Origin of the sequence: Amycolatopsis panacis, from assembly GCF_003600245.1 — a bacterium.
GTDB lineage: Bacteria > Actinomycetota > Actinomycetes > Mycobacteriales > Pseudonocardiaceae > Amycolatopsis > Amycolatopsis sulphurea.
Genome location: NZ_QZFV01000065.1, coordinates 227,834 through 281,414 on the forward strand (window position 1 = coordinate 227,834; position 53,581 = coordinate 281,414).

47 protein-coding genes (1 of these 47 only partly in view) are annotated in these 53,581 nt (G+C 70.8%); 29 read left to right on the forward strand and 18 right to left on the reverse strand.

Features of this window, described 5'->3' with window-relative positions; all coding sequences use genetic code 11:
* Positions 1 to 826, reverse strand: the 5' portion of a protein-coding gene (locus tag D5S19_RS08025; protein WP_120022671.1) for a DUF349 domain-containing protein. 488 nt of this gene lie to the left of the window's left edge; the window shows 826 of its 1,314 coding nt (coding positions 1-826); its start codon is at positions 824 to 826; its stop codon lies off the left edge, out of view.
* 216 nt (positions 827 to 1,042) lie between these two features.
* Here D5S19_RS08025 and miaA point away from each other — a divergent pair, with 216 nt between their 5' ends.
* Positions 1,043 to 1,963 carry a tRNA (adenosine(37)-N6)-dimethylallyltransferase MiaA gene (miaA, locus tag D5S19_RS08030; protein WP_120022735.1) on the forward strand — a complete coding sequence of 307 codons (921 nt, stop codon included), beginning with the start codon at positions 1,043 to 1,045 and terminating at the stop codon, positions 1,961 to 1,963.
* A gap of 9 nt (positions 1,964 to 1,972) precedes the next feature.
* Positions 1,973 to 2,812 (forward strand): diaminopimelate epimerase, encoded by an 840-nt coding sequence (dapF, locus tag D5S19_RS08035; RefSeq protein ID WP_120022672.1) that lies wholly within the window; start codon positions 1,973 to 1,975, stop codon positions 2,810 to 2,812.
* A 48-nt stretch (positions 2,813 to 2,860) separates the two neighbouring features.
* On the opposite strand, the gene valS is transcribed toward dapF, so the two are convergent.
* Positions 2,861 to 5,377 carry a valine--tRNA ligase gene (gene valS, locus D5S19_RS08040; RefSeq protein WP_120022673.1) on the reverse strand — a complete coding sequence of 839 codons (2,517 nt, stop codon included), beginning with the start codon at positions 5,375 to 5,377 and terminating at the stop codon, positions 2,861 to 2,863.
* Between the two features lie 9 nt (positions 5,378 to 5,386).
* Positions 5,387 to 6,652, reverse strand: coding sequence for an MFS transporter (locus D5S19_RS08045; RefSeq protein WP_199730392.1), 1,266 nt, complete (start codon positions 6,650 to 6,652; stop codon positions 5,387 to 5,389).
* A 62-nt stretch (positions 6,653 to 6,714) separates the two neighbouring features.
* Between D5S19_RS08045 and D5S19_RS08050 the strand changes: the two genes are divergently transcribed.
* From D5S19_RS08050 to D5S19_RS08060, 3 genes are all read left to right on the forward strand, one after another.
* Positions 6,715 to 7,224: an ArsR/SmtB family transcription factor gene (locus D5S19_RS08050; RefSeq protein WP_120022675.1), complete on the forward strand. Its 510-nt coding sequence runs from the start codon at positions 6,715 to 6,717 to the stop codon at positions 7,222 to 7,224.
* Between the two features lie 43 nt (positions 7,225 to 7,267).
* Complete coding sequence (hflX, locus tag D5S19_RS08055; protein WP_120022676.1) at positions 7,268 to 8,716, forward strand: GTPase HflX; 1,449 nt, start codon at positions 7,268 to 7,270, stop codon at positions 8,714 to 8,716.
* Between the two features lie 68 nt (positions 8,717 to 8,784).
* Positions 8,785 to 9,792: an esterase-like activity of phytase family protein gene (locus tag D5S19_RS08060; protein WP_120022736.1), complete on the forward strand. Its 1,008-nt coding sequence runs from the start codon at positions 8,785 to 8,787 to the stop codon at positions 9,790 to 9,792.
* A gap of 760 nt (positions 9,793 to 10,552) precedes the next feature.
* Here D5S19_RS08060 and lexA read toward each other — a convergent pair.
* Entirely contained in the window at positions 10,553 to 11,212 is a 660-nt protein-coding gene (lexA, locus tag D5S19_RS08070; protein ID WP_120022737.1) for a transcriptional repressor LexA, read from the reverse strand.
* An 896-nt stretch (positions 11,213 to 12,108) separates the two neighbouring features.
* On the opposite strand from lexA, the gene D5S19_RS32920 reads away from it, so the two are divergent.
* The 3 genes from D5S19_RS32920 (at position 12,109) to D5S19_RS08085 (ending at position 17,152) form a co-directional block, all read left to right on the forward strand.
* Positions 12,109 to 12,477 carry a LysM peptidoglycan-binding domain-containing protein gene (locus D5S19_RS32920; protein ID WP_233573768.1) on the forward strand — a complete coding sequence of 123 codons (369 nt, stop codon included), beginning with the start codon at positions 12,109 to 12,111 and terminating at the stop codon, positions 12,475 to 12,477.
* Positions 12,478 to 13,824: 1,347 nt separating this feature from the next.
* Positions 13,825 to 14,316: a transcriptional regulator NrdR gene (gene nrdR, locus D5S19_RS08080; RefSeq protein ID WP_098510449.1), complete on the forward strand. Its 492-nt coding sequence runs from the start codon at positions 13,825 to 13,827 to the stop codon at positions 14,314 to 14,316.
* Between the two features lie 31 nt (positions 14,317 to 14,347).
* Positions 14,348 to 17,152: a vitamin B12-dependent ribonucleotide reductase gene (locus D5S19_RS08085; RefSeq protein ID WP_120022678.1), complete on the forward strand. Its 2,805-nt coding sequence runs from the start codon at positions 14,348 to 14,350 to the stop codon at positions 17,150 to 17,152.
* Here D5S19_RS08085 and D5S19_RS08090 read toward each other — a convergent pair.
* Positions 17,110 to 17,466: a hypothetical protein gene (locus tag D5S19_RS08090; protein ID WP_120022679.1), complete on the reverse strand. Its 357-nt coding sequence runs from the start codon at positions 17,464 to 17,466 to the stop codon at positions 17,110 to 17,112. The genes D5S19_RS08085 and D5S19_RS08090 overlap by 43 nt on opposite strands.
* Before the next feature lie 72 nt (positions 17,467 to 17,538).
* Here D5S19_RS08090 and D5S19_RS08095 point away from each other — a divergent pair, with 72 nt between their 5' ends.
* Positions 17,539 to 17,754, forward strand: a complete 216-nt coding sequence (locus D5S19_RS08095; RefSeq protein ID WP_120022680.1) for a hypothetical protein — start codon at positions 17,539 to 17,541, stop codon at positions 17,752 to 17,754.
* On the opposite strand, the gene D5S19_RS08100 is transcribed toward D5S19_RS08095, so the two are convergent.
* Entirely contained in the window at positions 17,751 to 19,766 is a 2,016-nt protein-coding gene (locus D5S19_RS08100) for a prolyl oligopeptidase family serine peptidase (protein ID WP_120022681.1), read from the reverse strand. The two genes, D5S19_RS08095 and D5S19_RS08100, sit on opposite strands and share 4 nt — an antisense overlap.
* Before the next feature lie 109 nt (positions 19,767 to 19,875).
* Between D5S19_RS08100 and D5S19_RS08105 the strand changes: the two genes are divergently transcribed.
* From D5S19_RS08105 to D5S19_RS08120, 4 genes are all read left to right on the forward strand, one after another.
* Positions 19,876 to 20,745, forward strand: a complete 870-nt coding sequence (locus tag D5S19_RS08105) for a neutral zinc metallopeptidase (RefSeq protein WP_120022682.1) — start codon at positions 19,876 to 19,878, stop codon at positions 20,743 to 20,745.
* 93 nt (positions 20,746 to 20,838) lie between these two features.
* Positions 20,839 to 21,285, forward strand: coding sequence for a hypothetical protein (locus D5S19_RS08110; protein WP_120022683.1), 447 nt, complete (start codon positions 20,839 to 20,841; stop codon positions 21,283 to 21,285).
* A 123-nt stretch (positions 21,286 to 21,408) separates the two neighbouring features.
* A complete protein-coding gene (locus D5S19_RS08115; RefSeq protein ID WP_120022684.1) occupies positions 21,409 to 21,840 on the forward strand; it encodes a CBS domain-containing protein in 432 nt (143 codons plus the stop codon).
* A 197-nt stretch (positions 21,841 to 22,037) separates the two neighbouring features.
* Complete coding sequence (locus tag D5S19_RS08120) at positions 22,038 to 23,825, forward strand: Xaa-Pro dipeptidyl-peptidase (RefSeq protein ID WP_120022685.1); 1,788 nt, start codon at positions 22,038 to 22,040, stop codon at positions 23,823 to 23,825.
* On the opposite strand, the gene D5S19_RS08125 is transcribed toward D5S19_RS08120, so the two are convergent.
* Both D5S19_RS08125 and D5S19_RS08130 read right to left on the reverse strand, forming a co-directional pair.
* Positions 23,822 to 24,463, reverse strand: a complete 642-nt coding sequence (locus D5S19_RS08125; RefSeq protein ID WP_120022686.1) for a response regulator — start codon at positions 24,461 to 24,463, stop codon at positions 23,822 to 23,824. The two genes, D5S19_RS08120 and D5S19_RS08125, sit on opposite strands and share 4 nt — an antisense overlap.
* Positions 24,460 to 25,572, reverse strand: coding sequence for a sensor histidine kinase (locus D5S19_RS08130; RefSeq protein ID WP_120022687.1), 1,113 nt, complete (start codon positions 25,570 to 25,572; stop codon positions 24,460 to 24,462). The genes D5S19_RS08125 and D5S19_RS08130 overlap by 4 nt, the downstream gene beginning before the upstream one ends.
* Before the next feature lie 771 nt (positions 25,573 to 26,343).
* Between D5S19_RS08130 and D5S19_RS08135 the strand changes: the two genes are divergently transcribed.
* Positions 26,344 to 27,429, forward strand: coding sequence for a DUF4192 domain-containing protein (locus D5S19_RS08135; protein ID WP_120022738.1), 1,086 nt, complete (start codon positions 26,344 to 26,346; stop codon positions 27,427 to 27,429).
* 20 nt (positions 27,430 to 27,449) lie between these two features.
* Here D5S19_RS08135 and galE read toward each other — a convergent pair whose 3' ends face one another.
* From galE to D5S19_RS08150, 3 genes are all read right to left on the reverse strand, one after another.
* Positions 27,450 to 28,433, reverse strand: a complete 984-nt coding sequence (galE, locus tag D5S19_RS08140) for a UDP-glucose 4-epimerase GalE (protein ID WP_120022688.1) — start codon at positions 28,431 to 28,433, stop codon at positions 27,450 to 27,452.
* 150 nt (positions 28,434 to 28,583) lie between these two features.
* Positions 28,584 to 29,768: a galactokinase gene (gene galK, locus D5S19_RS08145; protein ID WP_120022689.1), complete on the reverse strand. Its 1,185-nt coding sequence runs from the start codon at positions 29,766 to 29,768 to the stop codon at positions 28,584 to 28,586.
* Positions 29,765 to 30,460, reverse strand: a complete 696-nt coding sequence (locus tag D5S19_RS08150) for a metal-dependent transcriptional regulator (protein WP_120022690.1) — start codon at positions 30,458 to 30,460, stop codon at positions 29,765 to 29,767. Before D5S19_RS08150 ends, galK begins: the two co-directional genes overlap by 4 nt.
* A gap of 138 nt (positions 30,461 to 30,598) precedes the next feature.
* Here D5S19_RS08150 and D5S19_RS08155 point away from each other — a divergent pair, with 138 nt between their 5' ends.
* The 3 genes from D5S19_RS08155 to D5S19_RS08165 all read left to right on the forward strand — a co-directional run bounded on the left by D5S19_RS08155 (position 30,599) and on the right by D5S19_RS08165 (position 36,033).
* A complete protein-coding gene (locus D5S19_RS08155; protein WP_120022691.1) occupies positions 30,599 to 31,438 on the forward strand; it encodes a sulfurtransferase in 840 nt (279 codons plus the stop codon).
* Positions 31,439 to 31,813: 375 nt separating this feature from the next.
* Positions 31,814 to 32,977 carry an acetoin utilization protein AcuC gene (locus D5S19_RS08160; RefSeq protein ID WP_120022692.1) on the forward strand — a complete coding sequence of 388 codons (1,164 nt, stop codon included), beginning with the start codon at positions 31,814 to 31,816 and terminating at the stop codon, positions 32,975 to 32,977.
* A 2-nt stretch (positions 32,978 to 32,979) separates the two neighbouring features.
* Positions 32,980 to 36,033 carry a bifunctional acetate--CoA ligase family protein/GNAT family N-acetyltransferase gene (locus D5S19_RS08165; RefSeq protein ID WP_233573769.1) on the forward strand — a complete coding sequence of 1,018 codons (3,054 nt, stop codon included), beginning with the start codon at positions 32,980 to 32,982 and terminating at the stop codon, positions 36,031 to 36,033.
* A 305-nt stretch (positions 36,034 to 36,338) separates the two neighbouring features.
* Here the strand turns inward: D5S19_RS08165 and D5S19_RS08170 are convergent, their stop codons facing one another.
* The gene (locus D5S19_RS08170; protein ID WP_120022693.1) at positions 36,339 to 36,818 is read right to left on the reverse strand and encodes a hypothetical protein; all 480 of its coding nucleotides are present in this window, start codon (positions 36,816 to 36,818) and stop codon (positions 36,339 to 36,341) included.
* Positions 36,819 to 36,877: 59 nt separating this feature from the next.
* Here D5S19_RS08170 and D5S19_RS08175 point away from each other — a divergent pair, with 59 nt between their 5' ends.
* The 3 genes from D5S19_RS08175 to D5S19_RS08185 all read left to right on the forward strand — a co-directional run bounded on the left by D5S19_RS08175 (position 36,878) and on the right by D5S19_RS08185 (position 39,761).
* Positions 36,878 to 38,122 (forward strand): aminotransferase class I/II-fold pyridoxal phosphate-dependent enzyme, encoded by a 1,245-nt coding sequence (locus D5S19_RS08175; protein ID WP_120022694.1) that lies wholly within the window; start codon positions 36,878 to 36,880, stop codon positions 38,120 to 38,122.
* 67 nt (positions 38,123 to 38,189) lie between these two features.
* Positions 38,190 to 39,296, forward strand: coding sequence for an FAD-dependent oxidoreductase (locus tag D5S19_RS08180; RefSeq protein ID WP_120022695.1), 1,107 nt, complete (start codon positions 38,190 to 38,192; stop codon positions 39,294 to 39,296).
* Between the two features lie 30 nt (positions 39,297 to 39,326).
* Positions 39,327 to 39,761, forward strand: coding sequence for a YbjQ family protein (locus D5S19_RS08185; protein WP_120022696.1), 435 nt, complete (start codon positions 39,327 to 39,329; stop codon positions 39,759 to 39,761).
* Between the two features lie 54 nt (positions 39,762 to 39,815).
* Here D5S19_RS08185 and D5S19_RS08190 read toward each other — a convergent pair whose 3' ends face one another.
* Positions 39,816 to 41,612: an AMP-dependent synthetase/ligase gene (locus D5S19_RS08190; RefSeq protein ID WP_120022697.1), complete on the reverse strand. Its 1,797-nt coding sequence runs from the start codon at positions 41,610 to 41,612 to the stop codon at positions 39,816 to 39,818.
* Positions 41,613 to 41,723: 111 nt separating this feature from the next.
* Here D5S19_RS08190 and D5S19_RS08195 point away from each other — a divergent pair, with 111 nt between their 5' ends.
* From D5S19_RS08195 to D5S19_RS08225, 7 genes are all read left to right on the forward strand, one after another.
* Positions 41,724 to 42,152 (forward strand): polyketide cyclase / dehydrase and lipid transport, encoded by a 429-nt coding sequence (locus D5S19_RS08195; RefSeq protein ID WP_120022698.1) that lies wholly within the window; start codon positions 41,724 to 41,726, stop codon positions 42,150 to 42,152.
* A gap of 9 nt (positions 42,153 to 42,161) precedes the next feature.
* Positions 42,162 to 42,956 carry a metallophosphoesterase family protein gene (locus D5S19_RS08200; RefSeq protein ID WP_120022699.1) on the forward strand — a complete coding sequence of 265 codons (795 nt, stop codon included), beginning with the start codon at positions 42,162 to 42,164 and terminating at the stop codon, positions 42,954 to 42,956.
* 27 nt (positions 42,957 to 42,983) lie between these two features.
* The gene (locus D5S19_RS08205) at positions 42,984 to 43,421 is read left to right on the forward strand and encodes an SRPBCC family protein (RefSeq protein ID WP_120022700.1); all 438 of its coding nucleotides are present in this window, start codon (positions 42,984 to 42,986) and stop codon (positions 43,419 to 43,421) included.
* Positions 43,422 to 44,585 carry an ArsA family ATPase gene (locus tag D5S19_RS08210; protein WP_120022701.1) on the forward strand — a complete coding sequence of 388 codons (1,164 nt, stop codon included), beginning with the start codon at positions 43,422 to 43,424 and terminating at the stop codon, positions 44,583 to 44,585. It abuts the gene before it with no gap.
* 59 nt (positions 44,586 to 44,644) lie between these two features.
* Entirely contained in the window at positions 44,645 to 45,034 is a 390-nt protein-coding gene (locus tag D5S19_RS08215) for a hypothetical protein (RefSeq protein WP_120022740.1), read from the forward strand.
* Complete coding sequence (locus D5S19_RS08220) at positions 45,035 to 46,003, forward strand: ROK family protein (RefSeq protein WP_120022702.1); 969 nt, start codon at positions 45,035 to 45,037, stop codon at positions 46,001 to 46,003. It begins immediately after the preceding gene.
* 95 nt (positions 46,004 to 46,098) lie between these two features.
* A complete protein-coding gene (locus D5S19_RS08225) occupies positions 46,099 to 46,965 on the forward strand; it encodes an NUDIX domain-containing protein (protein WP_120022741.1) in 867 nt (288 codons plus the stop codon).
* 173 nt (positions 46,966 to 47,138) lie between these two features.
* Here D5S19_RS08225 and D5S19_RS08230 read toward each other — a convergent pair whose 3' ends face one another.
* The 3 genes from D5S19_RS08230 to D5S19_RS08240 are packed head-to-tail and all read right to left on the reverse strand — an operon-like array spanning position 47,139 to position 49,538.
* Positions 47,139 to 48,278, reverse strand: coding sequence for a glutamate--cysteine ligase (locus D5S19_RS08230; protein WP_120022703.1), 1,140 nt, complete (start codon positions 48,276 to 48,278; stop codon positions 47,139 to 47,141).
* A 10-nt stretch (positions 48,279 to 48,288) separates the two neighbouring features.
* A complete protein-coding gene (locus D5S19_RS08235; RefSeq protein ID WP_120022704.1) occupies positions 48,289 to 48,777 on the reverse strand; it encodes a hypothetical protein in 489 nt (162 codons plus the stop codon).
* Positions 48,774 to 49,538, reverse strand: a complete 765-nt coding sequence (locus D5S19_RS08240; RefSeq protein WP_120022705.1) for an alpha/beta hydrolase — start codon at positions 49,536 to 49,538, stop codon at positions 48,774 to 48,776. Before D5S19_RS08240 ends, D5S19_RS08235 begins: the two co-directional genes overlap by 4 nt.
* A gap of 216 nt (positions 49,539 to 49,754) precedes the next feature.
* On the opposite strand from D5S19_RS08240, the gene D5S19_RS08245 reads away from it, so the two are divergent.
* Positions 49,755 to 50,516 (forward strand): lysophospholipid acyltransferase family protein, encoded by a 762-nt coding sequence (locus D5S19_RS08245; RefSeq protein WP_120022706.1) that lies wholly within the window; start codon positions 49,755 to 49,757, stop codon positions 50,514 to 50,516.
* Between the two features lie 43 nt (positions 50,517 to 50,559).
* Positions 50,560 to 51,048, forward strand: a complete 489-nt coding sequence (locus D5S19_RS08250) for a polyadenylate-specific 3'-exoribonuclease AS (protein ID WP_120022707.1) — start codon at positions 50,560 to 50,562, stop codon at positions 51,046 to 51,048.
* A gap of 12 nt (positions 51,049 to 51,060) precedes the next feature.
* On the opposite strand, the gene D5S19_RS08255 is transcribed toward D5S19_RS08250, so the two are convergent.
* A complete protein-coding gene (locus D5S19_RS08255; RefSeq protein ID WP_120022708.1) occupies positions 51,061 to 52,317 on the reverse strand; it encodes a GDSL-type esterase/lipase family protein in 1,257 nt (418 codons plus the stop codon).
* 121 nt (positions 52,318 to 52,438) lie between these two features.
* Positions 52,439 to 53,020, reverse strand: coding sequence for a hypothetical protein (locus D5S19_RS08260; RefSeq protein ID WP_120022709.1), 582 nt, complete (start codon positions 53,018 to 53,020; stop codon positions 52,439 to 52,441).
* Positions 53,021 to 53,581 lie beyond the last annotated feature (561 nt).

Genomic DNA, 53,581 nt, shown 5'->3' on the forward strand with positions numbered 1-53,581 from the left:
TGTCCTTCGGAGCCCGGCCGGCGGCCTTCCACTCGGCCATCAGGTCCTTGTACCGGCCCGCGGTGGCGCCCCAATCGTCCGAATCGGACAGCGCCTCGGCCTCGGCGATCAGCTCTTCCTTGCGATGCTTCGCGCTCGCCCGCTGCTTGTCCAGCTCGGCGAAGTGCGAGCCACGGCGCCGGTTGAACGACTCGCGCGCCTTCGAGAACCGCTTCCACAGCTCGTCGTCGGTCTTGCGGTCGACGCCCTTGACCGTCTTCCACTCGTCCAGGATCGAGCGCAGCCGGTCGCCCGCGACCTTCCACTGCGTGGAGTCGGCGGCGATCTTCTCCGCCTCGTCGGCCAGCGCCTGCTTGCGGGCGATGGCCGCGGTCCGCGCCTGCTCGCGCTCCTGCTTGACGGCGGCCAGCGCCTTCTCCGCGGCCCCGATCACGTACTCGATCCGCGCGGCCAGCGCGGTGAGGTCGCCGACCACGGCGGCCTCACCCAGCCCGTCCCGGATCTGGGTCGCGCTGGTCAGCGCGTGCTTCGGGTCGCCGGCCCCGGAGTTCAGCCGGGTTTCGAGCAGCTCCACCTCGGTCCGCACGTCGTCGAAGCGGCGCGCGTAGTGCAGCAGCCCTTCCTCGGGCGTACCGGCCTGCCAGACCCCGACGGTCCGCTCGCCTTCGGCGGTGAAGACGTAGACGGTGCCCTCCTCGTCGACCCGTCCCCAGGTGGCCGGGGTGGGTTCGGCGGGCGGCACGGACGGTGCGGCATGGCCGGCGCTGTGCGCGTGCGGCACCGGGTGTGGCGCCGGGGTGCCGGGGGACGTGTTCTCCTGGGCCATCGCAGGCTCCTTATCGCCTGTACGCCCGCGGCTGCGGGCGCCCCGCCGCGGGAGCGGGGCCGGGTTGCGCTTCTCGTGCCGGGGCAAGGTGCCCCAGCGGCATTCAAGCAGCTCAGCGCCCGCCGTGGTACTGGTGAGCTGCCCGAAGGCGTTGATCCTACTTCTCCGTGGCGCTCCGTGCCCGTGCCCGGACCCGCCCGGGTACCCTTCGCCACCGTGATCAGCCTCGCCCAACCGCCCGTCCCGGTGGCCGTCGTCGGCCCCACCGCCACCGGGAAGACGGCGCTGGCCGTCCGGCTGGCGCGGGCGCTCGACGGCGAAGTGGTGAACGCGGACGCGCTGCAGCTCTACCGCGGGATGGACATCGGCACGGCCAAGGCGACCCTGGAGGAACGCCAGGGGGTGCCGCACCACCTGCTCGACGTCCTCGACGTGACCGAGACCGCGTCGGTCGCCGCCTACCAGCGCGACGCCCGGGCCACGATCGAGCGGATCCGTGCCCGGGGCCGGGTACCGGTGCTGACCGGCGGCTCCGGCCTGTACGTCCAAGCGGTGCTCGACGACCTGCGTTTCCCCGGCACTGATCCGGCGATCCGCGCCCGGCTCGACGCCGAGGCGGCCGACCTCGGCACCGCCGCGTTGCATGCGCGGCTGGCGGAGCGGGACCCGGCGGCCGCGGCCGCGATCCTGCCCACGAACACCCGCCGCGTCGTGCGGGCGCTGGAGGTCATCGAGCTGACCGGCGAGCCGTTCTCGGCGAACCTGCCGAAGCCGGGACCGGCCCGGTACGGCACCGTGCTGATCGGCGTGGATCGCGAACCCGCCGCCCTCGACGAAAGAGTCGACCTGCGGGTCGAGCGGATGTTCGAGGCCGGTCTCGTCGCCGAGGTGCGCGAGCTGGCCGGCCGTGGACTGCGCGAGGGCAAGACCGCTTCGCGGGCGCTCGGGTACCAGCAGGTGCTCGCGGAGCTCGACGGTGCGGAGGACTTCGCGGCGGCCGCGGCGGCGACTGCGCAGGCCACCCGCCGGTTCGTGCGCAGGCAGCGTTCGTGGTTCCGCCGGGACAAGCGGATCCACTGGTTCGACGGTGGCGAAGCAGACCTGGCCGCGCGGGTTCTCGCCGCGCTGGCCCAGTAAACTGGTCCGATGGGCGGTATCGAGTTCCTGAAGGGCCACGGCACGCAGAACGACTTCGTGCTGCTGCCCGACCCTTCCGCGCGGCTGGACCTGACTCCGGAGCGGGTCGCCGCGCTGTGCGACCGCCGGCGCGGCCTCGGCGCGGACGGCGTGCTGCGCGTGGTGCGGGCGAGCGCGCTCGGCCTGGAGTCGGCGGGCGAATGGTTCATGGACTACCGCAACGCGGACGGTTCGATCGCGGAGATGTGCGGCAACGGGGTGCGGGTCTTCGCCCGCCACCTGGTCGACGCCGGCCTCGCGGAGCAGGGCGAGTTCACCGTGGGCTCCCGCGCGGGCGACCGGCCGGTCGTGGTGCACCCGGACCGTTCCGTCACCGTCCACATGGGACCGGCCACGATCACCGGCACCTCGGTCACGATGGTCGCCGGGCGGCCGTTCTCCGGGGTGGCCGTCGATGTCGGGAACCCGCACCTGGTCACCGCGCTGGACGACGACGTGGCCGGGCTCGACCTGCGTGAGCAGCCCGAGTACGACCACGACGTGTTCCCGTCCGGGGTGAACCTGGAGTTCGTCAACGTGCTCGGCGAGGGCGCGTTGCGGATGCGCGTGCACGAACGCGGCGTGGGGGAGACCCGCGCCTGCGGCACCGGCACGGTGGCCGCCGTCGCCGCCACCCTGCACCTGGCCGGCACCGACGCCGGGGAGGCCAGCGTGGACCTCCCCGGCGGCCGGGTGCTGGTCACCGTGGAGCGCGGCGGGGCCACGCTCACCGGCCCGGCGGAGATCGTCGCGCGCGGCGAACTGGACGAGGCCTGGTGGGCCGCCGCGGGCGCTCCCGGCGGTCTGTGAAGGGACCCTTCACGGACGCTGAGGCTGTGAAGGGTCCCTTCACAGCCTTCATGGCGCGCCGCTGAGCGTCACTTCCACGGAAAGGTCGCCTTCGCGGGTGGCCACGGACGTGACCACTCCGGCAATCCGGACGTCGTCGGCCACTTCGGCGAAGCCGGTGAGCGAGCCGGCCGGAGCGGTCACCACGAGTTCGTCCACCGGGGAGCGCATCGACACTTTCGCGTCGGTCTTCGCCCGGCGCACGGCGCCGATGACCGAGCCGGCCAGCGGCAGCAGCGCGGGATCACCGTCGCCGCCGGGAGCGGTCGGCCAGGGCGCGCGGTGCACGGAACCCTCTTGCCACCACGACCACACTTCCTCGGTTGCGAACGGCAGTACTGGCGCGAGCATCCGCACCAGCGCCGAGAGCGCCGTGGTCAGCGCAGCCCGGGCTGATTCGGCCGCCGCCTCCCCGCGGTCGCCGTACGCGCGGCCTTTCACCAGCTCGACGTAGTCGTCACAAAAGGTCCAGAAGAACGTCTCGGTCACCTGCAGCGCACGGGCCTGGTCGAGCGCCTCGAACGCCGCGGTCGCCTCGGTGATCACTCTGCCCAGCACGGCGAGCACCGATCGGTCCAGTGCCCCGGCGGCCACAGCGCCCGCGGCAGGCAGCCCGAGCCCGAGCACAAACCGGCTGACGTTCAACAACTTCATCGCGAGCCGCCGGCCGACCTTCATCTGTCCCTCGTCGACCGCCGTGTCCACGCCGGGGCGGGCGCTCGCCGCCCAGTACCGCACCGCGTCGGACCCGTGCCGGTCGAGCAGATCGGCCGGGGTCACCACATTGCCTGCCGATTTCGACATCTTCTTCCGGTCCGGATCGAGCACCCAGCCGGAGATCACCGCGTCCCGCCACGGCAGGACGCGCTCTTCCAGTTCCGCGCGCACGGCCGTGGAGAACAGCCAGGTCCGGATGATCTCGTGCGCCTGCGGCCGCAGCGAGTACGGGAAGACCTGGCGGAACAGCCCGTCGTCCAGGCTCCAGCGGCCGGCGATCTGCGGGGTCAGCGACGAGGTGGCCCAGGTGTCCATCACGTCCGGCTCGGCGGTGAACCCGCCGGGCACGTCGCGCTGCGCCTCGGTGTACCCGGGTGGCGCTTCGGTGCTCGGGTCCACCGGCAGGCTCGCGTCGTCCGGGGTGAGCACGGCGTCGTGGCCGGGCTCACCGTGCTCGTCGAGCGGATACCAGACCGGGATCGGCACCCCGAAGAACCGCTGACGGCTGATCAGCCAGTCGCTCGTGAGCCCCTCCACCCAGCTGCGGTACCGGACCTGCATGTGCGGCGGCACCCAGTTCAGCTCCTCGCCACGGCCGAGCAGCTTCGTGCGCAGGGCCTCGTCGCGTCCGCCGTTGCGCAGGTACCACTGCCGGCTGGTGACGATTTCGAGCGGCTTGTCGCCCTTCTCGTAGAACTTCACCGGATGCGTGATCGGCCGTGGTTCCCCACGCAGCGCACCGGTCTCCCGCAACCTGTCCACCAGGATCTTCCGTCCAGTGTGGACAGTCTTGCCGGCCAGCGGCGCGTACGCCTCGGCGGACACCCCATGCGGCGCTTCGGGCCGGAATCGCCCGTCCCGCCCGAGGACCGGCCGGGTGTCCAGCTGCAGCGCACGCCACCATGTCACGTCGGTGGTGTCGCCGAAGGTGCACACCATCGCGATGCCGGTGCCTTTCTCCGGATCGGCCAGGTGATGCGCGTGTACGGGCACTTCGGCGCCGAACAACGGGGTGCGCACGGTCTGCCCGACGAGACGGCGATACCGCTCGTCGTCCGGGTGCGCCACGAGGGCGACGCAGGCGGGGAGCAACTCGGGACGGGTCGTGGAGATCAGCACCTCCGCGCCGCCGGCGGTGGTGAACGCCAGATCGTGATACGCCCCAGGACGTTCGCGATCTTCGAGTTCGGCTTGCGCGACCGCGGTGCGGAAGGTGACGTCCCACAGCGTCGGCGCTTCGGACTGGTAGGCCTCGCCACGGGCGAGGTTGCGCAGGAACGCGCGTTGCGAGATCTGCGTGGTCGACGGGTCGATGGTCCGGTAGGCCAGCGTCCAGTCCACCGACAGCCCGATCCGGCGCCAGACCTCCTCGAAGACCTTCTCGTCCTTTTCGGACAGTTCGCGGCACAGCTCCACGAAGTTCCGCCGGGACACCGGAACCACGGCCTTGCCCGGCTTCTCCGGCGGGGTGAACGACGGGTCGTAGGGCAGAGCCGGTTCGCAACGCACGCCGAAATGGTTCTGCACCCGGCGTTCGGTGGGCAGGCCGTTGTCGTCCCAGCCGACCGGATAGAACACCGAACGCCCGCGCATCCGCTGGTAGCGGGCGAGAACGTCGGTGTGCGTGTAGGAGAAGACATGCCCGATGTGCAGCGACCCGCTCGCGGTCAGCGGCGGGGTGTCGATCGAGTAGACCTCGCTCTGCGCGTCGCCGAAGCGGTAGACGCCGTCGTGCTCCCATACCGGTACCCACTTGGCTTCGAGTCCGTCGACACCGACCTTGCGCGGGACCTCGGGAGTGGCGTTCATGAACCGACCTTAGGCGGTCGGTAAAGCGGTTTCCGGCGCTTCCTTTCCGGCGACGGGAAGGTCCCGCATGCGCCGCAACGGCGAGCAGACCACCCAGAGCGCACCGGCCATCTGCCCGGCCATCGCCACCCACAGCGCGCCGGTCAGGCCGAGCCCTTCACCGAGGGCGCCGCCCAGCAGACCACCCAGCGGCATCGCGCCCCACACCACGAACCGGACGCTCGCGTTCATCCGGCCGAGCAGCCGGTCCGGGGTGATCGCCTGGCGGTAGGAAACCTGCGCGATGTTGTAGAGGATCACCCCGAACCCGGTGAGGGCCAGCCCGAAACCGGCGAGCACCAGTCCCCACCCCCGTCCGGCCAGTGGTACCAGCAGGCCGCCCGGCCAGGTCAGCAGCGGGAGCAGCCAGATCGACCGGGCCTGCCCGAACCATCGCACGATCGGCCCGGCGCACAGCGCGGCGCCGATCCCGCCGACGCCGGCCACCGCCAGCAGCATCCCGACCTCGGCCGGGGAAAGCCCGGCCGTACGGGTCAGGAACAGCACTTCCACCGCCTGGGCGGCCGCGCTGAACATGTTCGCGGTCGCGGTGCACGCGACGATCGCGCGCAGCGGACGGTCGGCCACGACGAACCGCAGCCCTTCCAGCATCTGCGGCACCAGCCGTTCGTGCCCGGTCCGCGGGGGCCGCTGTTCCGCCGTACGGATCCGCCACAGGCACAACGCGGAGACGAGATAACCGGCCCCGGTCAGCACGACCGTGCTTGCTGCGCCGAGGAACTGGACGAGCACCCCGGCCACGCTCGGCCCGGCGATCTGCGCGCAGGACTGCACGCCCTGCAGCTTCGCGTTGCCCTCCAAGAGCCGTTCGCGGCCCACGAGCGCGGGGAGGTAGGCCTGGTAGGAGACGTCGAAAAAGACCGTGGCGAAACTCGTGAGCAGCACGATCACCAGCACCTGCGCCATGGTCAGCACCCCGGCCCACCACGCGATCGGGATGCTGAGCAGCAGGCCTGCGCGCACCAGGTCGGCGGCCAGCATCAGCGACCGCTTGCGCAGCCGGTCCACCCACACCCCGGCGGGCAGGCCGATGAGCAGGAACCCCAGCGTCTCGGCCGTGGTCAGCAGGCCCATCTCGAACGGCGTGGCGGCGAGTGTCACCGCGGCCAGCAGCGGGATCGCCGTCATGCCGACGAAGGTGCCGAGCTGGCTCGCCGAGTCGCCGGCGAACAGCTGCCGGAAGCCGGGGTGGCGCAGCAGCGAGTCACGTCTCACCTGAACGAGTGTCATCGAGTGATTGGAAAGTGTCAATCACTCGGGCGAACTAGGCTGCGGGCGTGGTGCGGAAACAACGACCTTCCACCGAAGCCGAGGCGGCCGCGCTCGCCTCCGGAATACGCCTGCGCATCATCCGGTTGACGTCCTTCGAGGCGATGACCAACCAGGAGCTGGCACAGCGGCTCGGCCGCGATCCGGCGACCACGCTGCACCATGTGCGGCGGCTGGTGGACACAGGTTTCCTGGTGCCGCTCCCGCCGCGGCGCGGCACGCGCGGGGCGAAGGAGATCCCGTACCGCTCGACCGGCCTCTCCTGGCACCTGTCGAACCATTCGGCTGCCGCCGCGGCCGCCGTCGGCGAGGCAATGCTGGAGGCCTTCCTGGCCGAGCTGGCCGAGGCCGAACCGGCCGAGGTCGACGCGAGCAGGCTGGTGCTGCAGCTCGCGCCGGCCGAGGTCACGGAGTTCACCCGGCGGATCACGGAGCTGCTCGACGAGTTCCGGTCCCTGCCGCCGGATCCGGCCGCCGCCCGCACCGCCGTGTACCTCTCGATCTATCCCAGCCGGTAATCCGCTCGGCTCCCGCGCCGAATCGTGGGAGCATGGAGGCACGATGACAGAACTCACCCACAACGATCCGAACGAAACCGACTTCACCGGCAACGATCCCTCCGTCGGCGAGATGGAGCTCGAAGACCGCGCTTCCCTGCGCCGGATCGCGGGCCTGTCCACCGAACTCGAAGACGTCACCGAGGTCGAGTACCGGCAGCTGAGGCTGGAGCGCGTCGTGCTCGTCGGGGTGTGGACCGAGGGCACCGCGGCGCAGTCCGAGGCCTCGCTGGCCGAGCTGGCCAGGCTGGCCGAGACGGCCGGTTCCGAGGTGCTCGAAGGGCTCGTCCAGCGGCGCACCAAGCCGGACCCGGCGACCTACATCGGCTCCGGCAAGGTGCGGGAGCTGCGCGAGGTGGTGGTGGCCACCGGCGCCGACACGGTGGTCTGCGACGGGGAGCTCTCACCCGGCCAGCTGCGTCAGCTGGAGGACAAGGTCAAGGTCAAGGTGATCGACCGGACCGCGCTGATCCTGGACATCTTCGCCCAGCACGCTCGTTCCCGGGAGGGCAAGGCCCAGGTCGAGCTGGCCCAGCTGCAGTATCTGGTCCCGCGGCTGCGGGGCTGGGGTTCGGCGCTGTCCAGGCAGGCCGGTGGCCGCGCCGGCGGCGCGAACGGCGGCGTGGGCCTGCGCGGTCCCGGTGAGACGAAGCTGGAGACCGACCGGCGGCGGATCGGCAAGCGCGTGGCCAAGCTGCGCCGCGAGATCGCCGCGATGGACACCATCCGCGAGACCAAGCGCGGCCGCCGGCTGGCCAACGAGGTGCCGAGCGTGGCCATCGTCGGCTACACCAACGCCGGCAAGTCGAGCCTGCTCAACGCGTTGACCGGGGCCGGGGTGCTGGTGGAGGACGCGCTGTTCGCCACCCTCGACCCGACCACCCGGCGTTCGCGCACGGCGGACGGGCGCGCGTTCACCCTCACCGACACCGTCGGGTTCGTGCGGCACCTGCCGCATCAGCTGGTGGACGCGTTCCGGTCCACGCTGGAGGAGGCTGCCGACGCCGACCTCCTGCTGCACGTGGTCGACGGCGCCGATCCGGTGCCGGAGGACCAGGTCAACGCGGTGCGCGAGGTGCTCGGCGAGATCACCCGCAGCCGTAAGGAACCGCTGCCGCCGGAGCTGCTGGTGATCAACAAGGCGGACTCCGCGGACGAGGTCACCCTGGCCCGGCTGCGGCACGCGCTGCCCGGCTCGGTGCAGGTCTCCGCCCGCACCGGTGCCGGGATGACCGAGCTGGCCGAGGTACTCGCGGAGCGGTTGCCCCGGCCGGACCGGCAGGTGGACGTGCTGGTGCCCTACGCGCGCGGCGAGCTCGTCGCCCGTGCGCACGCGGAAGGTGAGGTGCTGGAGGAGGAGCACGTCGCCGACGGCACGCGGCTGCTGGTGCGGGTCCGCCCGGATCTGGCCGCGGCTCTGCGTCAGTTCGAGACCAACTCCTCGGCGCTCTGAACGTCTTCCGTAGTGCGCGGGCATCTCGGCCCGCGCACTACGGAGGTGACTGGGTGCGCGTGCTGCCGATGGTGCTCGCCTTGCTGGTGTTCGGGGCGTTGCCCGCTTCGGCGGCCCAGGTGCCCGCGCCGGAGACCGTCTGCCGGGTCACCGATCCGCGCCTGGACGAGCTGTCCGGCCTGGTCTCCGACGGCGAGCACTGGTACGCGATCAACGACGGCGGTACGCAGGTGCAGGTCTTCGTCCTCGACCGGAGCTGCCGGGTGCGACAGGTGCGGACGGACCCGGCCGACCCATTCGACGTCGAGGACCTCGCTCGCGCCGCGGACGGGACACTCTGGCTCTCCGACACCGGCGACAACCGTCATCAACGCAGCACGGTCGCACTGCTGGAACTGAAGCCGTCCGGTGGCCCGGTAGTCCTGCATCGCCTGACGTATCCCGACGGCGCCCACGACGGCGAGGCGCTGCTGCTCGACCGTTCCGGCGTCCCGTACTTGGTGACGAAGGACGTCCTGGGCGATGCGAAGGTCTACCGCCCGGCCGGCCCCCTGACTACTCCCGGCCCGACTGCCCTGGAACAGGTCGGCACGCTCCGGGTGCACAGCACGGATACTCCCGGCGGCCCGATCGGCGCGTTCGGCTCAGTCCTCGTGACCGGCGGCGCGACCAGCGCGGACGGCACCGTCGTTGCCCTGCGCACCTATACCGACGCCTACCTCTACCCGGCCCCCGACGGCGATGTGGCCGCCGCCCTGCGCCGCGACCCCGTGCGCATCCCCCTGCCGGACGAGAAACAAGGCGAGGCAATCGCTTTCGACCCCGATGGCACGCTGCTGTCGGCCAGCGAGGGAACCGGGCAACCGGTTCGCGCACTCCGTAACGCCGCCGCGCTGGTGTCTCCGCAGCCGTCCGGCTCGCCGTCAGCTGCTGCTCCGGCTGGTGCTGAATCCGGTGCTGCCGAATCCGGCGCTGCCCAAGACGACGGCGGTGTCCCGATCCTGCCCGCCGCAGGGATCGCCGTGGCGGTGGTCCTGGCGGGGTGGTTCCTCCTGAGCCGGCTCCGCCGCCGCTGACCGCTTCGCCTGCCGGCACGGCGGGTTCGCGGCTTCGGGCCGCGGTTTTGCTTCTGCGACTTGGGTTTTGTGGCTTTCGGTTCCTCTCGCCGTGATCTTGGGGAACGCGGCTGCCGACCTGGGTTCTTGGCCTGGATTCATGGCCTGGATTTGTGGGCGGGTCTTGTGGTCCTTGTGGCTGGCCGGTGGCAGGCTCCGCCCTGCGTGCCCTGCCGGTTCGGGCGGCACCGGCCTTCACTGCCGAGGTCTCTTCCACCGGTCTTTCGCCCCGGGGCGCCGTTGCCGGGAGGCATTTCAGGCCTCGCGCGACGGCGTCCAATTTCCGGCAACGGTCATCCGGCTTCGCGCCTGCAGCCTCCGTCAACGGCCCTCCGGCTCCACCCGCCGTCCGCCCGGCGATACCCGCCGCTCCGACCGCCCAGGTATGGCCCTTGCCACCCCGGCAGTCGGCCAACGCCCCGCGGCACTCACGCCCAGGCGACCCCCTCCAGGGCGGTCCTGTTCCCGCACCGAACCGGATCCACGGCAGGCCGCACCCGGCACCGATCATCGACCCCGCGCAGTCCTCGCCGCCACACCGAGGCTTCCGGACATCCGAAGCGACCTCCGACAAATGCGGCGCCCGACGCGACCCCGGTCCGCCTGCCGAACCCGGACGCCGAAAACGGATGAGCTTGGTACCCCGGCATTCCCCGCGCACGCCGACCCTGGCCGGACGCGAGGGCGCCGAGTCTGTCGGCTCGCCGCCCCCCGCCGTGGGTCAGAGCCTGCGCAGCACGGCCACGACCTTGCCCAGGATCGTCGCGTCGTCGCCCGGGATCGGTTCGTAGGCCTCGTTGTGCGGCATCAGCCAGACGTGATCGTCCTTGCGCTTGAAGGTCTTCACCGTGGCCTCGCCCTCGATCATGGCAGCCACGATGTCGCCGTTTTCCGCCGCGGGCTGTTGCCGGACCACGACCCAGTCGCCGTCGGTGATGGCGGCGTCCACCATCGAATCACCGGTGACGCTCAGCAGGAACAGTTCGCCCTCGCCGACGATCTCCCGGGGCAGCGGGAAGACGTCCTCAATGGACTGCTCCGCGAGCACCGGCCCGCCGGCCGCGATCCGGCCGACCAGCGGTACGTACGCCGCCTTCGGCACGGACGGCTGCTGGTCGATGTCGATGCCCATCGGGTTGTCGTCGGTGGACGCGAGCACCCCGACCGCCCGTGGCCGATTCGCATCCCGGCGGAGGTATCCCTTGCGCTGCAAGGCCCGCAGCTGGTGCGACACCGAGGAGGTGGACGTGAGCCCCACCGCCTCACCGATCTCGCGGACGCTCGGCGGGTACCCGAACCGGCTCACCCAAGTGCGGATCACGTCCAGCACCTGCTGCTGGCGGACGGTCAGCGTCTCGTCCACGTCGTACACCTCCGGCAGGGCGCCGGCCTTGCCCCTGCTGCTCCGGCCGGGACCGCCGCCGGCCCCTTTCGCCGCGGTGTTCTTCACCGTGTCCTTCTCCAACGCTGCGTCGCCTCCAGCTCCTCCGCGGCCGCCGGCAGGCGTTCCGCGCTTTCCCGCACGCGCCGGCCCCGCTCCGCGAGCCGGCGTGATCTGCTCGGGCAGATCTCCTGATCGTCGACGTTAGTCACTCCGAGCGACGATTTCAAACATCTGTTCGATCGACACGCCGTGTCCTCTCGATTTTGTCGGCGCGAGGTGGTAGACCTTCGCACGGACGTTCGATGGAACGCCTGTTCGACCCGGGCGGACTCGTCGCAGCGAGTCCCCGGGGCGAGCAGATCAGCAGGTCACGAGGAGGTTCCGCCATGTCGATCCTGGCCGATCGTGGGTTCGTCCGCCCGCTCCGGCCCGCCCCTGCCGGGCAGGTCAGCGACCCCGATGCTCAGTCATGCCCTGGTTCCGGCTCGTGGCGGATCCTCTCCGGCTCCGCGTCGGCGGCTGCGGAATCCGAGGATCACGACGCCTCCTCGCCCGGCGCGAATGCCACCCGAAAGAGTGAATCTTTCGAGTGGAAACCGGTCGGTTCGCCCGCCCGGCGTGCCCCCGCAGCCCGTCGAGGCGGGGTTCCACGCCCTGCCCTGCGGCTGGTCCCGTCCGGCGCACCCGGGGTGGAACGGGAAGGGGCCGAAACCGCCGCCCGCACGGTTTCGACCCGCGGGGCTGTGTCCCGAGGGGGCAGCGTCCCCGGTGCCATCCGATCCGACGCCCCGGCCGTCCCCGAGATTCCCGTTCGCCGCACCGGTGTCCGGCACGTCCCCGCGGTGGCCTCGCCCGCTCCGGGGCGAACCGCGCGGGAACGGCGAGGCGAGCCGTTGCGCCCGCCCACCCGGGAGAGGGTCGTCGCCGGACGCCGTAGTGGCCCGGCCGGGTGCCCGCAGCCCCGGCACGCGCCGGTCCGCTGGCCATGGCTGATCGCGATCGCCGCCGCGGCCTGCCTCTTCGTCAGCGCACTGGGGATCTTTGGCGCCGGAGTCACCGGTGGGCCGGTGCCTGAACGCACCGCCTCCGTCTCGGTCCGCGCGGGTGACACGCTCAGTGCCCTGGCGGCCCGCTATGCCCCCCACGCCGACCAGTCGGCCATGGTCACCCGCATCAAACAGCTCAACGACCTGGACGACGCTGCCCTGACACCCGGATTCCCGCTCACCGTCCCGATTGCCGGAGACGCCGGAGGCCTATGACCGAAGGGAGCCCAGCATGTTTCGGTGAGCGGGGTGTCCGCACGCTGCACAAGGTGTGGCTGGCGAAGGGCGAAGCCAGGAGGAGAGGAGGAATCCATGTGACCTGGGTGCCGCAAGTACTGCGTGGCCGGAGGCAGATCAGGGCAACTCACGGTCTGAAGGTCCGGTGCGGGGACGATCCAGTGCGGGACGAGCAGGCCGCAACCGAGGCATGTCGAGAACTGCGCTGAGGCGGACTTTGCGCCGAGAGGCAGCTCGGCGATAGGTCAGCCCGTGATGGTTGGTTCTGGTTGATCGTGCAGGCGGCTGGTACTGCGGGCTATGGACGTCGGGTGGGCGATCTTGCCTGTGAGGTGTTGGCGTGCACGGATCCGCCGGGAGAGGCGCTGAGCCGGACAGTCTCGCCGCAGTCGGGTGCATGACCGGCGACCCGCCCGCAGCCGGGTGTCGGCGCGGCCGGCCGACCGGTCGGTGACCTGCCGCGGTCAGTGTGGTCGCGGACCATGGCGCTGCTGCGCAAGGCCGCTGCGGCGCAAGGCCGCCGGAGCGCGAAGACTGCTGCTGCGCAAGACCCGCCGCGCAAGGCTGCCGTGTGCAAGACCGCGGGCGGCGCAAGGTCATTGATGCTCACGGCCGCTGACGCACGGCTTTGAGCAGGCCGAACTTCGCTACGTGTAGCGAGAATGGTTGCGCCGCAAATGATCGTGTCGCGGGAATACCGAGCCTGTCAACGGTCGCGCGGCCGGCGGACCCGCTTAGCGGAAGGTCTTTCCGACGGCAGCGCCGTAAACCTGCCAGCCGTCAACGCGCACACCAGCCGTCGCCGCGCCGCCGCCAACGACGGCCGCGCCGCCACTAATCATCGCGCCGTCACCGCCGCGCCTCGCCGCCAACGATCGCGCTGCTACCGCCGCGCTGCCACCGACCTCTGCAGCACCCGCGATCAGCCAGCCTCGCCGCCACCGCGGCGCTAACTTCACCGCTGCAGCACTGTGACCGCTACGGCGCGCCGCCACCGCCGCCGACCCAGCCACCCGACCCCCGACCCCGACCCCGACCCCGACCCCGACCCCGACCCAGCTTTCACCCACTCGTGCTGCTTGCGTCCATTCGAGTGCCGATCTAGGGTCTACCCCTATATCTAGTAGTTACACCGCCGTGAGTGGTCCATAGGTAGGGGTAGACTGAACCCAGTTGTCCACAGTCGACGAGTGTTCGTCCACCGGCTGTCCACATGTCGATCACCAGGCGCGGGGTCGCGCGGAGGGATCGAGGTCCGGGCCGTAGCGTGGCGGCACCGGGCCGGGGAACAGGATTCGGCCGTTGTGGAGGGAAGGTGACTGGCGGATGAGGTGCCCGTTCTGCCGGCATGCGGACTCTCGGGTGGTCGACTCCCGAGAGGTGGACGAGGGTCAGGCGATCCGGCGGCGCCGGTCGTGCGCGCAGTGCGGCCGGCGGTTCACCACGTCGGAGACGATGGTGCTGGCCGTGGTGAAGCGGTCCGGGGTCACCGAGCAGTTCAGCCGGGACAAGGTGGTCACCGGGGTGCGCCGGGCGTGTCAGGGCCGGCCGGTCGACGACGACGCGCTGCAGAAGCTCGCGCAGCGGGTGGAGGAGTCGATCCGGTCCGCCGGGCTGGCGGAGATCCCGAGCCACGAGGTCGGCCTCGCCATTCTCGGCCCGCTCCGGGAGCTGGACGGGGTCGCCTACCTCCGGTTCGCCAGTGTCTACCGCTCCTTCTCCTCGGTCGAGGACTTCGAGAAGGAGATCGCCGACCTGCGGAAGGCCATAGCGGACAGCGTGGAGGACAGCGAAAGCGAGCGCACGGCCGACGATTAGCCGTACGTGGGGAGCAAAGGGACAGGACCGCATGACCGAAACCGTGGGAGCCGGCGCCGATGCCGGGCGGAGCAGTGCGAAGAAGGCCGCGGGCGGGCTGCGGGTGCAGCGCGTCTTCACGACCGCGGGTGTGCACCCGTACGACGAGGTCGCCTGGGAGAAGCGCGACGTCGTGATGACCAACTGGCGCGACGGCAGCGTCAACTTCGAGCAGCGCGGGGTCGAGTTCCCCGAGTCCTGGTCGGTCAACGCGACGAACATCGTCACCAGCAAGTACTTCCGCGGCGCGGTAGGCAGCGCCGAGCGCGAGAGCAGCCTCAAGCAGCTCATTGACCGCGTGGTGCGGACCTACGTCAAGGCCGCCGCCGAGTTCGACTACTTCGCCGGCCCGGCCGACCTGGAGGTCTTCGAGCACGAACTGACCTGGATGCTGCTGCACCAGGTCTTCAGCTTCAACTCGCCGGTCTGGTTCAACGTCGGCACACCGTCGAAGCAACAGGTCTCCGCCTGCTTCATCCTCGCGGTCGACGACACCATGGAGTCGATCCTGAACTGGTACCGCGAGGAGGGGCTGATCTTCAAGGGCGGCTCCGGGGCAGGCCTCAACCTCTCCCGCATCCGGTCCGCCAAGGAGCTGCTGACCTCCGGTGGCACCGCGTCCGGCCCGGTCTCCTTCATGCGCGGCGCGGACGCCTCCGCGGGCACCATCAAATCCGGCGGCGCCACCCGGCGGGCGGCGAAGATGGTCGTGCTCGACGTGGACCACCCGGACATCGAGGAGTTCATCGCGACCAAGGCGCGCGAGGAGGAGAAGATCAAGGTCCTGCGCGACGCCGGGTTCGACATGGACCTCTCCGGCGCGGACATCTCCTCGGTGCAGTACCAGAACGCGAACAACTCGGTCCGCGTCTCCGACGAGTTCATGCAGGCGGTGGAGAACGGCACCGACTTCGGCCTGCGCGCCCGGCTCACCGGCGAGGTCATCGAGCGCACCGACGCGAAGAAGCTGTTCCGCAGCATGGCGCGTGCGGCCTGGGAGTGCGCCGACCCCGGCCTGCAGTACGACGGCACGATCAACGATTGGCACACCTGCCCGGAATCCGGCCGGATCACCGCGTCCAACCCGTGCAGCGAGTACATGCACCTGGACAACTCCAGCTGCAACCTGGCCTCGCTGAACCTGCTGAAGTTCGTGTCCGCGGACGGCACCTTCGACGCCCCGTTGTTCGCGAAGGCGGTCGAGTTCGTGATCACCGCGATGGACATCTCGATCTGCTTCGCGGACTTCCCGACCGAGCCGATCGCCGAGACCACCCGCAAGTTCCGTCAGCTGGGCATCGGCTACGCCAACCTGGGTGCGCTGCTGATGGCGCTGGGCCACGCCTACGACTCCGAAGGTGGCCGGGCGCTCGCGGGGGCGATCACCTCGTTGATGACCGGGGTCTCCTACCGCCGTTCTGCCGAGCTGGCCGAGGTGGTCGGTCCCTACGAGGGTTACGCCCGCAACGCCGAGGCGCACCAGCGCGTAATGCGCAAGCACGCCGCGGCCAGCGAACTGATCCGCACCTACCACGAGAACGACAAGGCAGTCCGCGCGCTCGCTTCGCAAGAGTGGCAGCGCGGGATCGAGCTGGGTGGCCGGCACGGCTGGCGCAACGCGCAGGCCTCGGTGCTCGCGCCCACCGGCACCATCGGCTTCATGATGGACTGCGACACCACCGGCATCGAGCCGGACTTCTCGCTGGTGAAGTTCAAGAAACTGGTCGGCGGCGGGTCCATGCAGATCGTGAACCAGACCGTGCCGCGGGCGCTGCGGGCGCTCGGCTACCAGGACGAGCAGGTCGAGGCGATCGTCGAGTACGTCGCGCAGCACGGTCACGTGGTCGGCGCGCCGGGGCTGCGGCCCGAGCACTACGAGGTGTTCGACTGCGCGGTCGGCGAGCGGTCCATCGCGCCGATGGGGCACGTGCGGATGATGGCCGCGGTGCAGCCGTTCCTTTCCGGCGCGATCTCCAAGACGGTGAACATGCCGGAGGCGGCCACCGTCGAGGACGTCGAGGTGATCTACTTCCAAGGCTGGAAACTCGGCCTCAAGGCCCTCGCGATCTACCGCGACAACTGCAAGGTCGGCCAGCCGCTGTCCACCGCGAAGACCACCGAGGCCGAGCCGGAGAAGGTCGTCGAATACCGCCCGGTGCGCCGTCGCCTGCCGAAGAAACGCCCGAGCCAGACGGTGTCGTTCACCGTCGGCGGCGCCGAGGGCTACCTGCACGCCGGCTCGTACCCGGACGACGGTCTCGGCGAGATCTTCGTCAAGCTCGGCAAGCAGGGCTCCACGCTGGCCGGGGTGATGGACGCGTTCTCGATGTCCATCTCGGTCGGCCTGCAGCACGGTATCCCGCTGGAGTTCTACGTCTCGAAGTTCTCCAACCTGCGCTTCGAACCGGCCGGAATGACCGACGATCCGGACATCAGGATCGCCACCAGCGTGATGGACTACCTGTTCCGCCGTCTCGCGCTGGATTACCTGCCCTACGAGAAGCGGGTGCAGCTGGGCATCTTCACCGCCGACGAGCGGTCGGCCGAGGTCGAGCAGAACTACGGCGGGAGCATGGACCTGGAGGCGCTGCGCACCAGCGTCGACTCCACCCCGTCCGTGGCCCCCGGCGAAGCCCGCCCGGAGCCGGGTTCGGTCCACAGCACGGCCGAGCTGATGGAGCTGCACCTCGGCAAGGCCGCCGACGCACCGCTGTGCATGACCTGCGGCACGAAGATGCGCCCGGCCGGCTCCTGCTACGCCTGCGAAGGCTGCGGCGCCACGTCCGGCTGCAGCTGATCGGCTCGTCCGCGGGCCACCCCGGTGCTACCCGGGGTGGCCCGCGGCGACCGCTCCAGTTTCGCTTGGCATGGCTGCGGTCCGCCGCGGTGGTCCAGGTGAACGTATGCGTCGCGGCGATGCCGAGCACGGTTCGGAGCACCGGCTTGACGGGCTGCGTGCGCGAGGCCAGCCATCTCGAGCTTCTCGATCAGCTGCAACCCAGCGGCGTCCGCGGCGGGCTGGTAGTCCTTTGCCCGCCGGACCAGTGCGCCGGTTTCGGTGTAGTTCCAGGACCCGTCCTTCGCCGGTATGTTGTGGAAGTCCAGCGCCACGGCGCCGTCGAGGAACCCCGGCGGCGGAGCCGAATGATGGAGACTTCCTGAAGCAGCGCAAGGAAATCCGTCGTGTACTGCTCCGGCGTGAAATCCGGGGATTCGCCGGGTCGTGCGACCGGTGCGCTCGCGATCGTCCTTTTCGGACACGGCAGGGCGTTGCGGGCGCTGGGCGTGCCGCGGATCGCGTTCACCGCACAGATCTGGGCACTGTTCGAGCAGGTGCTGGAGGACCTGCGGCCGGTCCCGGGGCCGCGGTTGCGGGCACGGCCCCGGGGACCGGCCTAGCGCGCCAGCTTCGACCAGAGGAACTCGTAGGCCAGCGCCGTGCGGAAGGCCAGCTGTTCGTTGTCCGCCGCCGCGCCGTGGCCGCCTTCGATGTTCTCGTAGTACTCGACGCGGGGATGGCCCTGCTCGCGCATGCGGGCGGCCATCTTCCGCGCGTGGCCCGGGTGTACGCGGTCGTCACGGGTGGAGGTGACGAACAGGATCGGTGGGTACTCCCGGTCCGCCCGTACGTTCTGATACGGCGAGTACTGTGCGATGTGCTCCCAATCCGAGGGCACGTCCGGGTCACCCCATTCGGCCATCCACGAAGCACCGGCCAGCAACAGGTGGTAACGCTTCATGTCCAGCAGCGGGACCTGACAGACGATCGCGCCGAACAGCTCCGGGTACTTCGTGAGCATGACGCCCATCAGCAGCCCGCCGTTGCTGCCGCCCTGGATGCCGAGCCGTTCCGAGGTGGTGATGCCGCGCGCGACCAGGTCCCTCGCTACGGCGGCGAAGTCCTCGTAGACCTTGTGCCGGTTGGCTTTCACAGCCTGCGCGTGCCACTCCGGGCCGTACTCGCCGCCACCGCGGATGTTCGCGACGACGTACGTGCCCCCACGCTTCACCCAGGACCGGCTGATCGAACCGCTGTAGGACGGCGTGAGCGAGACCTCGAAGCCGCCGTACCCGTAAAGCAGCGTCGGCCCGTCTCCGGCATCTTCGGGGCGTACGACAAAGTACGGGATCTTCGTGCCGTCTTCCGAAGTCGCGAAGTACTGGTTCACCTCGATCCCGTCCGGGTCGAAGAACGACGGCGCCTGCTTGAGCACCTCGACGTCGCCGCCGACGACGCCACGGGCGAGCGTGGCGGGCTGGAGGTAGCTGGAGGAGTCGACCAGGTATTCGTCGTCGAGGTCGGGCTCGGTGTCCACGATCTGCGCGCTGCCGAACTCCGGGGCGCCTGCCAGCGCCGCTTCGGTCCAGCCGTCCTCACCCGGGGTGAGCACCCGCAGCTCGGTCTTCACGTCGCGTAGCGTCCCGAGCAGCAGATGGTGACGTGTCCAGGCGTGGTAGTCCAGCGACGTGTGCGCGTCCGGGGTGAACAGGGCGGTGAAGTCCCGATCGCCGTCGACGAACGCGTCGTACCGGATGGCGAGCAGCGCGCCGGCGGGATGGTCGACGCCGCCGACGGTCCATGGGGTGCGTGGCTGGACGAGCAGCCATTCACGGTGCGTGGACACGTCGACGTCGTCGGGCAGGTCCAGCTTCACGAGCCCGGAGGCGGTCCGCTCGAACACCTCGGTGCGGAAGAAGTCCAGCGAGCGGTAGACGAAATCACGCTCGAAGCCCTCGGTCGGGTCGTGGTAGGCGCCGACCGCGACGTCGTCCGGCTTGCCCTCGAACACCGGGATCGCTTCTTCGATCGGCGTACCGCGCCGCCACTCCTTCACCAGCCGTGGGTATCCCGAACTGGTCAGTGTGCCGGGACCGAAGTCGGTGCCGAGGTACAGCCGGTCGGCGTCGATCCAGCCGACCCGATTCTTTGCTTCGGACAGCGTGAAACCGCCTTCGACGAACTCATGCGCGTCGACGTCGAACTCCCGGATTACGGTCGCGTCCGCCCCGCCGCGCGACAGCTGTACCAGCGCGAGCCGATGGCCGGGGCGAAGCACCGCGGCGCCCTTCCACACCCAGTTCTCGCCTTCGGCCTCGGCGAGCGCGTCGACGTCGAGCAGCAGCTCCCAGTCGGGTTCGGCAGTGCGGTACTGCTCCAGGGTGGTGCGCCGCCACAACCCGCGCGGGTGCTCGGCGTCCTGCCAGAAGTTGTAGAGGTGCGGCCCCCGACGCACCACGTACGGGATCCGGCCGCCCGCGTCGAGCACTTCGCGAATCGAGTCCCGCAGCTGCCCGAACCGCTCGCCCGCCGTCAGTACGTCCAGTGTTTCCGCGTTCCGGGCGCGGACCCACTCGAGTGCCGCTTCGCCGGTCACGTCCTCCAGCCACAGGTACGGATCTTCGACAGTCATGCTGCCCAGTCTTGCCGTCCGCGCGCCGTCCGGCCAAGTGGGTCGGCGTTTTCGTTTCGTGATTCGGCTGGCGGGACCTTCTCCGTATGCTGAACGGCGAGGGGGATCCATGATCGTTTCGCCGCCACCACGCCGTCGTCGGCGCGTGCTCGGGGTGCTGCTGGCGCTGGTGGTCGTGCTGGTGACGGCCGGGTTGGTCGCCGTCGTTCCGCACGAGGTACGCGGTCAGCCGGTGGCGGCGTCCGGTGCTCCGGTGGCGCGCGCACGGGAGGACGCCCGGCGCCCGGTTCGTGAGCTGGACACCAACCCGCTGCTCGCCGGAGACGTCGCGCTCAGCCCGGTTTCGTGCGATCTGCCGGAGCTTGGCCGCACCGGTCCGCGGCTGTCGGAGTATTACCGCGCGTTGTCCGGCTGCCTGGCGCAAGCGTGGCGGCCGGCGCTGGAGCGCGTGGACGAGCCATTGGGGGAGGTCCGGGTCTCGGTCGCGCTGCCGAAGGTGAGCGCGTGTGGCTCGGCGCCGTCCCGGGAGGAAGCGGTCGCGTACTACTGCGGCGGCGACACGACGATCTACGCGCCCACCGAGTGGATGCTGTCGGACGCGGGGGTGAATCGCGCGCGGCATCTGGCGACCATCGCGCACGAGTATGGCCACCACGTACAGCGCGAGAGCGGCATCCTGGACGCGGCCGGCGAAAAGATGAGTGCGGACCATCCGAAGTCGCCGGCGGACAAGGCCGTGGTCCGTCGGATCGAGCTGCAGGCCAATTGCTTCGGCGCGCTGTTCCTCGCGGCCGCCGCGGGTCGCGGTTCGATCAGCCGGGCGACGGCGAACGCCGCGGTGGCGGACTACGGGCGAGCCGACGACAGCGGTGACCACGGCACCCGCGAACATCAGATCGCCTGGGCGAAGGCGGGCTACGCGGGTAGCGGCCCAGCCGCGTGCAACACCTGGTCAGCGCCGGTGGACGAGGTCAGCTGACGCCCATCGGCGCACTCCGTCCGAAGTGGACGGACGTGTGGCCGGTCCGGCTACGGTGGGACACTACGGTCGGCTGTTCGGCGAAGGAGATCGATGACCGACGACGTGATGGTGGCGATCGACGCGGGGCTCCGCAAGCACCTCGCCGGGGACCGAGCCGGGGCGAAGACCGATCTCCTCGGGCTGTGGGCGCGTATCGGGGAGGACGGCGATCCGCTGCACCGGTGCGCGCTCGCCCACCATCTCGCGGACGTCTGTGACGAGCCGGCCGAAGAACTGGAGTGGGACCTGCGGGCGCTGTCTGCGGCGGACAGCCTCACCGACGCCCGCGTACAGGAACATCATGCGACTCTCGCGGTCCGCGGGTTCTACCCGTCGTTGCATCTGAACCTCGGTGAGGACTACCGCAAACTGGGTGATTTCGAGGCGGCTCGGCGCCATCTCGCCGCCGCCAGGGAGAAACTGGACGCGCTGGGCGAGGACGACTACGCCGAAGGTATCCGGCTCGCGCTCGACGGGCTGGCCGAGCGGCTGGGCTGACTGGTTGGGCTGAGTGGCTGAACTGGCGCTATAGCACGAGCCGGTCCGGTTTGCCGGACTTTCGCCGGCGGCTTCCGCGCCCTAATGTGAGGTGACCCAACTCACCGAGGAGAGGGATTCGCCATGCGAATCGCGGAGCTGCTCAAGCACAAGGGCACGACCGTCGCCACCGTCTCTCCCGGGACCACGGTGACCGAGCTGCTGGCCGGGCTGGCCCGGCACAACATCGGCGCGATGGTGGTGGTCGCGCCGGACGGCGGTCTCGCCGGGATCGTCTCCGAACGCGACGTCGTCCGCCGGCTGCACGATCACGGCCCGGCGGTCCTCGACGGCCCGGTCGCCGACATCATGACCAAGCTCGTCGCCACCTGTACGCCGGACGACCCGATCGACCGGCTCAGCGTGCTGATGACCGAGCGGCGGATCCGGCACGTGCCGGTACTGGCCGAGGGCAGGCTGGCCGGCATCGTGAGCATCGGGGACGTGGTGAAGACCCGGATGGAGCAGCTCGAACGCAGCCAGGAGCAGCTTGAGGCCTACATCGCGCACGGCTGATCGCGCGCTGCGATCAGCTCGCGCGCGGGTTCGGTCTCCGCAGTGGATGTCTGTCCTTTCCAGACTGTCCACTGTGGCTTCCGGCCGCGGGTGAAGTCCGCGGAGGCTTGAGCCGATCGGTCCCCGTACGGATCTGCTGACCCGACGTTCGTCGGTTGACGGTGTACGTCGTTGTCGGAAGTCTCGAACAGGTCCTAATGTGCGTCGTCCGGCTTGGGAGTCCTGTGAGGGTCACTGCTCGCGTTGCTGTCGTTCTCACCGCTGTTGTCGCGCTCGCCGCGTCCACCGTCGCGGAAGCGGCTTCGCCACCTTCGGCGGTCTTCAAAGACGGACAGGCGCAACCAGTGTTCAACCCTGCCGACGTAGTGCGCGAAGACGTGTGGGTGACTGCACCGGTAGACAGTGACCACGACGGCCGCCCTGATGTCGTACACGCCCAAGTAGTGCGGCCGAAGGCGACTCAGCAGGGCATGAAGGTTCCGGTCGTGTACGAGGCGAGTCCGTACTTCGCCGGAGGCAACGACACCGCGAACCACGACGTCGACAAAGAGCTCTATGTACCCGGGCCGCATGCCGCGCGGCCGATCAAGTCGGGCTACGAGAGCTACTTCATCGCGCGCGGGTTCGCGATGGTGTACGGCGAATCTCTCGGCACCGGGCAGTCCACGGGCTGCCCGACGACGGGCGACGTGAACGAGACGATCGGCGCCCGCTCCGTAGTCGACTGGCTGAACGGCCGCGCCTCCGCGCGCGACGCGGCGGGAGCGCCCGTCACTGCCGGCTGGAGCACCGGAAAGACCGGAATGATGGGCGTGTCCTACAACGGCACGCTGCCGAACGCTGTCGCCAGCACTGGTGTCGAAGGCCTCGAAACGATTGTGCCTATCGGTGCCATCTCCAGCTGGTACGAGTACTACCGCAACGCCGGCGCGGTAGTCGCTGCCGGCGGTTACCAAGGCGAAGACGCCGACGTGCTCGCGAAGTACGTGTACACGCGCGCAGATCGGAACATCTGCCGTCCGGTGATCGACCAGCTGACAGCTGCGCAGGATCGCGTGACCGGTGACTACAGCCGATTCTGGGACGTACGGAACTATCGCAACGACGTCGGCAATGTGCACGCTTCGGTGCTCGCAGTGCACGGGCTCAACGACTGGAACGTGAAGAGCGACCAGGTCGCGAAATGGTATGAAACGCTGAAGGCGCACGGCGTCGAGCACAAGATCTGGCTGCATCAGGGGGGACACACCGACCCGATCATGGTCCGCCGCGACGTGTGGCTCGCAACGCTGAACAAGTGGATGTCGCATTACCTGTACGGCGTGGACAACAGCATCGAACGTGAGCCGAAGGCGACGATCCAGCGCGAAGACAAGTCGTGGACCGACGAGGCGGACTGGCCCGCTCCGACAGCTGCGGACGTTTCGCTGCATCCTTGGCCCGGCGGTCGCGCGGTTGGCACTCTCACCGGACAACCAGTCCCGGGCAGGCCGGCTGTCGAGTCACTCGCGGACGACGCGAGCAAGACGATCGAACAGCTCGCCGACGCCCCGTCCTCCGGCAACCGTTTGCGCTACGCCTCGCCTGCGGCGAAGCGTCCGCTGCGGCTGTCCGGAACCGCGCGTAGCGACCTTCGGCTCTCTTTCGATCGCCCGGCCGCGAACGTCACCGCAGTCCTGCTGGACCGTGCTCCCGACGGTAAGCCGCGCGTCATCAGCCGCGGCTGGACCGACCCGCAGAACCGCGAAAGCGCCGCGGTCACCACACCGATCACTCCGGGCCGGCGGTATCCCATCCGGGTCGACCTGATGCCGAAGGACTACGTACTGGCTACCGGGCACCGGCTGGAGTTCGTGCTGGCTTCCAGCGACCATGACTACACGCTTCGCCCACGTCCGGGCGCCGGGTTGTCGCTCGACCTCACCGGGGCCAGCGTGACGCTGCCCGTGGTAGGCGGAAAGACGGCGCTGGGGGAGGCCTTCTAGTCGGCGATCCCAGCCCGATACGCGAATGCGACAGCCTGCGCACGGTCGCGTAGCCCGGCCTTCGCGAACAGGTGGTTCACGTGGGTCTTCACCGTTGCTTCGCTGACCACCAGAGTGCGCGCGATCTCCGTGTTCGACAGCCCGGCCGCGATCAACCGCAGCACCTCCACCTCGCGCGCAGTCAGCCCTTCGAGTTCCTGCTTGCGTACGGGTGCGCGGCTTGTCGCAGCGGCCACCAGCCGTGCCTGCAGCTGGCTGTCCACAGTCGACTGTCCGGCAGCGGCCGAGCGAAGCGCGCGAGCGATCGCTTCGGCGTCGGCGTCCTTCGTGAGAAACCCGCGCGCGCCCGCCTTGAGTGCGCCGAGCAACGACTCGTCGTCGGTGTAGGTCGTGAGCACGACGACCTCGGTGTCCGGGTACTGCGCGCGGACCAGTTCGGTGGTCTCCACGCCGTCCCGGTTGGGCATCCGCAGGTCGACCAGCAGCACGTCCGGCCGGTGCACGGCCACCAGTTTCAGCGCCTGGACCCCGTCGGCCGCCGCGCCGACGACCTCCACCTCGGGCAACAGCCCGAGCAGAGTGACCAGCCCTTCCCGCACCACGGCCTGATCGTCGGCCAGCACCACGCGCAGTGTCACGCCGGCACCGTCAGGTGAATCAGCCATCCGTCCTCCCCTGGCCCGCTTTCGAGCGTCCCGTCCAGCAGCGCGACTCGCTCGCCCATGCCGCGCAAACCGTATCCTTCTGCCGGTGCTTTCGGCGGACGCCTGCCTTGCCGGTCGGCGATGGTCACCGTGATCTCTTCGGCGCCGAAGAGCAGTTTCACGTCCACAGCCGCACCCGCGGCGTGCTTACGCGTGTTGGAGAGCGCTTCCTGAACCGCGCGTACCACCATTGTCACCACAGAGGCGTCCAGCTCGCGTTGCTCACCCTCGATGACCAAGTCGGCCCGCGCGCCACTGTCGAGCCGATACGCGGCGAGCAAATCGGACAGCGTGCGTTCCAGGGGAACAACATCCTCCCGAAGCGCCGCGACCGCCGTTCGAGCTTCGGAGAGACCGTCCGACGCGAGCTTCTGCGCTCGCTCGATCTGCGCGAGCGCTTCGCCGCTCGCCCCGTCCCGGACCAGCATGAGGCGTGCGCCCTGCAGGTTCAGCGCGAGCCCGGCGAGCGAATGCGCCAGCACGTCGTGCAGCTCGCGGGCGATGCGCGCGCGTTCGGCCAGCGCCGCGGCGCGGGCGTGCTCCTCCGACGCGGTCCGCGCGCGGGCAAGCGCGAGCTGAGTCTGTTCGAGCCGCTCGACCCGGCTACGGCGGTTGGCCGCCAGCAGGATCATCACGATCAGCACGCTGAGGAGCGCGACCGCGTTCACCCACGTGAGCTGTTCCCTGATCGACCACACCATGATCGTGGCCGCCGCGGCGAGCAGCGCCAGCGCGGAGGTGATCCGGCCGAACGAGCGCAACGTGGAGAACGTGGCCGCGAACATCGACACCGAAGTGAACCCGTTCGGGTGGAGTACCCATAGACTCCCTGTCGCGGCGATCAGCAGGATCAGCGCCGCCGGCAGCAGCCAGGGCGGCCGGGACACCTGATCGAACAACAGCACCGGCAGGGAGAGCACCGCCACCACCGCGATCACCGGCCACGTCCACTTCGGCGCCGTCGGGATGGCGAACAGCGAAGGCATGGCGACCAGACCCCAGCGCACCCAGTCGATGCCTTCGAGCCGTCGCAGCGCGTTCATCCGTTCCACCTTCCTGCTTGTAGGGGAAATGTACTGGCTCTCCGGCCTTGCCGGGCAGGGTGCGGCTTTCCGTCTGGCCGGGGCACCTTCTGGCACGCCGGTTCCGGGCGATGGGGGCTTGCCGGGGTGCCTTTCAGCACGTCGGTTCCGGGGCGAACGGCGTCGGCTTTCCGGCTTGCCGGCGGCGCCTTCCATCACGCCGGTTCCGGGCGGTGAACGGTGTCGGCTTTCGGGGCGCGGTCGAGTGGGTGGTGCCGGTTTGCTGTGGCAAGGCTTCGGGACATGCTGGGTGTCCTCTTTGTCCCGCCCCGCCGTTTCGAGGTTGCCCCGCCCCAGCGTTTCTGGGTTGTCCCCGCCGTTTTCGGGTTCCCCCGCCGTGATCTGGGTCCCCTCGCCGTGTTCCGAGTCGCCCCGCTTCGCCATGTTCTGGGTCGTCCGCCCCGCCGCTCCTCCGTTCCGATTTGACGGTGTTTGACTCGTCATCACCCGTTCCCGGCGAAAACCCTTGTGCCCGAACAACTATCACCACCGGAACCTCGCCATCCGGCAGAAGCCCACCCTCTCCACCGCCGCGCCTTCCGTCTCACCGACAACCACGATCCCACCCGGCCCCACCTCCCCGAACGGCAACCACGCCACCCCATGCACACGCCACCGACAATTCCGGCCCGAATCCCGGCCCACCCCCGCAGCTGTCCACAACCACCCACCCTGTCCACAGATTTCCCGCCACCGCCCCGAAACCCCGATCCCCGGCGCACAGTGGAGAGCGTGACCACCTCGACCCCACCCGGCACCGACCGGATCACCCTCCGCGCTCCGGACCAGATCATCGCGGCGCTCCCGTACCTGCTCGGCTTTCATCCGGCCGATTCCGTCGTCCTGCTCGGGCACCGGATACCCGGCACCTCGGTCGGGCTGATCCTGCGCGCCGACCTCCCACCGCGAGAACTCCTTGCCGAGCAAGCAGATTCCCTCGTCTCCCGATTCCTCGGCGAAGAGCACGCCGGGGTCACCGCCGTCGTCATCGGCGGCACCCCGGACGACGACGGGCCACCGCACGCGGATTTCGTCACCGAGCTCGCGCGCGCCCTTGATGACCACGGTCTCCGGCTGTTCCATCCACTGTGGACGGCAAGAACCGCGGCGGGCGCGCCTTGGGCGTGCTACCAGGACCCCGATTGCGGCGGAGTGCTGCCCGATCCGCAAGGCACCGTCGTCGCAGCAGCCACCACGCGGGCAGGATTCGTCGTCTACCGCGACCGGGAAGAGGTCGCGGCCCTGCTCCGTCCACGTTCGCCCCGGGCGCTCGTTCGCCGTGCCGCACTCCTCGCGCGATCACCCGCGCCCTTGTGTGATCCGGAAATCACCACTGCGCCGCCGGAACACGCGGGCCGGCAGATGCCGCACCGCGTCCTGCTCGACCTCGCGGCAGCCGAGGTCCGGTCGGCATTCTTCCGCCACCGCGCCAGACTTGGGCCGCCCAGCGACAGACAGGCCGTCCGGCTGGCGCACGCGCTCAGCCTGAAGCCGATCCGTGATGCCTGCCTCGCCACGGCCCTCCCGGTCGGAAGCCCGCTCGCCCGCGAAGCCGAGCAGGTGTGGCTCTCTCTGGTACAGGAACTGCCCGCACCCCATCAGGCCGAAGCAGCCTGCCTGCTTACGTACGCCACATTGCTTCGTGGTGAGGGAGCGCTGGCGGGGATGGCCGTGGCCACCGCGCTCGAAGCCGATCCCAGCAGCCTGCTGGCGCGGCTTCTGCACGCGTCCTGGAACACCGGTATCGCTCCGGAACGGCTGGGCGGGCTCGCCTCCCTCGCCACGGGTGTCGATCTGGGCTTGGCGGGGGAGTCGTGAACGATCGCGTACCCGACGGGTCAGGAGCGCTGGCGGGCCTGAGTGAACTCCCACGCGTCGGCCACGATGCCGTCCAGGTCGGTCCGCTTCGGGGTCCAGCCGAGTTCCTCCCCGGCCTTCGCGCTCGACGCGACGAGGACCGCCGGGTCACCCGCCCGGCGGGGAGCGACCACGGCGGGGATCGCGTGCCCGGTCACCCGGCGGCAGGACTCCACGACCTCCAGCACGGAGAACCCGGTGCCACTGCCCAGGTTGTAGATGCGGTGCGCACCGGCGGTGGCGTGCCGCAGGGCCAGCAGGTGTGCGTCGGCGAGGTCGACCACGTGGATGTAGTCGCGGACCGCCGTCCGGTCCGAGGTCGGGTAGTCGTCCCCGTAAAGGGAGATGTGTTCGCGGTCGCCGGAGGCGACCTGGAGGACGAGGGGGATCAGATGGGTTTCGGTGGTGTGCCGCTCGCCGAACGAGCCGTACGCGCCGGCCACGTTGAAGTAGCGCAGGCTCACCGCGGCCAGGCCGTGGGCGCGAGCAAAGCTGGTGATGGCGTGATCGATGGCGAGCTTCGACGCACCGTAGGTGTTGGTCGGCCGGGTCGGCGCCGTTTCCTGGATCGGCGACGCCTCGGGCTCGCCGTACGTCGCGGCCGTCGAGGAGAACACCAGCCGCGGCGTGCCGTTGGCCTGCATGGCCTCCACCAGCCGCAGCGAGGTGACGACGTTGCCTTCCCAGTACTTCGCCGGATCGGTCATCGACTCGCCCACCAGCGATTTGGCCGCGAAGTGCAGCACCCCGTCGAACCCTTCGCCGAGGATGTCCGTGGCCACCTCGGCGGCGTCACCCTGGACGAAGCGAGCGTGCGGGTGCACGGCGTCGGCGTGCCCGGTGGAGAGGTCGTCCACGACGGTGACCTCGTGCCCGGCCTCGATCAGCCGGGCCGCGCACACGCTGCCCACGTACCCCGCGCCGCCCGTCACGATCAGTTTCAGGGGGCTCTGCTGGTCCGACACGTCTGGGCCTTTCTGATGAGGAGCGATGACCGTGCCGCACAGTGTTCCCCGCACCGGGCGCGCCGCTTCTTCCGGGGGTTGTTCCGGCAAACCCCTCGGCCCCACCACCGTGGCCTCCGATGGCGGGGCCGAGGTGACTGTCCGGTGTGGTCAGACCTGGTCGCGGCCGGCGCCCCGGGACGGCACCGCGGTGAACATCCGGGGACGGCGCAGGTTCGCCCGGTCGTAGGCGGCCTCGACCGCGGTGCGCACCGCGGCGAGATCGCCTTCCCGGACCAGGGCGATCGCCGAACCACCGAACCCGCCGCCGGTCATCCGCGCGCCGAGGGCGCCGGCCGACCGGGCGGAGTCGACCGCGAGGTCGAGTTCGGGCGTGGAGATGCGGTAGTCGTCGCGCATGCTCACGTGCGAGGCGTCGAGGTACGGCCCGATTTCGGCCAGCTTCCCCCCGCGCAGCAAGGAAACCACGTCGAGCACGCGCTGGTTCTCGGTGACCACGTGCCGGACCAGCGGGGCGAGGTCTTCCGGCAGCCGGGCGAGGGCTTCGCCCAGCCCCGCCATGGTGATGTCGCGCAGCGCCTTGACCCCGAGCAGTTCGGCGGCGCGCTCGGTGCCGCGGCGGCGTTCGCCGTACCCGCCCCCGGCGTGCGAATGCTTGGTCCGGGTGTCCATGATCAGCACGCGGACCCCGGCCTCGGCCAGTGGGAACGGTACCTGCTCCTGCTCGCCCGAGCGGACGTCGAGGAAGAGCACGCAGGAGTCCTGGCAGCACAGCGAAGCGGTCTGGTCGAGCAGGCCGGTGGGGGCGCCGACGAAGTCGTTCTCCGAGCGCTGCACCCACCGGGCGATCTGCGGGCGGCTCGGGGTGTCCGGCGCATTGCCGTCGAGGTCGACCCCGGCCACCCCGAGCAGGGCCAGCGAGACCGCGCATTCGAGCGCGTGCGAGGAGGACAGGCCCGCGCCGGACGGCACGTCACCGGCGATGACCACGTCGGCGCCGCCGGCGTAGCCCTCATCGCGCAGCACCCAGGCGACTCCCGCGGGGTAGGCGGCCCAGCCTACGACCGAGCCGGGCGCGAGCGTGGCGATGTCGAGCAGGCCCGAGTGCTGGAGCTGGTCGTCGTCGCCGAGGGTGGCGACGCCGAGCTTGCCTTCATCGCGCGGGGAAGCGGCCGCGGCGAGCCGGTGAGGAAGAGCGAACGGCAGCACGAACCCGTCGTTGTAGTCGGTGTGCTCGCCGATCAGGTTCACCCGCCCCGGCGCGGACCAGACCCCGGCCGGGGACCGCCCGTGGACGCGGTGGAACGCTGCGGCCGCGTCGGTCGCGGGGCTCACCTGGCGAGCGCCAGCACGGCATGCAGCGCGGAGGCCGAGACCTGCGCGGAACTGTCGGTACCGGTGACCTGGATGGTCACGCTGCCCCCGCTCACCTTGCCCACCTTGACCAGCCCGCCGGGCACGATGCCGACCGACTTGAGTTCGGTGAGCAGCGATTCGTCGAGCTGGACGTGCTCGGCGATGCGGCGGATCTCCGCCTCGCCGCCGCCGGTGCGGGCCAGCTCGTCGAGCCGGACCAGATCGGACTCCGCCGGCGGGGCCGGTTCGCCGTCGCCGAGCTTGTCCAGGCCCGGGATGGGGTTGCCGTAGGGCGAGGTGGTCGGGTGGTCGAGGAGCTTGACCAGCTTGCGCTCCACGGCCTCGCTCATCACGTGTTCCCAGCGGCAGGCCTCGTTGTGCACGTGCTCCCACTCCAGGCCGATCACGTCGACCAGGAGGCGCTCGGCGAGGCGGTGCTTGCGCATCACGGCGATGGCCAGCTCGCGACCGTGGTCGGTGAGCTGCAGGTGCCGGTCGTCCGCGACGACGACCAGGCCGTCGCGTTCCATCCTGGCCACGGTCTGGCTCACCGTCGGGCCGCTCTGCTGCAGCCGTTCCGCGATCCGGGCCCGCAGCGGGACGACACCTTCTTCCTCGAGTTCGTAGATCGTACGCAAGTACATCTCGGTGGTGTCGATGAGATCGTTCACGCCTGTCCCCTTCGTCCGCGTAGCTCATCGTAGTCGCTGGCTCCGGGTGCGATGGCACGCGTGGGGGTAACAACCCGGCCGTGCGGAAAAGTCCGGCCGCGGTGCGTGAACCCGCGCCGGACCTGCAGGATGGAGGCCATGCATGCGTTGATCTCGCCCGCGGGGCTCGCGGCCTTCCCCGCCGCCGGGCGTCCCGTCGTCCTCGACGTCCGCTGGAGGCTGGGCGGACCGCCCGGCGCCGAGTCCTACCGCGAAGGACACGTGCCCGGCGCGGTGTTCACGGACCTGGACACGGTGCTCGCCGCGCCACCTGGCGAAGGCGGGCGGCATCCCCTGCCCGAGGCCGTCGATCTGCAGCGGGAGCTGCGAAAAGCCGGGGTGCGCACGGGGCAGCCGGTGGTCGTGTACGACGACGCGGACGGGTCCGTCGCGGCCCGGGCGTGGTGGTTGCTGCGCTGGGCCGGGCACCGCGAGGTGGCCGTGCTCGACGGTGGATACGCGGCGTGGCAGGCGGAAGGGCATCCGGTGACCACCGAGGTGCCGTTCCCGGAGCCGGGCGACATCGAGGTCCGGCCGGGGGCCATGCCCGTGCTGACGGCCGACGCCGCGGCCGCGCTGGCCCGCGAAGGCGTGCTGTTCGATGCGCGGGCGCATGTCCGGTACACCGGTGAGACCGAGCCGATCGACCCGCGGGCCGGACACATCCCGGGTGCGGTCAGCGCGCCGACGTCCGAGCACACCGGCGCGGACGGGCGGTGGCGCTCGCCGGGCGAACTCGCCGAGCGGTTCGCGGCGCTCGGCCTGAGCGCGGGCACCCCGGTCGGCGCCTACTGCGGTTCGGGTGTCACGGCGTCCGCGGTCGTGCTCGCGCTGGAGGTTGCCGGGCATGCCGCGCCTGCCGCGCTGTACGCGGGTTCGTGGTCGCACTGGTCACGCGATTCGGAGCGTCCCGCCGCGACCGGGCCCGATCGCGGCTGAAACCGTTGCTGCGCCGGGCATTGTGGCGGTGATCGGCCGTGCGCGTTGCCATCTGTGCTGACAGCTGCGCGGCGATACGTCCTGACCGCCCCGCCGTGCGCCGGTTCGCTACTGCTGGGACAGCCTTGCGCGCCGCATCACCGCGCAAGGCCAACCCCGCCGCCGCGGGTTTGACGGCGAATCACCGCGGGCGGCGCACCAGCGGGCTCGGAGTCTCAACCCGGTCGCGTGCCTCGACGCGGCGGCCGGGGTCGAGACGACCCTCGGCGACGAGTCCGGGGTCCGGGCCGGACGCGCTGCCGGAGCCGTCCCGGCCGGGCGTATCCGGCCGTCGGCACCGGGCCGGGGCGGCGAACGGCCAGTACAGTGCGGGGCATGTCCTCGCGTGCCGTTGTCTGGGATGCCGCGCTGCTGGGGTACGACCTCGGCGGGGACCATCCGTTCAACCCCGTGCGGCTGGAGCTGACCATCCGGCTGGCCACCGAGCTGGGCGTCCTGGACGGGGTGGACCTGCTCGTGCCTTCCGCGGCCGGGGATGAGGAACTGTTGCGGGTGCACATTCCCGAATATCTTGCCGCGGTGCGGGAGGCGCCGGAGGTCGGCTGGGACGTCGGGCACGGGCTGGGCACCACGGACAACCCGGTGTTCAGCGGAATGCACGACGCGTCCGCGCTGGTCGTCGGCTCGACTTTGCTGGCTGCTCGGAAGATCGCCGACGGCGAGGCGCGGCGCGCGGTGAACATCGCGGGCGGGCTGCATCACGCGATGCGCGACCACGCCGCCGGGTTCTGCATCTACAACGACTGCGCGATCGCCATTTCCTGGCTGCTCGACCACGGTTTCGACCGCATCGCCTACGTCGACACCGACGTGCACCACGGCGACGGCGTGCAGGCCGCCTTCTATGACGACCCCCGCGTGCTGACCATGTCGCTGCACCAGCACCCGTTCACCCTCTGGCCCGGCACCGGCTACGCCTCGGAGACCGGCCGCGACGGCACCGCGGTGAACATCCCGCTGCCGCCGGGAACCCGTGACCCCGGATGGCTGCGCGCGTTCCATGCGGTGGTGCCTTCGCTGCTGGAGCAGTTCCGTCCCCAGCTGCTCGTCACCCAGTGCGGGGTCGATTCGCACGAGGAAGACCCACTCGCAGACCTGTCACTTTCGGTCGACGGCCATCGCGCCATCTACCGCACCCTGCGCGACCTCGCCGAACGCCATGCGGACGGTCGCTGGCTGGCCGTCGGAGGTGGGGGTTACCAGCTGATCCGCGTCGTCCCGCGGTCGTGGACGCACCTGCTGGCCACCGTCCTCGACCGGGACGTCCCCCCGGAGACACTGCTCCCCCCGAACTGGACCACCACGGTCGGCCGGGCCGCCCCCGCCGCGAAAATTCCCCGCGCCATGACGGACGAAAAGGACACCGCCTTCAAACACTGGGGCGACGCCGCCGACGAACCGGTGGACATCGCCATCCGCGACACCCGCCGTGCCGTCTTCCCACTGCACGGCCTGGACCCGGATGACCCGAGGGACTGACCATGCCCGACGACCCGGCCAACCCACCGGACCACCCCGGCACCCCCGCCCACCGGGCGCCCGCCGACGCCACCTCGGGCCCACCGGGGGAGGGCCGGTCCGACGCCGCCGCGGCCGAGACGACCGTGCCGGGCGAGCTGGGCGAGTCGACCGAGCTGGGCGAGTCGACGGGGGCGGCCGAGCGGAGTGGGTCGAGCGAGCCGAGCGGGCTGGCCGGACCGACTGGGCTGAGCGGAAGGGCCGAGCCGCCCGGCCCGACGGGATCGCCCGAGCCGCCCGAGCCGCCCGAGCCGCCCGAGCCGCCCGGACCGCCCGAGCTGCCCGGACCGGACGAGCCACCAGGACCGGACGAGCCGCCCGGGCCGGACGAGCCGCCCGAAACCCGCCGCGACCCCTTCGACTACCCCCGGGCCTGGGAAGCCGACGTCGTCCTCTCCGATGGCGGTACGGTGCATGTGCGGCCCATCGTGCCGAGCGATGCCGCGGGGCTGGTGGCGTTGCACGGGCGGTTGTCCGAGCGGAGCCGGTACTTCCGCTATTTCGGCGCCTACCCGCGGATTCCGGCCCGGGATCTCGAGCGTTTCTCCACTGTGGACCATCACGACCGGGTCGCGTTCGTCGCGTTGCTGGGGGACGACGTGGTCGCGGTGGGGCGGTACGAGCGGCTGGATGGGGGGCCGTCGGCGGAGGTGGCGTTCCTCGTCGACGACGGGCATCAGGGGCGGGGGCTCGGGTCGATTCTGCTGGAGCATCTGGCCGCGGCGGCTTCGGAGTGCGGGGTGCGGCGGTTCGTCGCCGAGGTGCTGAGTGAGAACGCGGCGATGGTGCGGGTGTTCCGGGACGCCGGCTATCAGGTCAGCCGGGCCATCGAGGAAGGGGTGCTGCACCTCGAATTCGACATCGACCCGACGGAGGAATCGCTGGCGGTGGCGCGGGCGCGGGAGCAGGCGGCCGAGGCGCGCAGTGTGCACAACCTGTTGCACCCGGCGTCGGTGGCGGTGATAGGGGCGTCGGCGGATCCGGCGAAGGTCGGGCACGTGGCGTTCGCGAACCTGCTCGTCGCGGACTTCGCGGGGACCGTCTATCCGGTCAACCCCGAACATCGGTCGGTGCGGGGGGTGCGGGCTTATCCGTCGGTGCTCGACATCCCGGATCCGGTCGATCTCGCGCTGGTCGCGGTGCCGGCGGAAGCCGTCGAACCGGTGCTCGACGCGTGCTTCGCCAAAGGGGTCAAGACGCTGGTGATCGTGTCCGGTGGGTTCGCCGAGTCCGGGCCGCTCGGGCTGCACGCGGAGCTGCGGCTGGTGGGGGAGGCGCGGGCGCATGGGATGCGGGTGGTCGGGCCGAACGCGCTCGGGGTGCTCAACACCGCCCCGGACGTCCGGCTCAACGCCACCCTCGCGCCCCGGCTGCCGAAACGCGGGCGAACGGGGTTCTTCTGCCAGTCCGGCGCGCTCGGCACGGCGATCCTCGCCGACGCGGGAGCACGCGGGCTCGGGGTGTCCACGTTCGTCTCCGCGGGCAACCGCGCCGACGTGTCCGGCAACGATCTGCTGCAGTTCTGGGAGACCGATCCGGAGACCGACCTGGTGCTGCTGTACCTGGAATCGTTCGGCAACCCGCGCAAATTCGCCCGGCTCGCGCGGAGGCTGGCGCGGTCCAAGCCGATCGTCGCGGTGAAGTCCGGGCGGCATGCGGTGCGCCCGCAGCTGGCGGCGACCTCGGCCGAGGTCGACGAGGCGAGTGTGCAGGCGTTGTTCGAACAGGCCGGGGTGGTCCGGGTCGAATCGCTGGCGCAGCTGTTCGACACCGCGCTGGTGTTCGCGCACCAGCCGTTGCCCGCGGGGCCGCGGATCGGCATCGTGGGCAATTCCAGTGCGATCGGGTTGCTGGCGGCGGACACGGCGCGAGCCGAAGGGCTCCGGCCGGCCTTCGAACCGGTCGACGTGGGGCCGCAGGCCGGGCCGGACGAGTTCGCCGCAGCGGTCCGTGAAGCACTGGACTCGACCGACACCGACGCGCTGATCGTGGTGTTCGCGCCGCCGGTGGCGATTCCCGGCACGGCGTACGCGCGCGCACTCAGAGAAGTCGTGCAGGAGCCGGAGCAGACGAAACCGATCGTTTCCACTTTCCTTGCCGCGGAAGGGATTCCGGACGAGCTGGCAGTGCTGTCGGAGGACGGCGTCGCGGTGCGCGGGTCGATCCCGTCCTATCCCAGCCCGGAACGCGCGGTGAACGCGCTGGCCCGCGTGGTCCGCTACGCGGCGTGGCGCCGGCGTCCGCAGGGCACGCTGGTGCGGCCGGCCGGGTTGCATGTCGAGCAGGCCCAGGAACTCGTGCGCGAGCTGCTGCCCGGGGACGGCACCGCGACGCTGCTGTCCGACGACGACGTGGTGCGGCTGCTTGGCTGCTACGGCGTGGACGTGGTCTCGTTCCGCGTGGTGTCCAGTGTGGACGATGCGGCCGCGGCGGCCGCGGAACTGGGCTACCCGGTCACGCTCAAGGCATTCGACGAGCGTTTGCGCGGACGGCCGGACCTCGCCGGGGTACGGCTGGATCTCACCTCCGAGGACTCGGTCCGGGTCGCCTACCGCAACTTGTGCGCGGTTTCCGGCGATGACGACGTGTACGTCCAGCGGATGGCGCCGAAAGGCCTGTCCTGCGTGATCGGCCTGCAGGACGACCCTTCGTTCGGCACGCTCGTGTCGTTCGGGCTTTCCGGTCTGGTCAGCACGCTGCTGGGGGATCGGGCCTACCGGGCGGTGCCGCTGACCGATGTGGACGCCGCGACGCTGATCCGGGAGCCGCGTACGTCGCCGCTGCTGACCGGGTATCGCGGTGACGAACCGGCGGATCTGGCCGCGTTGCAGGACATGGTGCTGCGGGTGGCCGCGCTCGCGGAGGACAACCCGGAGGTCCGCTCGCTCGCGCTGGACCCGATCCTCGCTTCGCCGGAAGGCGCGTTCGTGGCCAACGCCCGGATGGTGCTCGGCCCGCCGCCGACGCGCCCGGACACCGGTCCGCGCCGCTTGCGGCCGATCACGCCGCCGGAATGAGCCGGTCGCGCCACCGGAGCGAGCCGATCACGCCGCCGGGGAGCCGGTTGCACCGCCGGGTAGCCGGTCGCCGGAGCGAGCCGATCACGCCGCCGGGTAGCCGGTCGCACCGCCGGGTAGCCGGTCGCCGGAGCTGGCGGACCACGCCGCCGGGGAGCCGGTTGCACCGCCGGGGTGAGCCGGTCGCCGGGGTGAGCTGATCACGCAGCCGAAGCGAGCCGCTCGCGCTGCCGGGATGGACAGGGATGCGGAAGACCGGCTGTACCTCGAACGGCCGGATCGGTCATCCCGGCCGCAGGCCGGCATCAGCCGTCCCAGATCGGTGCCCCGGCGCGCAGGACCGTCACCGGGGCCGGTTCCGCGGCCGGCCACAGGTCCAGCACGTAGCGCAGGTGCGCGCCGAACTCGTGCTCGTGCCACCCCTCCGGCGGTTCACCCTCCACATAGGACACCCGGACCCGGTAACGGCCGGGTGGCAGCGGCAGCGGGCGGGATCGGTCCGGGTAATCGGCCGGACCGATCAGGGTCAGGGTGCCGCCGGGAACGGCCAGGTCGGCCTCCACCACGTGCTCCGCGCCGGGCAGCACCGGGGGCGGGCCGGGGTGGGCGGACATCTCGACCTCGACCAGATCGGAGCGCGCGGTCGCCACGGACAGTGCCGAGGGTTCCACCGCGATCCGGTGCGAGGTCACCGCCTCGTCGGTCCAGCCGCCGTCGCCGGGTCGCCAGGCACTGGTGTCCCGCAAGGAGAACTGCCGCAGATCCGCATGCACTACGTACCGCACCCGCCTACGCTAGCCCACCCTGTCCGAAACCGCTTTGCCGAGCGGTTTAGCGTGGAGGCATGACCACAGCTTCCGTCGACGTCGACTCCGCCCGCCGTGCCTACGCGGCGCTCGTCGACCGCGGCCTCTCCCTGGACATCACCCGTGGCAAGCCCGCGCCCCGCCAGCTCGACCTCTCCGCCGAGCTGCTCAGCCTGCCCCGCGGCGAGTACCGCGCCGAGGACGGGTCGGACACCCGCAACTACGGCGGGCTCAAGGGCCTGCCCGAGCTGCGCCGGATCTTCGCGGACGCGCTGCAGGTGCCGGTGGAGCAGCTGCTCGCGGCCGGGAACTCGAGCCTGGAGCTGATGCACGACGCGGTCGTCCAGGCGATGCTGTCCACCCTGCCCGGCGGGCAGCGCCGGTGGGCGGACGAGCCGCGCGTGGCGATGCTGTGCCCGGTGCCCGGCTACGACCGGCACTTCAACCTCGCCGCGCGGTTCGGCATCGAGCTGATCCCGGTCGCGATGACCGAGACCGGCCCGGACCTGGCCGAGGTCGAGCGGCTGGCCGCCGCGGACGCCGGGATCAAGGGCATCTGGTGCGTGCCCAAGTACTCCAACCCCACCGGGGTCACCTTCTCCGACGAGGCCGTCCGCCGACTGGCCGCGATGCCGACCGCGGCGCCGGACTTCCGGATCTTCTGGGACAACGCGTACGCGGTGCACCACCTCACCGAGGCCGAGCCCGAGCTGGCCGACCTGCTCGCGCTCTGCGCGGAGGCCGGGAACCCGGACCGCGCGTTCGTGTTCGGCTCCACCTCGAAGATCACCCTCGCCGGGGCCGGTGTCGGCTTCTTCGGCTCGTCCGAGGCGAACATCGCGTGGTGGCTCGGCCTGATCGGCAAGCGCACCATCGGCCCGGACAAGGTCAACCACCTGCGCCACGCGCTCTTCCTTGAAGACACCGAGGGTCTGCGCGCGCACATGCGCAAGCACGCGGAGATCCTGGCGCCCAAGTTCGCCGCGGTGGACCGGATCCTCACCGAGGAGCTGGGCGGCAGCGGGCTGGCCAGCTGGACCAAGCCGGCCGGCGGATACTTCGTCTCGCTGACCGTGCCCGAGGGCACCGCGAAGGAGATCGTGCGGCTGGCCAAGGAGGCGGGGGTCGCGCTGACCCCGGCCGGGGCCACCCACCCGCATGGCGACGACCCGGCCGACTCGACCATCCGGATCGCCCCGTCGTTCCCGGAGCCGGCGGAGGTCGAGGAGGCTGTGCGTGCCCTCGCGGTCTGCCTGCGGCTCGCGGTCGCCGAGCGCGGCTGAACGGCTTCACCCGTGCCGCCGCCACCCGCTACGGTGGCGGCGGCACGATCGTTTTCGAGGGGGTGTGATGCGGGTTCTCGTCGTGGGCGGCGGTATCGCGGGCACGGTCACGGCGATGGCGCTGCAGCGCGCCGGCCACGAACCGGTGGTCTTCGAGGCACGTCCTACCGGAGGCGCGGACGCCGGCGCCTTCCTCACCGTGATGCACAACGGGATGGACGCCTTGCGGGCGATCGGCGCCGACGGTCCGGTGGTCGAATCCTCGTTCGCCGCGCTCGGTGTCGAGCTGGTCGGCCCGGACGGCGCCACGGTAAGCACCCGGCAGTTCGACACCGGGGGCCTGGCCGGGCCACGCACGCTGACCAGGGCCGCCTGCTATCGCGCGCTCCAAACCGAGGCGCAGCGGCGGGGCATTGCCTTCGAACACGGCAGGCGGCTGGTCTCAGCGGTCTCCGGAGAGCACGGGGTGACCGCGACCTTCGCCGACGGCGCCACTGCATCCGGGGCCGTCCTGATCGGCGCCGACGGGCTGCACTCGGTGGTCCGCAAGCTGATCGACCCGGCCGCCGAATCCCCGCGGTTCACCGGGCTGACCGTTGTCTACGGCTACACCCGTGCCCGAGGTCTGCCCGCCGCGCCCGGGGTTTACCGGATGATTCGCGGCACCCGTGCGGCATTCGGTTTCACCACCGCGCCCGACGGGGCGACCTTCTGGTTCGCCCGGATCCCGGACGTCGAACGTCCGCGCGCGGAACTCGCCGCGGTCACCCCGGCCGGCTGGCGCGAGTTCGCCGGTGCGGCGTTCGCCGGGGATCCGTTGCCGTGCGCGGAGATCATCGCCGCGACCGGGGACGAGGTGTACGGCGGGCATTCCTACGATCTTCCGGAAACCCGCCGGTGGTCGACTTCGACGATGGTGCTGGCGGGGGATTCCGCGCACGCCGCGTCCCCGGCGGCCGGGCAGGGCGCTTCGATGGCCCTCGAAGACGCGGTGGTGCTCGGTATCTGCCTGCGGGACCTGCCGGACCCGGCGGCCGCGTTCGCCGCCTACGAGGGCCGCCGCCGCGCCCGGGTGGAGAAACTGGTGGCGGCGAGCGCCGGGCAGGATGTGGGCGAGGACCGTGGGTGGCTTTACGAACATCACCTCGACTGGGATTGCCGAATCACCCCGTGAGCACGTCCGCGCGCGGTTACGATCCGCGGCATGACTCAACCCGCGCCACCAGCACCGCAGCAGCCGACGTATCAGCAGTTCCCGGTCATGCTGTCCACGATGAACGATTTGCCCGGCTTCCGGGTGGTCCGTGTGTTCGGCGAGGTGTTCGGCCTGACCGTGCGCAGCCGCAACCTGTTCTCCAACATCGGCGCCGGCTTCAAGTCGATGGCGGGCGGTGAGCTGAAGGGCCTGTCCAAGTTGCTGGCGGACTCCCGGAACGAAGCTCTCTTCCGGCTTTCGCAGGAAGCCGTGCAGCAGGGCGCCAACGCGGTGCTCGCGTTGCGCTTCGACTGCAACGAAATCGCCCAGAGCGCCAGTGAAATCGCCGCGTACGGCACGGCGGTGTACGTGGTGCCCGACGGCGCGCCGCAGGCCCCGCAGCAGCAGCAACACCAGCAGTTCCAGGCTCCGCCACAGCAGTGACCCGGCGCCGCGGCGACCGGAGTTCCTCCGGCCGCCGCGGGTCAACCGCCGGGACTACTTCTGGTACAGCGCCTCGATGTCGGCCGCGTAGTGCTTGTTCACCACGCCCCGCTTCAGCTTCATGCTCGGCGTGATCTCGCCGCCCGCCTCGGTGAAGTCCTTGGCCAGCACGGTGAACTTCTTGATCGCCTCGGCGTGCGAGACGTGCTTGTTGGCCTCGTCCACCGCCGCCTGGATCTCGGCGCGCAGGTCCGGGTCCTGGGCCAGGTCCGCGACAGTGGCCCCGGCGGGCTTGCCGTGCCGGCTCTTCCAGGACGGGAAGTACTCCTCGTCCACGGTCACCAGCGCGCCGATGAACGGACGCTGATCGCCGACCACCATCGCCTGGCTGATCAGCGGCGCGGCTTTGATGCTGTCCTCGAGCCCGGACGGGGCGACGTTCTTGCCGCCCGCGGTCACGATGATCTCCTTCTTGCGGCCGGTGATCCGGAGGAAGCCCTCCTCGTCGAGCGCGCCGAGGTCACCGGTGTGGAACCAGCCGTCGGTGAGGGCTTCCGCGGTGGCCGCCGGGTTGTTGTAGTACTCGCCGAAGACCACGGCGCCCTTGAGCAGGATCTCGCCGTCGTCGGCGATGCGGACCGAGGTGCCCGAGACCGGGCGCCCGACGGTGCCGACGCGGAACGCACCGGTGGTGTTCACGTTCGCTGCCGCGGTCGTCTCGGTGAGGCCGTAGCCCTCGAACACCGGCACGCCGATGCCGCGGAAGAAGTGCGCCAGCCGCGCGCCGAGCGGGGCGCCGCCGGAGATCGCTGCGACGCATCGGCCGCCGAGAGCGGCGCGGAGCTTGCCGTACACCAGCTTGTCGAACACCAGGTGCTTTGCACGTAGGCCGAGGCCGGCGCCGCCGCGCTCCTGCGCTTCGCTGTAGGCGACCGCGGTCGCTTCGGCGGCGTCGAAGATCTTGCCTTTGCCGCTGCTGTGCGCCGTCTGCTTCGCGGTGTTGTAGACCTTCTCGAACACGCGAGGCACCGCGACCACGAACGTCGGGCGGAACGTGCCCAGGTCCGCCACGAGGTTCTTGATGTCCGGCGTGTGCCCGAGGGTGACTCGCGCGGTCAGCGCGGACACCGAGATCGCGCGGGCGAGGATGTGCGCCAGCGGGAGGAAGCACAGCAACGAGTTGCCGTGCCCCAGCAGTTCGGGGAAGGCCTCCATCTCGGCGTGGATCTCGGCCAGCAGGTTGCGGTGGGTGAGCACCGCGCCCTTGGGGCGCCCGGTGGTGCCCGAGGTGTAGACGATGGTGGCCAGGTCGTCCGCGGTCACGCTCCGGCGGCGGGTGCGCAGATCCTCGTCGGAGACCTCGGTGCCGAGCCCGGTCAGCTCGTCGACCGCGGGGGCGTCGCCTTCGATCACCCAGGTCTGCGCCAGCCCGTCGAGCCGACCGCGCACCTGCTCCACCGAATCCCGGTGCTCGGCGGTCTCGACCACCACGGCCTTCGCCCCGGAATCGGACAGGATCCAGTGCACCTGCTCGGCCGAGGAGGTCTCGTAGACCGGCACGGTGACCGCGCCCGCCGCCCAGATGGCGAAGTCGATCAGCGTCCACTCGTAGCGGGTCTTGGCCATCAGGCCGACCCGGTCGCCGGGCCCGATCCCGGCCGCGATCAGTCCCTTGGCCACCGCGGCGACCTGGTCGGAGAAGTCCTTCGCGGTCACGTCCAGCCAGGTGCCCTCGACCTGCCTGCGGAAGCTCACCACGTCGGAGAACCGCTCGGCGTTCGCCCAGACGATGTCGCCCAGGTTCTCGTCGCCGGTCACCGGCTTGCCGGTGGGGGCGCTGTATTCGCGCACGTGGACCTCCGTGTTCGACGCGTGCGGTTACCCGTCGGTCAACTTAGCGTGCCGGAGACCTTAAGACCATGCCGGCACGGCTGGTCGGCGGGACCGTGACATCGTGACGCGGTGACTCCCGCGCCGCCCGTACTCGATCTTGTGGACGAGACGTTCATCGCCGTGCCGCCGGGCACGCTCGCCGCCGCGTTCGCCGACCCCGCGTGCTGGCGGCGGTACTGGCCGGACCTGGTGCTCGAGGTCTACACCGACCGCGGGGACAAGGGCCTGCGCTGGACGGTCACGGGGGCGTTGATCGGTACCATGGAGATCTGGCTGGAATCCGTGCTCGACGGCACCGTGCTGCACTACTTCCTGCGCGCGACGCCCGCCGGTCCCGGCGGTGCCCCGCGTGCGTTGCGCCCACGCGAGCTGCGCCGCGAGATCGACCGGCGGGCACGCGCGGCGAAGGACGTGGCACTGGAGCTGAAGGAGATTCTCGAGGACGGGCGCGAGCCGGGCGTGCCGCCCCGGACCGGGGAGCCGGGCACCGGTGACTAGGGAGGTCTTGTGCGGGTTCACGTCGTTTCGGACGTGCACGGCAACGCCGACGCGCTGAAGCGGGCGGGGGACGGGGCGGACGCCCTGGTGGTACTCGGCGACCTGCTGGACTTCGTGAATTACCACGACCACGACAAGGGCATCATGGGCGTGCTGTTCGGCGCGGACAAGGTGGGCGAGTTCGCCCGGCTGCGCCGCGAAGGCACCCGTGAGGACACCGTGGCCTACTCGCGCACGCTCTGGGCCACGCTGGCTGACCCGGCCGCAGCGGTGGACGAGGCGATCCGCGAGCAGTACGCGGCGTTGTTCGCCGCGATGACCGCGCCGACCTACGCCACGCCCGGAAACGTCGACGCGCCCGCGTTGTGGCCGGAGTTCACCGGATCCGGGGTACAGGTGCTCGACGGTGAAGCGGCCGTCATCGGCGGGCTGCGCTTCGGTTTCGTCGGTGGCGCCGTACTGCCCGAAGGCGTCGTCCCCCGTCTGCGCAAGGGCGCGGCCTGGCGGCCCTATCTGCGGGCGCGTGAGGAATTCGACGAGGCAGTGGCCGGGCTGGCCGATCTCGACGTGCTGTGCACGCACATCCCGCCCGCGGTGCCGGAGCTGACCTACGACGTGATCGCCCGCCGGTCCGAGCTGGGTTCGCAGGCGCTGCTGCGGCTGATCCGGCGGCAGCAGCCGCGCTGGTCGCTGTTCGGGCACGTGCACCAGCCGCTGGCCGCGCGGCGGCGGGTCGGACGCACCGAATGCCGTAACGTCGGTCACTTCAAGGAGACCGGGCAGCCGTACGTGCTGCGCTGGTGACGCGGCTGTCCGGCTACTCTTCGTCTCATGGCCGAGCAGTCCACGCAGTCCATCGAGGTCGACGCCGAGCCCGCGCGGGTGCTGGCGGTGATCGCCGATTTTCCCGCGTACCCGGAGTGGGCCAAGGCCGTCCGGGAGACCGAGGTGCTGGGCACCGGCGACGACGGCCGCGCGAAGCAGGTCAAGCTGACCCTGGACGCCGGTCCGATCAAGGACGTGTACACCCTCGAATACGACTGGGACGCCTCCGGCCTCGGCGTCAGCTGGCACCTGGTGAAGGGCCAGATGCAGAAGGCGCAGGACGGCCGGTACGCGCTTGAACCGCTGGACGGCGGGCGTACGCGGGTCACCTACACGCTGTCGGTCGAGCTGGCGCTGCCGATGATCGGGCTGTTGCGGCGCAAGGCGGAGAAGATGGTGATGGACACCGCTCTCAAGGAGCTCAAACGGCGGGCCGAGGGCTAGATGCGCATCCTGCTGTTCACCGGCAAGGGCGGCGTCGGGAAGACGACGCTCGCCGCGGCGACCGCGCTCGCGCTCGCCGGCCGTGGCAGGAAGACTCTGGTCGTCTCGACCGATCCGGCGCATTCGCTCGGCGACGCCTTCGGTGCCGGGCTGGGCAGCGAACCGGCCGAAGTGGACGTACGTGGCGACGGCAGCCCGGCGGGGCTCTGGGCGGCGCAGGTGGATTCGCGGTCACTGGCCGACCGGAGCTGGCACGAGTTGCGTCGTGAGCTGCACACTGTGCTCGCCGGCGCCGGCCTGGACCTGCTGGATGCCGAGGAGCTGACCGTTCTGCCCGGCGTGGACGAGCTGCTCGCGCTTGGCGAAGTGCGCCGGCTGGCCACCCACGGTCCGTGGGACACCGTGGTGGTCGACTGCGGCCCCACGGCGGAGACGCTGCGGCTGCTCGCCCTGCCGGAGGCGATGTCCGGTTACCTGAACCGGGTGCACGGCGGACGGCGCCGCCGGATGGCGGACTCGGTGCGGCGGCTAGGCGCGCACCTGGACGCGCTGAGGGAGCTGCTCACGGACCCGGCCGTGACGACTGTGCGCCTGGTCCTCACCCCGGAACGGGTCGTGGTCGCCGAGGCCCGCCGCACGCTCACTTCGCTGGCGTTGCGCGGGATCGCGGTGGACGGGTTGATCGTGAACCGGTTGATGCCCGCACCCGGGTTCTGGCGTGGCTCGGCGGCGAACTGGCTGCGCACCCGCCGGGCCCAGCAGGACGCGGTGCTCGGCGAACTGCGGGCCGCCGGGATCCGGCCCGGCGAGCTGGCGCTGGTGGAACACCGGGCGGGCGAGCCGGTCGGCCCGGCCGCGCTCGGGCACCTCGCGCACGAGCTGTACGGGAGCCGGGATCCCTTGTCCGGCAACGGGAAACCGGTCACCCCGTTGTTGCGCGTGCAGGCTGTGGACGGCGGTTTCCGACTGCGTGTGGCGATTCCGCTGGAGCAGGGCTCGGCTGTGGACCTGGCACGCGTGGAGGACGATCTGGCGATCACCGTGGACGGGTACCGCCGGCTGGTCGCGCTGCCGGTGACTCTGCGCCCGTGCCGGATCACCGGTGCGGAATCCGATGCTGAGGGCCTGGTGGTCACCCTGGCCGGGAACCGGGGGCCCAAGTGAGCGAGACGGACGACCCGGCGGGCCTGCGGCTGGCCGAGGAGATCCGGCTGCTGGTCGAGATGGTGCTGGAGCGGGCCGCGCCGTGGCTGGACGGGGTGGTCGCGGCCGGGCACGGCGAACCGGACCGTGCGCCGGGCCACGAAGACGGGGCCTCGGCGTGCGACTGGTGCCCGCTGTGTGCGATCGTCGCCGTCGTGCGTGGCGAGCGGCCGGAGTTCGCGGCGCGGCTGCTGGAGCAGGCGGCGCAGCTCGTGGCACTGCTGCGGGCGGTGCTCGCGGACCGCTGGGAACCGGACGAGGGAGTGCACATGCCGGGGTTCCGGCCCGCTGCGCGCCCGCCCGGCCCGGCGGCCGGGGATACCGGGGAAACCAGCGCCGCGGAGTCGCCGCGGGTGCAGCGCATCGTCGTCCGCCGGCGGGAAGACTGGCGGCCGGAGCAGGAGAATTGAGTGCTGACCATAGGGGTCGACGTCGGCGGGACCAGCGTGCGTGCCGGGGTGGTGGACGAGCGGGGCTCCCTCCTCGACACCGCGCGCGTCGCGACGCCGAGTGAAGAGAACGCGCTCGAGGACGCCATCGCGGGCGTCGTCGAGGACTTGCGTAACCGGCACGCGGTCGCCGCGGTCGGGCTGGCCGTCGCCGGATTCGTGACGAGGGACCGGCGGTCGGTGATGTTCGCGCCGCACCTGGCGTGGCGGGATGCGCCGGTGGCGGACCGGATAGCCAAGCGCGTCGGCCTGCCGGTCACGCTGGAGCACGACGTCAACTCGGCGGTGGTCGGCGAGCACCGGTTCGGGGCCGCGCGCGGGGCCGGGGTGGCCGCGCTGGTCGCGCTCGGCACCGGGATCGGCGCGGGCCTGCTGCTGGACGGCGAGATCTACCGCGGCGCGCACGGCGTGGCGCCGGAATTGGGCCACTTGACCGTAGTGCCGGGCGGCCGGGCCTGCCCGTGCGGCAAGTACGGCTGCTGGGAGCGCTACTGCAGTGGCACCGCGCTTGCGGCGACCGCGGTCGAGTTGCTCGCCCGCTACCCGGGCCAGTCCACCGTGCTGTCCCGGGAGATCGCCGGGGACCCGGGTTCGGTCACCGGCCGCCGGGTGGCCGGCGCCGCCCGCGACGGCGACCCGATCGCGTTGCGCGCGATTGCCGAGCTGGCGAAGTGGCTCGGCGAGGGGCTGGCGCTGGTGGCCGACGTGTTCGACCCGGAGATCATCGTGATCGGCGGCGGGGTGTCGGAATCCGCTCCGCTGTTCCTCGACGAGGCCCGCGAGCACTACTCGGGCGCGATCACCGGTGCCCGGTTCCGCCCGCTGGCCCGCATCCGCACCGCGCACCTCGGCGACGACGCGGCCATCGTCGGCGCCGCCGCTCTCGCGCTGGACGCCGCCGGTGCCCCCGCACTCGGCGCGACCGGCTGACCTACGCCGCAGGGCTGTGAAGGGTCCCTTCACAGCCTCAAAGTCCGTGAAGGGACCCTTCACAGCCCGGCGGGCGGGTGTGGAAGGCTGAGAAGGTGACGCCGAAGACCGCCAGCCGTTTCGTGCGGTGTTCGTGCGGGCGGTTGCACTGGGGAGCGCTGGGCGCGGCCGGTCTGCTGCTCTGCGATCCCGCGCGCGGCGTATTGCTGCAGCGGCGGGCCTGGTGGGTGCACAACGGCAGTACCTGGGCGCTGCCCGGCGGTGCGCTCGAAATCGGGGAGACCGTGCGAGAGGCCGCGGCCCGGGAGGCGCGGGAGGAGGCCGACGTGCCCTCGTCGGCATTCCGGGCGACGTCCGCCTTCGTGCTTGATCACGGAGCATGGCAGTACACGACGGTGCTCGGCGTGACCGGCAGCGATCTCGAAGCCAGGGTGGCGAACGAGGAGAGTGCCGAACTGCGCTGGACCCCGCCCGGCGAGGTGCAGGACCTGGAGCTGCACCGCGATTTCGCCGAGGTCTGGCCGGCCTTGCGGGCCCAGCTGGGCCGGGAGCTGGTCCTGGTGGTCGACGCGGCGAACGTGATGGGCTCGCGTCCGGACGGCTGGTGGCGCGATCGCCGCGGCGCCGCCGAACGGCTGCGCGACCAGCTGGCCGGGCTCGCCGTCGAAGGGCTCGACGACGCGGTCACCGGGATCGGCGCGGGGTCGCAGTGGCGGTGGTGGCCGCGGGTGGTGCTCGTGGTGGAGGGCAAGGCCAGGGGAGTGTCCACGATTCCCGGCGTCGAAGTCGTCTCGGCGGAGACGGACGGCGATGCGAAGATCGTCGAGGTCACCGCCGGGGCTCGGACGAGGACGACGGACCACGTGGTCGTCGCGACCGCCGATTGTGAGCTGCGTGGCCGGGTGTCGGCGCTGGGCGCGGGGGTGCTGGGTCCGGGTGCGTTGCTGCGCGAGCTGAGCTGATCCGCGGGGGCGGGCCGCGTTGGTGCGAAGCGGCGTTCGGGGAACCGTCCGCCGCTGGCGGCTTGCGCCGACGCACAGGATTTCCGCCACGTCGGCCAGCTCGCGGGGTGCAGTCCGGTCGCAGCCGGGGCGTCCGCGTTCGGCTTGCTCATCGGCAGGCCCAGGAGCGTGGTTCAGCCGTGGGGCACGCCGTCCCGCATCTCCGCCACCAGCGAAGCCACGACGGCCTTCAGCGAACCGTGGCAGTTCTCCGCCACCGTCCGCTGCCGCTGATAGCTCGCGCCGACGCGCAGGATCTCGGCTACGTCGGCCAGCTCGCGGGTGCAGTCGAGCCGCCGCGCGACCGGGGCGAGCCGGTCGAGCAGCTCGGTCAGGTCCTCGGTGACCAGCCGCTCGCGGCCGGCGGCGTCCAGGATGACGATCGCGTCGGTGCCGTAGCGGGCGGCCCGCCACTTGTTCTCCTGCACATGCCACGGCGGTAGGACCGGCAGGCGCTCGCCCTGGTCCAGCCGGGTGCTGAAATCCTCCACCAGGCATTGGATGAGCGCGGTGACGGCGCCGACCTCCTGCAGCGTCGGCAGGCCGTCGCACACCCGGGTCTCGATCGTGCCGAAGTGCGGCGCCGGCCGGATGTCCCAGCGGATCTCGGAGAACGCGTCGATCACGCCGGTCTTGAACATGTCGCCGACGTAGTGCTCCAGCTCGGCCCATTCACCGAACTGGAAGGGCAGCCCCGCGGTGGGCAGCTGCTGGAACATCAGCGCCCGGTTCGACGCGTACCCGGTGTCCTCCCCGCTCCAGTAGGGCGAGGACGCCGACAGCGCCTGCAGATGCGGGGCGTAGCAGAGCAACGCGTCCAGCACCGGCAGCACTTTGTCCCGGTGATCGAGACCGACGTGCACGTGCACGCCGTAGATCAGCATCTGCCGGCCCCACCAGCGGGTGCGGTCGATCAGCTTGGCGTACCGCTCCTGGTCGGTGACCTTCTGCCGGTACCACGAGGAGAACGGGTGCGAACCGGCGGAGAACAGCTCCACCCCGAGCGGATCGGCGACCCGGTGCAGTTCGTCCAGTGCCGCCGCCAGATCGGCCTTGACCCCGGCGACCGTGCGCCGCGCCCCGCTGATCACCTCGATCGTGTTCAGCAGCAGTTCCTGTTTGATCCGCGGGTGCTCGGCGGCGCCGTCCGGGCGGACGGCCGCGAGGATCTCCCCGGCCACCGACCGCAGCTCCCCGCTGCGCCGGTCCACGAGCGCCAGCTCCCACTCCGCCCCGACCGTCGAACGTGCCGACGGCGTGAAATCGATCCGCATGCCCGCCCGGTCAGACCTGGGCGCCGTTGCTCGGGTCCGCACCGGGCGGCGGCCCCTGCCGCACCCGCAACAGCAGCAGCGCGATGCCGGTGGCCAGCGCGAGAATGCCCAGCGGGGTGGCCAGCGCCGGGCCTACCCCGATCAGGTTCGGCACGATCAGCAGCAGCAGTCCGGCCACGAAGAACAGCAGCACGACGAACGCGCCCTTGCGCCAGCGCGGCAACGGCGGCGGCTCCGGCGGCTCGAAGTGCTCGTCGTCGGCGGCCGGGTCCTCCGACAGCATCGTGGTGTCCCAGTCGGTGCCGCCGGTCCGCCAGCCGTCCTCGACCGGCAGCGGCGTGGCGGCCGGTTTCGCCTCCGGCGGCTCCTCTTCGAGGAGCGTGGCGGACGGTTCCTCCTCCAGGAAGCTGCCCACGCCCTCGGCGCGCAGATCGGCCACGATCTCGGCGAAGGTGGCGTCGACGTCCTCCGGCCCGTCCGGGCCCTTTCCGCGGGTCATCCGGCACCCACCTGTCCCGCCCGCAGCCGCCGGGCGAACTCGACACTCCGGTTGAAGATCAGCTCCGCGTCGTAGTCCTGGGTCGCCACGTGGAAGCTCTTCTCCAGCACCACCTCGGTCACGTCCGTGCCGGCCACCCCGGCCAGCACGATCCGCGCGTTCTCCGGCTCCACCACGTGATCGACCCGGGAGTGCAGCAGCAGCACCGGCTGGCTCACCTGATCCAGCCGGGTCCGCACCACCCGCCACAGCTTCGCCAGGCTCGCCGCGGCCCGCACCGGCGTGCGAGGGTAGGCCAGCTCGATCTCCCCGGGCTTGGCGATGTCGTTGCCGATCGCCGGGATCGAGGGGATCACCCTGGCCAGCAGCGGCAGCACCTTGGCGTCCATGCTCAGCCGGGTGACCGACGGGTTGACCAGTACGAGCCCGGAGATCCAGTCGAACTCCTGAGCCAGCGCCAGTGCGAGGGTGCCGCCCATGGACAGGCCGCCGACGAACACCTGATCGCATTCGGCGCGCAGCGCGAGCAGCTCCTCGCGGACCGCGCCGTACCAGTCCTGCCAGGTGGTGCGGTTGAGGTCCTGCCAGCGTGTGCCGTGGCCGGGCAGCAGCGGGCAGCGCACCGCGAAACCGGCCGCGGACAGGTGCTCGCCCCAGCCTCGCAGGCCGGCCGGGGTCGCGGTGAAGCCGTGGCAGAGCAGGAAGCCCGCACCGGACGTGCCGGGGAGGGCGAACGGTTCCGCGCCGGCGAGCACGCCCATGACGAACGCCTTCCGATCGGGGTGGCGGTGGAGTCCTTCCATGCTCTCACGCCGGAGCCGGGTTGTGGGCGCGCTGGGCGGGCCGGGGGACCGCCACCGCGCTGTGAGATCGATCGCTGGCCCGGGGTGACCGGGCGGGCGCGCGTTGTCCGCGGCCGTCCGGGTCCGTAGGCTGTCTGGTCGGCGGATCCCCCGCGGTGAAAGGACTGGCGCGCGGTGCTGTACTTGCTGATGAAGTGGGTGTTCATCGGACCGCTGCTCAAGACGCTGTGGCCCACCAAAGTGGTCGGCGCGGAGAACATCCCGCGCACCGGGGGTGCCATCCTGGCCGGCAACCATCTCGCGGTGGCGGATTCGTTCTTCATGCCGCTGCGGGTCCGCCGCAAGGTCACCTTCCCGGCGAAATCCGAGTACTTCACCGAGCCGGGGTTCAAGGGCCTGCTCAAGAAGTGGTTCTTCACCGGGGTCGGCCAGTTCCCGATCGACCGGTCCAGCGGCAACGCCGCGCAGGCCGCGCTGGACACCGCCACCCGGCTGGTCAAGGAAGGACACCTGCTCGGCATCTACCCGGAGGGCACCCGCTCGCCGGACGGCCGGCTGTACAAGGGCAAGACCGGGGTGGCCCGGATCGCGCTGGAATCGGGTGGCCTGGTGATCCCGGTGGCCATGGTCGGCACGGACAAGGTCAACCCGATCGGCTCGAAGATGTGGTGGCCGCGCCGGCTGGAGATCCGGTTCGGCGCCCCGCTGGACTTCTCCCGCTACGAGGGCATGGCGGGCGACCGGTTCATCGAGCGCTCGATCACCGACGAGATCATGTACGCCCTGATGGAGCTGTCCGGCCAGGAGTACGTGGACATCTACGCGGCCAAGGCCAAGGAGCTGCTGGCGGCGGAAGCGGCCGGGGCTCAGCCCCAGGTGCCCGTGCAGCCCGTGGGCCGGGACGCGGACCGCGTGCCCGAGCGCAAGGCAGGGTAGCGCCCGCCACGGTCACCCCCTGCGGCGCTGCTAACCTCCGCCGGTGCGTTTTTTCTACGACACCGAGTTCATCGAGGACGGCGTGACGATCGATCTGGTGTCGATCGGTGTCGTTGACGAGCGTGGCCGCGAGTTCTACGCCGTGTCCACCGATTTCGATCCGGGCAAGGCGGGCCCGTGGGTGCGCGACAATGTGCTGCCCAAGCTGCCCTCGCCGGCCGACCCGGCCTGGCGTGGCCGCGACCGGATCCGCACCGACCTGCTGGAGTTCTTCGGCAAGCCGCCCGGCGGGATCGAGCTGTGGGCCTGGTTCGCCGCCTACGACCACGTCGCGCTGGCCCAGCTGTGGGGCCCGATGCCCGCGCTGCCGCGTCAGCTGCCGCGATTCACCCGCGATCTGCGTCAGCGGTGGGAGGACGCGGGCAAGCCGAAGCTGCCCGCCGCCCCCACCGACCAGCACGATGCCCTCGCCGACGCCCGGCACAACCGGGATCGCTGGAACGTCATCGAGACCGCGTTCCGCCGCCGCTGAGCCTTCGCGGGGTCACTGGTCCAGCCGTTCGACGTACATGCTCGCTACGCCCTGGCCCGGCCGGTTCAGGCATTCGAACTCCGGGTATCCGGTGGCCTGGGTCTGCCGGTGGAATTCCCGCAGGCAGTTCCCCAGTGCCTGCTGGCCGTAGGAATTAGGATGGAACGATTCCTCTTTCTGCCCCTGCGGCCGGAAGATTCCGAAGGACAGGAACCGCATCCATTCCGCGTCCCGATCCGGGACCGGGTGCGTCAGGCTCTCACCCTGACGTGCCTGGCGGGCATTGCGGGCGCACACGTCGTGGCCGTCGAAAGCCCACTGCAGGTCCAGATAGAAGAGACCCTTCCGGGTCGCGACCTTGTCCAGCATCTCGGCGATGCCCGGGACCACCCGCCGCCGGGCCCAATCGGTGTCCTGGTTGAAGAACGGGCAGCCGCCCGGGCTGTACCGGTCGGAGAGAGTGCCGGCCCAGCTTTCCGGATACCGGTAGTTCCCGGCGAGCGGAACCGGTGAGGGATAGGACTGGAGGGCGAAGGTGTACGAGCTGTCGGGTTGCCCGGCCGCGCGCATGACCTCGCGAATCCGGTCGATCACGTTCGCGATCTTGTCCGGTACCTCCCGGGCCAGTTTCTCTTCGACTTCCCAGTCCCACTTTTCCCAGCAGTATCCGCCCGCTGGTCCGGCAATGTAATTCTTGACGCAGCTCTCGATGATGCCACTGAACCCGAGATCGTTGCCGCCGATGGAAAGCTGGATCAGCTTGATCTCGTGCGTTCTCGCGAGGTCTCGCAGCGCGTCGGCCTGCGGCGGTTGCCCTTTGAAGGGCTTACCGCCCGCGTAGCCGGGCAGGACGTTGTCGGTGACTGCCCCGGAGCAGGCCAGGTTGACCGCCCGGTCCGCGGCGATCCCCGACGACAGGATCTCCGCGACATCCGAGCGGTGACAGCCGTTCTCCTTACCCGTGGTGGGGTCCAGATAGGTGCCCCCGTAGACGGCGAACGGGTCCTTCTGGCAGCCGGCCGGGCCGCATACGGTGGCCCGGTCCGTGCCGTACATGTCGTGGGTCGGGCTGTAGGACAGGTCGACGTTGCCTTGCCACCTGCCGCCCTCCCCGGAGATGAAGCTGTCGCCGAGGGACACGATCGCGGTGGGCTTTTGCTGGGCGCCCTGTGCCGCCCCGGGACAGGCAGCCAGGAGCACGATGGCCGAGGCGATCGCAAGGATCCCGCGCGGGGCGCTCCGCGGGCGGGCGGACATGGTGGCACGCATGAGTTTTCTCCTGAAGGTGGGGGTCTTCACGGGGAATTCCGGGGTTCTCCGCGCACGCGAAGCTGCCGGATCTGCGTGGCCGTGCGGGCCGAAGCCCCTGACCCGCACGGCCACGCTCCGCTCAGTCGACGATCCTGGCGTACTGGTACTGGGTCTGGCCGTTCTCGTCGCCGGTGTGCTGACGGCCGACCATCACCTCGTAGTCGCCGGCCTTGGAGTAGCTGCTGCTCTCCTTCTGGCTCGGTGACCACCGATACGAGGTGAGTTCCACCGTGCGTCCCCACGCGGACATGGTGGCGGTCGCGTACCTCGTGCTCCCGTTCTCGTCCCCGGAGTGCTGACGGCCGACCAGGACGTGATCGCCGGGAGCGGCGAAGAAGGAATTGCTTTCCCTCTGCGAGGCGCTCCAGGTCGGCGCACCCACCCTGACCTGCTGCCCGTCGATGAGGATCAGGCCGCAGTAGTAGGTGGTGCTGCCGTTCTCGTCACCGCTGTGCGACCGGCCCAGCAGGACCTGATTGGTCGGGCAGAGGACGGCCGTGCCCGACGATTCCTTCACGGTCTGGGTATAGCCGTCGATGATGATGATCTCGGCGGTGGTGCTCGGTGCGGCTACTGCCACCGCGGCGCTGCCGGTGCTGAGAATTCCTGCTGCGCAGGCGAGTGCCAGTGTCCGCGCGCCGATACGGGACAGAGATCCCATGGGATTCCTTTTCTCTCGTGATAGCGTGATTTCACCAGTCGCCGGAAAAGACCCCGCGTAATAATAGCTTTACGTGGGCAGGGGAAAACGCCGAACAGGGTATTCCCGTCCGGTGCTTCCGTCTCCTCTCCCGTGATTTCGGGGCGGAAGGGTCAGGTCACAGGATTCGCAGGTGAATGCCCGGTTTCCGGCGGCACCGCGAGCCCGCCGTGGCCGCTCTCGGTGTGCAGAACATTACTCGCCGCATGAGGAAATGTGATCCCTCAAACGAGTCATGCTCGGCTTTCCATCGTTCGGCGGAGTCGCCCGTTCTTTTCCCGAGCCGGTTTCCTGCGTCACTGTGGCGCCCCGGCCGCGGCGCTGTCGATCTTGCCGCTGGCCATCGCCCGCTCCGGGGCGGTGCCAGGGTTCCGGCAAAGTCGGTGTAGAGGTCCGTGAAGGGACCCTTCACGGACTCTGAGTCTGTGAAGGGTCCCTTCACAGACCCGAAACCGGTCCGGCGCACGCCACGAGGTGGTCGCACACACCTCCGCATCGCCCACTGCCGGGCCCCCGACCAAC

What these genes read in the sequence shown, in the direction of transcription:
- D5S19_RS08060 (WP_120022736.1), top strand. Translation starts at nt 8,785, where the DNA reads ATGGTGCTCGCCTTGCTGGTGTTCGGGGCGTTGCCCGCTTCGGCGGCC.
- D5S19_RS08165 (WP_233573769.1), top strand. Translation starts at nt 32,980, where the DNA reads ATGCCCGACGACCCGGCCAACCCACCGGACCACCCCGGCACCCCCGCC.
- D5S19_RS08205 (WP_120022700.1), top strand. Translation starts at nt 42,984, where the DNA reads ATGGCCGAGCAGTCCACGCAGTCCATCGAGGTCGACGCCGAGCCCGCG.
- D5S19_RS08230 (WP_120022703.1), bottom strand. Translation starts at nt 48,278, where the DNA reads ATGCGGATCGATTTCACGCCGTCGGCACGTTCGACGGTCGGGGCGGAG.
- D5S19_RS08110 (WP_120022683.1), top strand. Translation starts at nt 20,839, where the DNA reads ATGACCGACGACGTGATGGTGGCGATCGACGCGGGGCTCCGCAAGCAC.
- D5S19_RS08175 (WP_120022694.1), top strand. Translation starts at nt 36,878, where the DNA reads ATGACCACAGCTTCCGTCGACGTCGACTCCGCCCGCCGTGCCTACGCG.
- D5S19_RS08180 (WP_120022695.1), top strand. Translation starts at nt 38,190, where the DNA reads ATGCGGGTTCTCGTCGTGGGCGGCGGTATCGCGGGCACGGTCACGGCG.
- D5S19_RS08105 (WP_120022682.1), top strand. Translation starts at nt 19,876, where the DNA reads ATGATCGTTTCGCCGCCACCACGCCGTCGTCGGCGCGTGCTCGGGGTG.
- D5S19_RS08215 (WP_120022740.1), top strand. Translation starts at nt 44,645, where the DNA reads ATGGTGCTGGAGCGGGCCGCGCCGTGGCTGGACGGGGTGGTCGCGGCC.
- D5S19_RS08120 (WP_120022685.1), top strand. Translation starts at nt 22,038, where the DNA reads ATGTGCGTCGTCCGGCTTGGGAGTCCTGTGAGGGTCACTGCTCGCGTT.
- D5S19_RS08155 (WP_120022691.1), top strand. Translation starts at nt 30,599, where the DNA reads ATGCATGCGTTGATCTCGCCCGCGGGGCTCGCGGCCTTCCCCGCCGCC.
- hflX (WP_120022676.1), top strand. Translation starts at nt 7,268, where the DNA reads ATGACAGAACTCACCCACAACGATCCGAACGAAACCGACTTCACCGGC.
- valS (WP_120022673.1), bottom strand. Translation starts at nt 5,377, where the DNA reads ATGAACGCCACTCCCGAGGTCCCGCGCAAGGTCGGTGTCGACGGACTC.
- D5S19_RS08185 (WP_120022696.1), top strand. Translation starts at nt 39,327, where the DNA reads ATGACTCAACCCGCGCCACCAGCACCGCAGCAGCCGACGTATCAGCAG.
- D5S19_RS08235 (WP_120022704.1), bottom strand. Translation starts at nt 48,777, where the DNA reads ATGACCCGCGGAAAGGGCCCGGACGGGCCGGAGGACGTCGACGCCACC.
- D5S19_RS08255 (WP_120022708.1), bottom strand. Translation starts at nt 52,317, where the DNA reads ATGCGTGCCACCATGTCCGCCCGCCCGCGGAGCGCCCCGCGCGGGATC.
- D5S19_RS08115 (WP_120022684.1), top strand. Translation starts at nt 21,409, where the DNA reads ATGCGAATCGCGGAGCTGCTCAAGCACAAGGGCACGACCGTCGCCACC.
- D5S19_RS08260 (WP_120022709.1), bottom strand. Translation starts at nt 53,020, where the DNA reads ATGGGATCTCTGTCCCGTATCGGCGCGCGGACACTGGCACTCGCCTGC.
- D5S19_RS08240 (WP_120022705.1), bottom strand. Translation starts at nt 49,538, where the DNA reads ATGGGCGTGCTCGCCGGCGCGGAACCGTTCGCCCTCCCCGGCACGTCC.
- dapF (WP_120022672.1), top strand. Translation starts at nt 1,973, where the DNA reads ATGGGCGGTATCGAGTTCCTGAAGGGCCACGGCACGCAGAACGACTTC.
- nrdR (WP_098510449.1), top strand. Translation starts at nt 13,825, where the DNA reads ATGAGGTGCCCGTTCTGCCGGCATGCGGACTCTCGGGTGGTCGACTCC.
- D5S19_RS08210 (WP_120022701.1), top strand. Translation starts at nt 43,422, where the DNA reads ATGCGCATCCTGCTGTTCACCGGCAAGGGCGGCGTCGGGAAGACGACG.
- D5S19_RS08160 (WP_120022692.1), top strand. Translation starts at nt 31,814, where the DNA reads ATGTCCTCGCGTGCCGTTGTCTGGGATGCCGCGCTGCTGGGGTACGAC.
- D5S19_RS08130 (WP_120022687.1), bottom strand. Translation starts at nt 25,572, where the DNA reads ATGAACGCGCTGCGACGGCTCGAAGGCATCGACTGGGTGCGCTGGGGT.
- D5S19_RS08085 (WP_120022678.1), top strand. Translation starts at nt 14,348, where the DNA reads ATGACCGAAACCGTGGGAGCCGGCGCCGATGCCGGGCGGAGCAGTGCG.
- D5S19_RS08100 (WP_120022681.1), bottom strand. Translation starts at nt 19,766, where the DNA reads ATGACTGTCGAAGATCCGTACCTGTGGCTGGAGGACGTGACCGGCGAA.